44 protein-coding genes, 5 tRNA genes and 2 pseudogenes are annotated in these 57671 nt (G+C 70.7%); 28 read left to right on the top strand and 23 right to left on the bottom strand.

Annotated features, from left to right (window positions below):
• Positions 1–23 precede the first annotated feature (23 nt).
• Both JW592_RS29125 and JW592_RS29130 read right to left on the bottom strand, forming a co-directional pair.
• Positions 24–1217, bottom strand: coding sequence for an MBL fold metallo-hydrolase (locus JW592_RS29125; protein ID WP_307805590.1), 1194 nt, complete (start codon positions 1215–1217; stop codon positions 24–26).
• A 251-nt stretch (positions 1218–1468) separates the two neighbouring features.
• The gene (locus JW592_RS29130) at positions 1469–2986 is read right to left on the bottom strand and encodes a SulP family inorganic anion transporter (protein WP_209268293.1); all 1518 of its coding nucleotides are present in this window, start codon (positions 2984–2986) and stop codon (positions 1469–1471) included.
• Positions 2987–3596: 610 nt separating this feature from the next.
• Between JW592_RS29130 and JW592_RS29135 the strand changes: the two genes are divergently transcribed.
• A complete protein-coding gene (locus JW592_RS29135) occupies positions 3597–4001 on the top strand; it encodes a MerR family transcriptional regulator (protein ID WP_209268248.1) in 405 nt (134 codons plus the stop codon).
• A 93-nt stretch (positions 4002–4094) separates the two neighbouring features.
• On the opposite strand, the gene JW592_RS29140 is transcribed toward JW592_RS29135, so the two are convergent.
• A complete protein-coding gene (locus tag JW592_RS29140; protein WP_209268249.1) occupies positions 4095–4703 on the bottom strand; it encodes a TetR/AcrR family transcriptional regulator in 609 nt (202 codons plus the stop codon).
• A gap of 110 nt (positions 4704–4813) precedes the next feature.
• Between JW592_RS29140 and JW592_RS29145 the strand changes: the two genes are divergently transcribed.
• Entirely contained in the window at positions 4814–6283 is a 1470-nt protein-coding gene (locus JW592_RS29145) for an MFS transporter (protein ID WP_209268250.1), read from the top strand.
• A 119-nt stretch (positions 6284–6402) separates the two neighbouring features.
• Here the strand turns inward: JW592_RS29145 and JW592_RS29150 are convergent, their stop codons facing one another.
• Positions 6403–6819, bottom strand: a complete 417-nt coding sequence (locus tag JW592_RS29150; RefSeq protein WP_209268251.1) for a Fur family transcriptional regulator — start codon at positions 6817–6819, stop codon at positions 6403–6405.
• A gap of 276 nt (positions 6820–7095) precedes the next feature.
• Here JW592_RS29150 and katG point away from each other — a divergent pair, with 276 nt between their 5' ends.
• From katG to JW592_RS29190, 8 genes are all read left to right on the top strand, one after another.
• Positions 7096–9321, top strand: a complete 2226-nt coding sequence (katG, locus tag JW592_RS29155; RefSeq protein WP_209268252.1) for a catalase/peroxidase HPI — start codon at positions 7096–7098, stop codon at positions 9319–9321.
• A gap of 150 nt (positions 9322–9471) precedes the next feature.
• Complete coding sequence (locus JW592_RS29160; protein WP_209268253.1) at positions 9472–9843, top strand: ArsR/SmtB family transcription factor; 372 nt, start codon at positions 9472–9474, stop codon at positions 9841–9843.
• 46 nt (positions 9844–9889) lie between these two features.
• Positions 9890–10405 carry a GNAT family N-acetyltransferase gene (locus JW592_RS29165; RefSeq protein ID WP_307805591.1) on the top strand — a complete coding sequence of 172 codons (516 nt, stop codon included), beginning with the start codon at positions 9890–9892 and terminating at the stop codon, positions 10403–10405.
• A gap of 269 nt (positions 10406–10674) precedes the next feature.
• Entirely contained in the window at positions 10675–11331 is a 657-nt protein-coding gene (locus JW592_RS29170; RefSeq protein ID WP_209268254.1) for a class I SAM-dependent methyltransferase, read from the top strand.
• 149 nt (positions 11332–11480) lie between these two features.
• Complete coding sequence (locus JW592_RS29175; protein ID WP_209268255.1) at positions 11481–12149, top strand: response regulator; 669 nt, start codon at positions 11481–11483, stop codon at positions 12147–12149.
• Positions 12146–13384: a sensor histidine kinase gene (locus JW592_RS29180; RefSeq protein ID WP_209268256.1), complete on the top strand. Its 1239-nt coding sequence runs from the start codon at positions 12146–12148 to the stop codon at positions 13382–13384. Before JW592_RS29175 ends, JW592_RS29180 begins: the two co-directional genes overlap by 4 nt.
• 111 nt (positions 13385–13495) lie before the next feature.
• Complete coding sequence (locus tag JW592_RS29185) at positions 13496–14413, top strand: phosphatase PAP2 family protein (RefSeq protein ID WP_209268257.1); 918 nt, start codon at positions 13496–13498, stop codon at positions 14411–14413.
• A gap of 75 nt (positions 14414–14488) precedes the next feature.
• Positions 14489–16129 carry a bifunctional phosphatase PAP2/diacylglycerol kinase family protein gene (locus JW592_RS29190; protein ID WP_209268258.1) on the top strand — a complete coding sequence of 547 codons (1641 nt, stop codon included), beginning with the start codon at positions 14489–14491 and terminating at the stop codon, positions 16127–16129.
• Positions 16130–16293: 164 nt separating this feature from the next.
• Here the strand turns inward: JW592_RS29190 and JW592_RS29195 are convergent, their stop codons facing one another.
• Positions 16294–18927, bottom strand: coding sequence for a SpoIIE family protein phosphatase (locus tag JW592_RS29195; protein WP_209268259.1), 2634 nt, complete (start codon positions 18925–18927; stop codon positions 16294–16296).
• 215 nt (positions 18928–19142) lie between these two features.
• Complete coding sequence (locus tag JW592_RS29200; protein ID WP_209268260.1) at positions 19143–19727, bottom strand: TerD family protein; 585 nt, start codon at positions 19725–19727, stop codon at positions 19143–19145.
• 289 nt (positions 19728–20016) lie between these two features.
• On the opposite strand from JW592_RS29200, the gene JW592_RS29205 reads away from it, so the two are divergent.
• Positions 20017–20424 (top strand): YciI family protein, encoded by a 408-nt coding sequence (locus tag JW592_RS29205; RefSeq protein ID WP_209268295.1) that lies wholly within the window; start codon positions 20017–20019, stop codon positions 20422–20424.
• Positions 20425–20432: 8 nt separating this feature from the next.
• Positions 20433–21644 (top strand): RNA polymerase sigma factor, encoded by a 1212-nt coding sequence (locus JW592_RS29210; RefSeq protein WP_209268296.1) that lies wholly within the window; start codon positions 20433–20435, stop codon positions 21642–21644.
• A 76-nt stretch (positions 21645–21720) separates the two neighbouring features.
• Here the strand turns inward: JW592_RS29210 and JW592_RS29215 are convergent, their stop codons facing one another.
• The 7 genes from JW592_RS29215 to JW592_RS29245 all read right to left on the bottom strand — a co-directional run bounded on the left by JW592_RS29215 (position 21721) and on the right by JW592_RS29245 (position 30387).
• Entirely contained in the window at positions 21721–22404 is a 684-nt protein-coding gene (locus JW592_RS29215) for a DUF4232 domain-containing protein (protein ID WP_209268261.1), read from the bottom strand.
• Positions 22405–22638: 234 nt separating this feature from the next.
• Positions 22639–23250 carry a potassium-transporting ATPase subunit KdpC gene (kdpC, locus tag JW592_RS29220; RefSeq protein WP_209268262.1) on the bottom strand — a complete coding sequence of 204 codons (612 nt, stop codon included), beginning with the start codon at positions 23248–23250 and terminating at the stop codon, positions 22639–22641.
• A 5-nt stretch (positions 23251–23255) separates the two neighbouring features.
• Positions 23256–25436 (bottom strand): potassium-transporting ATPase subunit KdpB, encoded by a 2181-nt coding sequence (gene kdpB, locus JW592_RS29225; protein WP_372446594.1) that lies wholly within the window; start codon positions 25434–25436, stop codon positions 23256–23258.
• Between the two features lie 20 nt (positions 25437–25456).
• On the bottom strand, positions 25457–27121 hold the full coding sequence (kdpA, locus tag JW592_RS29230) for a potassium-transporting ATPase subunit KdpA (RefSeq protein WP_209268264.1): 1665 nt from the start codon (positions 27119–27121) through the stop codon (positions 25457–25459).
• 7 nt (positions 27122–27128) lie between these two features.
• A complete protein-coding gene (gene kdpF / locus JW592_RS29235) occupies positions 27129–27218 on the bottom strand; it encodes a K(+)-transporting ATPase subunit F (RefSeq protein ID WP_209268265.1) in 90 nt (29 codons plus the stop codon).
• Positions 27219–28747: 1529 nt separating this feature from the next.
• Entirely contained in the window at positions 28748–29107 is a 360-nt protein-coding gene (locus tag JW592_RS29240) for a hypothetical protein (protein ID WP_209268266.1), read from the bottom strand.
• Positions 29108–29121: 14 nt separating this feature from the next.
• Entirely contained in the window at positions 29122–30387 is a 1266-nt protein-coding gene (locus tag JW592_RS29245; RefSeq protein ID WP_209268267.1) for a helix-turn-helix transcriptional regulator, read from the bottom strand.
• A 213-nt stretch (positions 30388–30600) separates the two neighbouring features.
• Between JW592_RS29245 and JW592_RS29250 the strand changes: the two genes are divergently transcribed.
• The 7 genes and pseudogenes from JW592_RS29250 to JW592_RS29275 all read left to right on the top strand — a co-directional run bounded on the left by JW592_RS29250 (position 30601) and on the right by JW592_RS29275 (position 36291).
• A complete protein-coding gene (locus tag JW592_RS29250) occupies positions 30601–31017 on the top strand; it encodes an ATP-binding protein (protein WP_229377052.1) in 417 nt (138 codons plus the stop codon).
• 80 nt (positions 31018–31097) lie between these two features.
• Positions 31098–31562, top strand: a complete 465-nt coding sequence (locus JW592_RS29255) for a DUF6415 family natural product biosynthesis protein (RefSeq protein ID WP_209268269.1) — start codon at positions 31098–31100, stop codon at positions 31560–31562.
• Between the two features lie 92 nt (positions 31563–31654).
• Positions 31655–32047, top strand: a complete 393-nt coding sequence (locus tag JW592_RS29260) for a hypothetical protein (protein ID WP_209268270.1) — start codon at positions 31655–31657, stop codon at positions 32045–32047.
• Between the two features lie 191 nt (positions 32048–32238).
• Positions 32239–32772, top strand: a complete 534-nt coding sequence (locus JW592_RS29265) for a class IV adenylate cyclase (RefSeq protein ID WP_209268271.1) — start codon at positions 32239–32241, stop codon at positions 32770–32772.
• Between the two features lie 65 nt (positions 32773–32837).
• On the top strand, positions 32838–33953 hold the full coding sequence (locus tag JW592_RS29270) for a radical SAM protein (RefSeq protein WP_209268272.1): 1116 nt from the start codon (positions 32838–32840) through the stop codon (positions 33951–33953).
• 1178 nt (positions 33954–35131) lie between these two features.
• Positions 35132–35310 (top strand): annotated as a pseudogene (locus tag JW592_RS33025) (transcriptional regulator); the annotation flags it as partial.
• Positions 35311–35336: 26 nt separating this feature from the next.
• Positions 35337–36291, top strand: a pseudogene (locus tag JW592_RS29275) (tyrosine-type recombinase/integrase).
• Between the two features lie 34 nt (positions 36292–36325).
• Here the strand turns inward: JW592_RS29275 and JW592_RS29280 are convergent.
• The 4 genes from JW592_RS29280 to JW592_RS29295 all read right to left on the bottom strand — a co-directional run bounded on the left by JW592_RS29280 (position 36326) and on the right by JW592_RS29295 (position 40306).
• Positions 36326–36398: transfer RNA gene (locus JW592_RS29280), tRNA-Lys, on the bottom strand.
• Between the two features lie 113 nt (positions 36399–36511).
• Positions 36512–38605, bottom strand: coding sequence for a DEAD/DEAH box helicase (locus tag JW592_RS29285; RefSeq protein WP_372446595.1), 2094 nt, complete (start codon positions 38603–38605; stop codon positions 36512–36514).
• Positions 38606–39115: 510 nt separating this feature from the next.
• Positions 39116–39739 carry a hypothetical protein gene (locus JW592_RS29290; RefSeq protein WP_209268274.1) on the bottom strand — a complete coding sequence of 208 codons (624 nt, stop codon included), beginning with the start codon at positions 39737–39739 and terminating at the stop codon, positions 39116–39118.
• Positions 39740–39940: 201 nt separating this feature from the next.
• On the bottom strand, positions 39941–40306 hold the full coding sequence (locus JW592_RS29295) for a metallopeptidase family protein (RefSeq protein WP_209268297.1): 366 nt from the start codon (positions 40304–40306) through the stop codon (positions 39941–39943).
• A 160-nt stretch (positions 40307–40466) separates the two neighbouring features.
• On the opposite strand from JW592_RS29295, the gene JW592_RS29300 reads away from it, so the two are divergent.
• From JW592_RS29300 to JW592_RS29325, 6 genes are all read left to right on the top strand, one after another.
• A complete protein-coding gene (locus tag JW592_RS29300; protein WP_209268275.1) occupies positions 40467–42053 on the top strand; it encodes a metallophosphoesterase family protein in 1587 nt (528 codons plus the stop codon).
• Positions 42054–42248: 195 nt separating this feature from the next.
• Positions 42249–42321, top strand: a tRNA-Glu gene (locus JW592_RS29305).
• A gap of 417 nt (positions 42322–42738) precedes the next feature.
• A complete protein-coding gene (locus JW592_RS29310) occupies positions 42739–43500 on the top strand; it encodes a hypothetical protein (RefSeq protein WP_307805592.1) in 762 nt (253 codons plus the stop codon).
• Positions 43497–45602, top strand: coding sequence for a DNA methyltransferase (locus tag JW592_RS29315; protein WP_229377053.1), 2106 nt, complete (start codon positions 43497–43499; stop codon positions 45600–45602). Before JW592_RS29310 ends, JW592_RS29315 begins: the two co-directional genes overlap by 4 nt.
• Before the next feature lie 637 nt (positions 45603–46239).
• Positions 46240–46314 (top strand) — tRNA-Asp (locus JW592_RS29320).
• 61 nt (positions 46315–46375) lie between these two features.
• A tRNA-Phe gene (locus JW592_RS29325) sits at positions 46376–46449 on the top strand.
• A gap of 98 nt (positions 46450–46547) precedes the next feature.
• Here JW592_RS29325 and JW592_RS29330 read toward each other — a convergent pair.
• The 6 genes from JW592_RS29330 to JW592_RS29355 all read right to left on the bottom strand — a co-directional run bounded on the left by JW592_RS29330 (position 46548) and on the right by JW592_RS29355 (position 52813).
• The gene (locus JW592_RS29330) at positions 46548–47645 is read right to left on the bottom strand and encodes an ABC transporter permease (RefSeq protein WP_209268276.1); all 1098 of its coding nucleotides are present in this window, start codon (positions 47643–47645) and stop codon (positions 46548–46550) included.
• A gap of 75 nt (positions 47646–47720) precedes the next feature.
• Entirely contained in the window at positions 47721–48575 is an 855-nt protein-coding gene (locus tag JW592_RS29335) for a cytochrome c biogenesis CcdA family protein (protein WP_209268277.1), read from the bottom strand.
• Positions 48575–49390, bottom strand: a complete 816-nt coding sequence (locus tag JW592_RS29340; RefSeq protein WP_209268278.1) for a DsbA family protein — start codon at positions 49388–49390, stop codon at positions 48575–48577. Before JW592_RS29340 ends, JW592_RS29335 begins: the two co-directional genes overlap by 1 nt.
• Before the next feature lie 94 nt (positions 49391–49484).
• Positions 49485–49898, bottom strand: coding sequence for a hypothetical protein (locus JW592_RS29345; protein WP_209268279.1), 414 nt, complete (start codon positions 49896–49898; stop codon positions 49485–49487).
• 66 nt (positions 49899–49964) lie between these two features.
• Positions 49965–52061 carry a tetratricopeptide repeat protein gene (locus JW592_RS29350; protein WP_209268280.1) on the bottom strand — a complete coding sequence of 699 codons (2097 nt, stop codon included), beginning with the start codon at positions 52059–52061 and terminating at the stop codon, positions 49965–49967.
• Positions 52058–52813: a SanA/YdcF family protein gene (locus JW592_RS29355; protein ID WP_307805593.1), complete on the bottom strand. Its 756-nt coding sequence runs from the start codon at positions 52811–52813 to the stop codon at positions 52058–52060. Before JW592_RS29355 ends, JW592_RS29350 begins: the two co-directional genes overlap by 4 nt.
• Positions 52814–53030: 217 nt before the next feature.
• On the opposite strand from JW592_RS29355, the gene hrpA reads away from it, so the two are divergent.
• From hrpA to JW592_RS33030, 3 genes are all read left to right on the top strand, one after another.
• Positions 53031–57116 carry an ATP-dependent RNA helicase HrpA gene (gene hrpA / locus JW592_RS29360; protein ID WP_209268281.1) on the top strand — a complete coding sequence of 1362 codons (4086 nt, stop codon included), beginning with the start codon at positions 53031–53033 and terminating at the stop codon, positions 57114–57116.
• Between the two features lie 65 nt (positions 57117–57181).
• Positions 57182–57256, top strand: a tRNA-Asp gene (locus tag JW592_RS29365).
• Between the two features lie 140 nt (positions 57257–57396).
• Positions 57397–57606 (top strand): DUF6274 family protein, encoded by a 210-nt coding sequence (locus JW592_RS33030; protein ID WP_229377054.1) that lies wholly within the window; start codon positions 57397–57399, stop codon positions 57604–57606.
• Positions 57607–57671 lie beyond the last annotated feature (65 nt).

Below are 57671 nucleotides of genomic sequence, written 5' to 3' on the forward strand. Positions count from 1 at the left end.
GGTTGTTCGGCGGGGGGAGTACGTCACTCCGCCCGGAGGCCGGTTCCGTGTGCGTGCGCGGTGTCGCTCGACGCTTCCGCGTCGGCGAGCCTTCCGCGCAGCATGTGGTGCATCACCATCATGAACCGCTGGGTTCGCGGGCGGCCCAGCACGAACGGGTTCGGTCCGTCCGGATTGTTCCGTAGCTGCTCGGCACGTTCGAGGCCGTTGTCGTTGGGGTGGTTGGACAGTTCGACCTCCACGTCCGCCTGCCACATCCGGGCCCGGAAGGAGCGGATCGAGGCCAGATAGGTGCGCAGGTCGGAGGGGTCGGACGGGGGGTTGAGGCCGCCCCACAGCATGGCCGTACGGCGCTCGCGGCCCGACCACACCGGGAAGATCGGGGAGACGGTGCCCGGGGTGTGCCCCGGGGTGTGGTGCAGCCGGATCGTCGTGCCGCCGAGCGTGAGCCGTTGTCCGTCCCTGATGTCCAGGTCCCGCGCCGGGGCGTGCTCCGGGTCCTTGCGGGCGACGAGGTCCCAGTCGGCCGGTGCCATCAGTACGCGCGTTCCGTACTGCTCGGCGAGGTACCGCGCGCCGCCGTAGTGGTCGTCGTGGCCATGGGTGACGACGATGTACTTGATCGCCGCGTGATCGGCTCCCAGCGAGCGCAGGCCGGGGACGAGCACGGTCTCGGCCTCCTGCGCGGAGGTGAGCGCGTCGAGCAGGACGATGCCGTCGTCGGTCAGTATCGCCATGGCGGAGACCCAGCCCACGCTGAACATGGCCAGGTTGTCGAAGAGCTTCAGCGGCTCCGGCGCGGGCGGGCGGGGAACGGTGGCGCCGGGCGTCAGCGCCTTGACGAGGGTGCGCAGCACGTTGTCGTCCCCGGCCAGCCGGCGGGCACGGTCGTAGTGAACCTGCCCGCCCTCTCGGGCCGCGCCTCGTCCGATCGGCCGTCCTGTAGTGGCCGCAGCCGCGCTCGACGAGAGCAGAGGCAGCGAGCCGGCGCCGGCGGCGAGGGCGAGGGCGGCGATCCGCCCCAGCCCGCGCCTGGAGACAGCGGCCGCTCGCCGGTCGTGGCCGTGGCCGTGGACCAGGTCGGGGACCTGGTCATGGAGTGGGTCGGGGGTCTGGTCGTGGACCCCGTCGCGGAGCGGGTCGCGGAACGCGTCGTCGAGCGGGTCGTGCACCTGGTCCCGGTCCTGATCGGGGTCGTGGCGGGGCGCGTGCGTCACGGTGAGCCTCCTGGCCGTTCGGGAGATCCTTGGATGGGCCTGCAAGGGCGGAGAGCAGCCCTTCAGGTGTGCCTTGGCGTGTCCTCGCGTCCGGGCTCGCGCGCTGAGCGCCGGGTCAGTTGATCACGCCCACAGTGGCCAGGACGCCGCCTTGAGCCGGAAGGTTTCGCCTCCGACACCCCGGATCGACGGCAGCCACCACCGACCGCACTTCGAGCAAGTGGCGGACGGTGGCGGCCAGTTGCCGACGGTCAGTTGCCGACGGTCAGCTCACCGCTGAGCTTCCGGTGGATCTGGGCGCTGGGCTGGTTGAGACCGGTGATCTCGACGGTCTTGCCGCGCTGGGCGTACTTGGTCTCGATCGCGTCGAGGGCGGCGACGGAGGAGGCGTCCCAGATGTGGGCCGCGGTCAGGTCGATGACGACCCTGTCCGGGTCACCCGCGTAATCGAACTGGGTCACAAGGTCGTTGGAGGACGCGAAGAAGAGTTCACCGGTGACGGAGTAGACCACACTGCTGCCGTCGGGATCGGTCACCGAGGTGACCTCAGCGAGGTGGGCGACGCGTTTGGCGAAGACGACCACGGCGGTGAGGGTGCCGACGACCACGCCGATGGCGAGGTTGTGGGTGGCGACCACGACCGCGACGGTGACGACCATGACCGTGATCTCCCCGGCGGGCATCCGCCGCAGGGTCTTGGGCGCGACGGAGTGCCAGTCGAACGTCGCGAACGACACCATCACCATCACGGCAACCAGCGCTGCCATCGGGATGTCGGAGACGACCGGGCCGAAGACGATGCACAACGCCATGAGGAACGCGCCGGCCAGGAAGGTGGACAGCCGGGTGCGGGCGCCGGACACCCGTACGTTGATCATCGTCTGACCGATCATGGCGCAGCCGCCCATGCCGCCGAAGAACCCGGTGACGATGTTGGCGACGCCCTGGCCGATGGACTCGCGGGTCTTGGACGAGCGGGTGTCGGTGATGTCGTCGACGAGCTTCGCGGTCATCAGGGACTCCATCAGACCGACGAGCGCCATGGCGAGCGCGTACGGCGCGACGGTGGTCAGCGTCTCCAAGGTGAACGGCACGTCGGGGAGGCCGGGGACGGGGAGGGACGAGGGCAGCTCGCCCTTGTCGCCGACGGTCGGCACCGCGATCCCGGCGGCGACCGTGATCACCGTGAGGACGACGATGGAGACCAGCGGCGCCGGGATCACCTTGGTGACCTTCGGGAAGAACACCATGAGGGCGAGGCCGCCCGCGATCAGCGGGTAGACGGGCCAGGGCACGTCGTGCATCTCCGGCACCTGGGCCAGGAAGATCAGGATGGCGAGCGCGTTGACGAAGCCGACCATCACCGAACGCGGCACGAACCGCATCAGCTTGGCCACGCCCAGGGCGCCGAGAACGATCTGGAACGCTCCGGCGAGGATGACAGCGGCGATCAGATAGCCCAGCCCGTGCTCGCGGTTGAGCGGGGCGATCACCAGGGCGACGGCGCCGGTCGCCGCCGAGATCATCGCCGGACGGCCGCCGACGATCGCGATGGTCACGGCCATCGTGAAGGAGGCGAACAGGCCGATGGCCGGGTCGACACCGGCGATGATCGAGAAGGAGATGGCCTCGGGTATCAGGGCCAGCGCCACGACGAGTCCGCCGAGGATCTCGGTGCGCCAGACCCGGGGATCGGACAGCCAGTCGGGCTTGAGGCCGCGCAGCCGGGCGGTGGCAGAGGACGGGGTGGAAGAAGAGGTGAGGGACAAGAGGGTGACGTACCTGTCGCGTTCGGGCACACCCGGCACATCTTGGGGGCTCGGGTCTCGGGTCTCGGACCTCGGGCCTCGGGTGCGCGGGGGTGCGGGGGTGCGGATGGGGGGCTGATGAGGGGGACGGACGGGGGCGGATGCGGGGCAGGCGAGGGGGTGAGGGCCGGGCGGACGTCCGGCCGGGTGGCCCTCGGCTGGCCACCGTGGCGGCGGAGGCCGCACCGTCCCCGGAGAGCGGCGGCCACATGCGGAACCCGCGAGGCCGCTCACGGGGCGGAACCCGCGAGGCCGCTCACGGGGCGGAGCCCGCGAGGCCGCTCCTCAGGGGCGGACGGTCACGGTGGGCAGGCGGCGGCGCCGGACGCCAGGGGCATGCGCACGCTCTCTCCTGCGGATTCGTCATTCGCCGGGGGCGTCGTCGGCCCCGGTACGGCAGAGAAGCACGGGAGATGTCCCGCACAATGGAGGCCACGGCACACAGGCCGAACCCCGGCACTCAGCAACTCTACCCTAACGTTACGGTAGAGATCGTGGCGCGCACCGTACTGCGGGACGGCGGTGGCGGCCGTGGAGCGGTGGCGGCCGTAGAGGAGAGGAAGGCGGGCGCGTGGGCGGCGAGCACATGCAGATCGGCGAGGTCGCGGCGCGGACCGAACTGTCGCTGCGCACGATCCGGCACTACGAGGAGACCGGCCTGGTCACCCCGTCCGCCCGCTCCCAGGGCGGCTTCCGCCTCTACACCGAGGCCGATGTCGCCCGGCTGATGGTCATCCGCCGTATGAAGCCCCTCGGTTTCAGCCTGGACGAGATGCGGGACCTGCTCGCCGCAACCGACCGCCTCGACTCCGGCGACGAGCTGTCCGCATCCGAGCGCGCGGAACTGCTGGAGCGCATCCGGGGTTTCGAAGCGGCCGCGCAGCGGCGGGTGGCGGATCTGCGGACCCAGCTGGCACGCGCCGAGGAGTTCGCGGCCACGCTGCGGGAGCGCCTCCCGCGCGACGCTGCCGTCTGAGCCTTCCGGGCCTGGGTCGGGCCGGCTCAGCCTCTCGGGGCCAGGCTCTGAGCCTGCCCGGGCCTGGGTCGGGCCGGGCCGGGCCAGGCCCGTTCATTCACCGGGGTCGAAGAGGCGGTCGAGGTGGGCGTGCAGGATGCGGGTGGCGGCCTCGGCACCCCGCTGGCCGACCAGGACGCTGGTGCCCAGGCCATGGGCGAGGGTCAGCAGATGTGCGGCTTCCGTCGCGGCGTCCCATGACCGGTCGGCGGCGCTCTCGTCCCTGGCCTGCTGGAGTACGGCGGTCAGTTGCCGCTCCAGGCGGTTGGGCCCCTCCACGAAGGGCTGGGCGGCCAGTTCGGGGTCGGTCATGGCCAGGACCGCGTACGAGGTCCACACCAGATGGAAGGCCCGGCTTTCCTCGTCGGTGGGGAGGGCCTCGGCGAGGAAGGTCTCGACGAAGACCTGCGGGGTCACCGGCTGCGGCAGTCGGGCCAGGCGCGCTGACCAGCGGGCGTGACTCTGCTGCTCCAGTCGTTCCAGCGCGGCGTGCATCAGCTGCGCCTTGGTGTCGAAGTAGTACTGCACCAGGTTGAGGGACATGCCCGCCTCGGCGGCGACGGCGCGCATCGTCACCGCGTGCAGCCCCTCGGCCGCAGCCACCCGGACCAGCGCCTCGATGATGTGCGCCCGCCGCTGCCCGTGATCGACCCGCTTCGGCACGGCCCCTCCTTCCTCTCCCTCTGTCTCATTCATCGGCGATGGATTTTCATGGTACCGCTGTACGATGAAAAATCGGAGGACGGCACCGGCCGCAGGAGAGCAGGTGAGGCATGGGACACAGCGAAGCAGCCGACGCAGAGGGCGCCGGAGTCCCCGACGCCGACAGCCGGCCGAGCGCTCAGCCGGCGGACGGCGCGGCGGGGCAGCGCCGGGCGGCGCCGACCGTCTTGTGGCTGGCCTGCGCGGCGCAGTTCATGGTCGTACTCGACGTCTCCGTGGTGAACGTCGCGCTGCCCTCCATCAAGGCGGCGCTGGGTTTCGACGCGGCGGGGCTGCAGTGGGTGGTCGGCGGATACGCGCTGGTCTTCGCCGGGTTTCTGCTGCTGGGCGGCCGGCTGGCCGACCTGTACGGGCGCCGCCGGGTCTTCGTATGGGGGCTGGTGCTGTTCAGCGCCTCCAGCCTCGTGGGCGGACTCGCCACCGCTCCGGGGCTGTTGGTCGCGATGCGGGCCGTGCAGGGGCTGGGTGCCGCCGTGCTGGCCCCGGCCACACTCACGGTGCTGACCACCACGTTCGCCGAAGGGCAGGCGCGCACCCGGGCGTTGGCGGTCTGGACCGCTGTGAGCTCAGCAGGGGGCGCAGCGGGCAACGTGATCGGCGGGGTGCTCACCGAGTCGCTGTCCTGGCGGTGGATTCTGCTGATCAACGTCCCCATCGGCGCGGCGGCCGTACTCGCCGCCGTCCGGCTGCTGCCCCCCGACCGCTCCCCCGAGGCCGCGCCGAGGACGCGGCTCGACCTGCCGGGCGCGGTGCTGGCGACGGTGGGCGTGGGTGCGCTCGTCCACGGCGTCACCCAGGTGGAGAAGCACGGCTGGAGCGGGCCGGCCGCCGCTTCGGGACCGCTGCTCGGACTTGTGGCGCTGGCGGCCTTCGCCGTGACCGAAGTCCGCTACGCCGCCGACCCGTTGCTGCCGCCACGGCTGGTACGGATGCGGCCGGTGTGGGCGGGGAACGCGGTGATGCTGCTGGCCGGGGCCTGCTTCATCCCCATGTGGTACTTCCTGTCGCTCTGTATGCAGGACCTTCTGGGCTATGGCGCGCTGGCCACCGGAGTGGGCTTTCTGCCCCACACCCTGGTCGGCATCGCGGCAGCGCGCCTGGCACCCGCCGTCATGCGCGGTACCGGCTCACGGAATCTGATCGCGGGCAGTGCGCTGCTGTCGGCACTCGGCTTTCTGTGGCAGAGCCGGATCGGCGCGGAGAGCGGCTACCTGGACGGGCTGCTCGGTCCCGCGGTCGTGATGTCGGCCGGGATGGGTCTGCTGATCACGCCCCTCACCGCAACCGTCACCTCGGGCGTCCCCGAGCGGGACGCGGGAGCGGCCTCGGGGCTGATGAACACCACCCGGCAGACGGGCGGCGTCCTCGGCCTCGCCGTCCTGGTCGGCCTGGCCGCCTCGGCGGGCAGTACGGCCGCCTCGTACCGGACGGCGTTCACAGCCATCGCGGCCGCGTGCGCGGGTGTCGCAGCCCTGGCCCTGGCGCTGCCCGCACCGCAAACGCGCACTCGCCGCAGGTGACGGGCCCCGGCGCAGAGCCCACAGGTGTCCTGCGGCCCCTGTCCAGGAAGAGGCGCTCTTCCCGGAACCGGTGGCCTCATGAACGATGGGGGCCCGCTCCCGGGCGAGGCCGGGCCGGTTCAGGCGGAGGCGCAGTCGGGGCACAGGCCCCGGTAGGTGACCTCGACGTCGGAGACGGTGAAGCCGAACCGCTCGGTGGCGGGCAGATCGGCCAGGGGGTCGCCGAGAGGGTGGACGTCACGGATGGTGCCGCAGCGCGAGCAGAGCAGGTGGTGGTGGGGCCGGTGCGCGTTGGGGTCGTAGCGCTTGGCGCGGTCGTCGGTGGCCACCTCCAGCACCTCGCCGAGCGAGACGAGTTCGCCGAGGGCGTTGTAGACGGTCGCGCGGGAGATCTCGGGCAGCTTGGCGCTGGCCCGGGTGAACACCTCGTCGGCGGTGAGGTGGACGTGTTCGCCGTCGAGCACCTCGGCGACGACCCGGCGCTGGGCGGTCATCCGCCAGCCGCGTCCGCGAAGCCGTTCCAGCAGGTCACTCATGACCACCAGCCTAACCATCGTCTGCGGGAGAAAAATCCTACGAGTCTGGTTCCCGTATTGACTTGGACTTAGTCCATCGTAGGATCGGTTCCAGCGGCAGCCAAGGGGCAGGACACGGCAGGAAATACATGTGGCGGTTCAGCAGGCGGGCCCGTTCACGACGAATCCGCAATCCGGCCGGCGAGGCGATTGCCTTCGCCGGAGCCTGCGCCCCGGCTGTGTCCACCGCTGGCATATTCCTGAGCACCGTGATCCGCCCAGTCCGGAAGGATTCCCATGACTGAGAACCATGAGGCGATCGTCGCAGACGCAAAAACGGAGGACACAGAGGGCAGCTGCCCGGTCGCGCACGGACGTGCCCTGCACCCGACCCAGGGCGGCGGAAACCGCCAGTGGTGGCCGGAGCGGCTCAATCTGAAGATCCTCGCCAAGAACCCGGCCGTGGCCAACCCGCTCGGCGAGGACTTCGACTACGCCGAGGCGTTCAAGTCCCTCGACCTGGCGGCCGTGAAGCGGGACATCGCCGAGGTGCTGACCACCTCGCAGGACTGGTGGCCGGCCGACTTCGGCCACTACGGCCCGCTCATGATCCGGATGGCCTGGCACAGCGCCGGTACGTACCGCATCAGCGACGGCCGCGGTGGCGCGGGCGCCGGTCAGCAGCGGTTCGCGCCGCTCAACAGCTGGCCGGACAACGCGAGCCTGGACAAGGCACGCCGCCTGCTGTGGCCGGTCAAGAAGAAGTACGGCCAGAACATCTCCTGGGCCGACCTGATGGTTCTCACCGGCAACGTCGCGCTGGAGACGATGGGCTTCGAGCCCTTCGGCTTCGCGGGCGGCCGTGAGGACGTGTGGGAGCCCGAGGAGGACGTGTACTGGGGCCCCGAGACCGAGTGGCTGGGCGACGAGCGCTACAGCGGCGACCGCGAGCTGGAGAACCCGCTCGGCGCGGTCCAGATGGGCCTCATCTACGTCAACCCCGAGGGCCCCAACGGCAACCCTGACCCGATCGCCGCGGCGCGCGACATCCGGGAGACGTTCCGCCGGATGGCGATGAACGACGAGGAGACCGTCGCGCTCATCGCCGGCGGCCACACCTTCGGCAAGACCCACGGTGCCGGCCCGGCGGACAACGTCGGCCCGGACCCCGAGGCGGCCCCGATGGAGCAGCTGGGCCTCGGCTGGAAGAGCACGCACGGCACGGGCGTCGGCAAGGACGCCATCACCTCCGGCTTGGAGGTGACCTGGACCAGCACCCCGACGCAGTGGAGCAACGGGTTCTTCAAGAACCTGTTCGAGTACGAGTACGAGCTCACCAAGAGCCCGGCCGGCGCCAACCAGTGGGTCGCCAAGGACGCACCGGAGACCGTCCCGGACGCCTTCGACCCGGACAAGAAGCACCGCCCGACGATGCTCACCACCGACCTCGCGCTGCGCTTCGACCCGGTGTACGAGCCGATCTCGCGCCGCTTCTACGAGAACCCCGAGGAATTCGCCGACGCGTTCGCCCGGGCGTGGTACAAGCTCACCCACCGCGACATGGGCCCCAAGTCGCTCTACCTCGGCCCGGAGGTCCCCGAGGAGACCCTGCTGTGGCAGGACCCGCTGCCCGAGGCGGAGGGCGAGGTCATCGACGCCGCGGACATCGCGGCTCTCAAGGCCAAGCTCCTGGAGACGGAGCTGTCCGTCTCGCAGCTGGTCACCACCGCGTGGGCCTCCGCCTCCACCTTCCGCGGCAGCGACAAGCGCGGTGGGGCCAACGGCGCCCGCATCCGCCTGGAGCCGCAGCGGGGCTGGGAGGTCAACAACCCGGACGAGCTGGCGACGGTGCTGCGCACGCTGGAGGGCGTCCAGCAGGAGTTCAACTCCGCCGCCTCCGGCAAGAAGGTCTCGCTGGCCGACCTGATCGTGCTCGGCGGCTGCGCGGCCGTCGAGAAGGCGGCCAAGGACGCCGGCCACGACATCGAGGTGCCGTTCACGCCCGGCCGGGTCGACGCGGGTGACGAGCACACCGACGCGGAGTCGTTCGCCGCGCTGGAGCCGACAGCCGACGGGTTCCGCAACTACATCGGCAAGGGCAACCGGCTGCCGGGCGAATACCTGCTGCTCGACAAGGCGAACCTGCTCACGCTGAGCGCCCCGGAGATGACGGTCCTCGTCGGCGGGCTGCGCGTCCTGGGCGCGAACCACGACAAGTCGAAGCACGGTGTCCTCACCGAGACGCCGGGCCGGCTGACCAACGACTTCTTCGCCAACCTGCTCGACCTGGGCACGACGTGGAAGGCGACCGCCGAGGACGCCAGCGCGTTCGAGGGCCGCGACGCCGCCACCGGTGCGGTCAAGTGGACCGGCACCCGCGCGGACCTGGTCTTCGGCTCGAACTCCGAGCTGCGCGCGCTGGCCGAGGTCTACGCCTCCGACGACGCGAAGGAGAAGTTCGTCAGCGACTTCGTGGCGGCGTGGGACAAGGTGATGAACCTCGACCGGTTCGACCTCGCCTGAGCGCGAGCTCCCGTCCATGAGGGCCCCACCGCCTCGGCGGTGGGGCCCTCGTCGTCCGTGGCGCGGCCGCCCGACCGCCGCCACCCGGCGGCCCGACCGCCCGCGCCACAACACTGGCCGCATTGGTTCGACGTATGTCAACATAGATGTATGTCGAACATCGAGCTGCTGCCGATGGCCGAGCCCGACAGCTCGGACGTGGCGCCGTGCTGCCCGCCCCTGACCGAGCGGCCCTTCACCGTCGAGGAGGCGGAGACCGCGGCGCCGATGTTCAAGGCACTGGGCGATCCCGTGCGCCTGCGGCTGTTCTCCGCCGTCGCCTCCCACGAGGGCGGCGAGGCGTGCGTATGCGACATCGCCGACGTCGGCGTCTCCCAGCCCACCGTCTCGCACCACCTCAAGAAGCTCAGGGAAGCGGGACTGCTGACCTCCGAGCGGCGCGGCACCTGGGTCTACTACCGCGTGGAGCCCTCCGTACTCGCCGCCATGGGCCGCCTGCTCGCCCCACCGCACACGAGCTGACACGACCACACGTCGACCACCCACCACGCGACGGCCAGGGGGCACCGTGACCAGTGCGACGAGAACGACCGAGGCGGTGGTCGTTCCGCTGCGGCCCGAGCACGCCGGGCAGGTCCTGGCGATCTACCAGGCAGGCATCGACGAGGGGAACGCCACCTTCGAGACCGAGGCACCGAGCTGGGAGTCCTTCGACGCCGCCAAGCTGCCCGAGCACCGCTTCGTGGCGCTGGACGAAGACCGGACGGTGACCGGCTGGATCGCGGCGTCCCGGGTCTCCGACCGGTGCGCCTACGCGGGGGTGGTCGAGCACTCCGTCTACGTCCACCCGCGCGCCCGCGGGCGCGGCACCGCCGCCGCCCTGCTGGCAGCCCTCATCGACTCCACGGAGGCGGCCGGGATCTGGACCATCCAGTCCGGCGTCTTCCCCGAGAACACCGCCAGCCTCGCCGTCCACCGGCGCGCCGGATTCAGGACCATCGGCGTCCGCGAGCGTATCGGCCGCCACCACGACCGCTGGCGCGATGTCGTCCTGATCGAACGCCGCAGCGCGGCAGTCACCTGACCGCGGACCGACCCACCGTCCCGGCCCGCGGTCAGGACACCGTGCCCGGGACCCGGGATACGGGCACGGGCACGAGCACGGGATACGGAACCCGGGACACGGGAGATGGAACGCCGTCCTTGCCCGGGGCGCGCGCCGGTGCTCGACTACGTAGCCGCGGGAGAGCCGGACGGCGCCCCGCGCCCCGCGCCCCCGCGTACGCCAAGGACCGACGTACGCGGACGCACCGACGTACGCAGGCGTACACCGACGCGCTCAGGAGGCGGCCCATGGACCCCGACACCGCACCGCCCGGCCGGCGGGAACTGCAGCACCCGCGCTTCGCCCGCCAGTACCTCGGCATCGCGGCCGAGATGGACCGCCGCGGTGGCACCGCGCACCGGCGGCAGCTGCTCGAAGGGGTGAGCGGGCGGGTCCTGGAAGTAGGTGCCGGTCAGGGGCGCAACTTCGCGCACTACCCGAGGACGGTCACCGACCTCGTCGCCCTCGAACCCGAGGACACCCTGCGGGCCGCAGCGCGGCGGGCGGCCGCCGAAGCGCGGGTGCCGGTCACGGTCGTCGCAGGACAGGCCGGTGAGCTGCCCGCCGGGGACGGGACGTTGGACGCCGTCGTCTTCTCCCTCGTGCTGTGCAGCGTCTCAGAGCCGGAGGCCGCCCTCGCGGAAGCGGCCCGGGTGCTGCGCCCAGGCGGGCAACTCCGCTTCTACGAGCACGTACGGTCACTGCGCCGGCTCGGCGGACTGCTGCAGGACGCCATCACGCCGCTGTGGGCACTGGCGGGCGGCGGCTGCCACCCCAACCGGGACACCGTGGCGACGATCCGGTCGGCCGGATTCACGGTGGACCGATCCGACCGGTTCGGCTTCGCACCCGTCGCCTTCATGCCGCCCCTCGCCCATGTGATCGGTCTCGCGACCAAGGAGTGACGCCCCCGCCGACCGGCGGGGTGGCCCCGGACGCGATCTCCTCTCCAGGTCGCAGCGGCCCGCCGCCCACACTGCCGTAGCCTCTCCGGAGGGGCGGGAGGAGTTGGTCCGGGAGGGAGCAGCAGGCACAGCAGGCAAGGAGCGCGACGGTGATCCGAGTCGTGGTCGTGGACGACGAGGAGCTGGTGCGCTCAGGGCTGCGGCTGATCCTGGGGACGGCACCGGACATCGAGGTGGTCGCCGACTGCGGGGGCGGCGCAGCCGTCGACACCGTACGGGCGCACCGGCCGGACGTGCTGCTCCTGGACATCCGGATGCCGGATGTGGACGGGCTGACCGTGCTGCGCGAGCTGAGCTCGGTGCCGGACGCGCCGCGCACCGCGATGCTGACGACGTTCGACGCGGAGGAGTATCTGGGCGCCGCGCTGCACGCGGGCGCCGCGGGCTTCCTCCTCAAGGACACCGCTCCGGATCAACTTGTGCACGCCGTACGGGTGCTGGCGGACGGCGGCCGGGTGCTGGCGCCCGGCGTGACGCCCACCGTGATCGGCGGCTATCTGGGCGGCAGGCCGGACGGGGACGCCGAGCGCCGGGTCGCCTCGCTGACCGACCGCGAGCGGCAGGTGCTCGCCCTGGTCGGCGAGGGGCTGTCCAACGTGGATATCGCGGGCCGGCTGCGCCTGGCGCACGGCACGGTCAAGGACCACGTCAGCGCGCTGCTGGCGAAGCTGGGCGGCCTCAACCGGGTACAGGCGGCCGTCGTCGCCGACCGGGCCGGGCTGGTGCGGCGCTGCCACTCCCCCGACACCGCCCCGTGAGCCCCACGACCGACCCGGCCCCGGCGTACCGCCGGCTGCCGGGCACCGCCGCGCTCCGTCGGCGGGTGCTCGCCCTCGTCCTCCCGGTGGCGCTCGGTCTCACCGACGCGTTCCTGGTCAACGGCGTCAGCCCCGGCCTGGAGCTGGCCGTCTCGGTCGCGGCGGCGCTCGCGCTGCTGGTGCGGCGCCGCCTGCCGGTCCTCGCACTCGTGGTGACGCTGCTGGGGATGTACATCGGCTACATATGGTTCGCGCCGATGATCGCCCTCTACTCGCTCGCCTCCCGGCGCCCCAGCAACGCACTCGCGGCGGTGGGCGCGGTGGCGCTGGCCGTGGCGCACTACGTCCCCTATCCCCTCGACGGCTTCGCACCGTCGGCCGACCGCTCCGACCTCCTCGACATGCTGGACTCGTGCGTCCAGAGCGTGACACCCGTGGTGTTCGGACGCTGGACCCGCACCAGGCGGCAACTGGCCGAGCGCGTAAGGGAACTCACCGAGAGCCGGCACCGGGAGGCGGAGCTGCTGGCCGAGCGGGCGTTGAGCACCGAGCGGGCGCGGCTCGCCCGGGAGATGCACGACGTGGTGGCGCACCAGGTCAGCCTGATAAGCGTGCAGGCGGGCGCCCTGCAGATGACGTGCCGCCAGGACAGCACCCGGGAGCTGGCGCGCACCGTGCGCGAACTCGCCGTCAAGACGCTGACGGAGCTGCGGCACATGGTCGGCACCCTGCGATCCGGCGGCGGTCCCGGCGTCGGGCCGGCCCCGCAGCCCCGGCTGGCCGACCTGCCCGCGCTCGTCCAGCAGAGCGGGCTGGACGTGACGCTCGACCTGGCCCCCGAACCGACCCCCGAACCGACCCCCGAACCGGCCCCGGACGCGGGCCCTGACGCGGCCCGCGACCCGGGGCTCCCCTCCGCGCTGCCGGAGGCCGTCGAACGCGCTGCGTACCGCACGGTCCAAGAGGCGCTGACGAACGTGCGCAAGCACGCGCCCGGCGCCCGAGTCCTGGTGACGGTGGGGATACGCGACGCGGGGACGGCCGACGAGCGACTGACCGTCGAGGTCCGCAACGGCCCGCCCGCGGCGCCGCCCGAGTCGCAGGCGTATCCGGAGGGCGGCCATGGCCTGCTGGGGCTGCGCGAACGGGCGCTGCTGCTCGGCGGCGCCTGCCACGCGGGGCCGACCGAGGACAACGGCTTCCTGCTGACGGCGGCGTTCCCCACGGCCTGCTGACGGTGGCCCAGCCGACTGGCCGCCACCCGCCCGGCGCGCCCGGCTCGCACACCCCGCCGGTCGCGGCTCTACTGAGGGCACGAGTCTCGTGCAGCCGTAAGGAGCTCATCGATGAGCGGGCAGTCGCCCCTGGAGCCGGCCGAAGCCGTGGTCGGCCAAACCGCCGAAGCCGTGGTCGGACAGACCCCCGAAGCCCTGGTCGGCCAGACCGCCGAAGCCCCCGAAGCAGCCCGCACCGAAGCAGCCGGTGGTGCCCCCGCGGCAGCCGAACCCGTCGACCCCAGGCGGCTGCTGAAGCGCCTGGCACCGGTCCCGGTGCCGGTTCCCCCGGGGAGCGAGACGCGGCCGCGGCGCGCACCGGACGGGCCACTGGAGCGGTCCGCACGGACGGGGGCACTGCCGTGGGGAGCGGCTCTACTGGCCAGCCTGCTGCTGTTCGCCGTCATCTCCTTCGCGGTGTGCGTGACCGGCGCGGGCTTCGTCGACCGGCCGGTGCTGAACGCGGCGGTACAGCACCGGCAGGCAGCGCTGGACGGGCCGCTGACCTACGTCTCGCACGCCTCGAACGGCCCGCTGCTCGTCTGCGCTGTGCTGCTGGCCCTGTGGCTGTCGTGGCGGGACGCGTCGTGGCGGCCCCTGCTGCTGGTCGGCGGCGTAGGCGCACTGTCCATCGTGGCGGCGACCGTCGCCAAGGAGCTGTCCGACCGGGCCCGGCCGCCCGCCAGGCTGTGGGAGATCTCCGAGAGCGGCTTCTGCTACCCCTCCCGGCACACGGTGGTCGCCACCGCCGTGCTGCTCGGACTGGCCTACGTCCTCGCCGCCCGGATCGCCTCCCGCGCGGCACGGGCAGCGCTGTGGACCGGTGCCGTCGTGCTCAGCCTGCTGGCCGGGGCCAGCCGCGTCTACCTCGGGGTGCACTGGCCCACCGACGTGCTCGCGGGGCTTACTCTGGGCGCTGCGGTCATGCTGGTGGTCGTCGTGGTGCATGTGTTGTGTGCCACGCGCGGCGCCCGCCGGGTCGCGCGCTGAGTCCCGTGTGTCCCGTACGGCATTGGGCACTCCGCCTGTGACGTACGACGGACGAGACGGAAGCGAGGGGGACCGATGGAGAGCCATCGCGGAGGGCGCGGGGGTCCGCGCACCGGTGCGCAGGGGGGCGTACGCGCCGCCGTCAGCAGGACCCTCGGCTCCTGGGACCGCGACCTCTTCCGTGCCGTCGCCCTGCGCCACTGGCCGCGCGCCGAGGGCGTACTGCCCCGGCTGAGCCGTACCGCCGACCACAGCAAGCTGTGGATGGGCACGGCGGCGGCCGTCGCGCTGTCCGGGGTGGGCGGCCCGCGCGCCCGGCGGGGTGTGCTGCGCGGGCTGGCCTCGGTCGCGGTGGCCTCCGCCGTCGTCAACACCGTCGGCAAGGGCGCCTTCGGCCGCACCCGCCCGGTGCTGGACGACGTACCGGCGATACGCCGCCTCAAACGGCTGCCCACCAGCACCTCCTTCCCCTCCGGACACGCGGCGTCGGCCGCCGCGTTCGCCGCCGGGGTGACGCTGGAGTCGCGCGGCCTGGGCGCTGCCGTGGTGCCGGTGGCCGCTTCGGTGGCGTTCTCCCGTGTCTACACCGGCGTCCACTACCCGAGTGACGTGCTGGTCGGTGCCGCGCTCGGTACGGCGGCCGCCTTCGGGGTGCGTGCCGCGCTGGACGCACGGCGCGCCGTTCCGCCCGCGCAACCCCTGGTGGAGGCCCCTGCGCTGCCTGAGGGGCGGGGGCTGTCCGTGGTGGCCAACCCGGGCGCGGGCTCGGCGGCCTTCGTACGCGAGATCGGCGAGGTGCTGCCCGCCGCCCGGGTGGTGCACTGGGACCCGGACGCGGCACAGCTGGCGCAGCTGCTCGATCAGGAGGCGCGGCGTGCGGCCGAGGAGGGCGGCGCGCTGGGCGTGTACGGCGGTGACGGCACGGTGAACGCGGCGGCCCGGGCCGCACTGCGCCACGGCGTGCCACTCGCCGTGCTGCCCGGCGGCACGTACAACCACCTCGCCCTCGACCTGGGCATCGGCCGCTCGGCCGACCTGGCCGACGCCATCACCTCCGGGCACGCCATCGCGGTGGACGTGGCCCGCTTCACGCCGCGCCACGGCCCGGGACGCCCGCAGACACCGCAGACGCCGCAGACGCCGCAGACGGGGCAGACGGGGCCGTCGGCCGCCGCACCGGAGCCGGACTGCTTCGTCAACACCTTCAGCCTGGGTGCGTACGGCGACCTGGTGGAGGTGCGGGACCGCTGGCGCAACCGGATCGGGCCGTGGGCGGCCGGACTGATCGCTGCGGTCCATGTGCTGCGCCATTCGCGCCCGTTCGAGGTGCGGGTCAACGGGCGGCAGCGGTCGCTGTGGCTGCTGTTCGTCGGCAACTGCTCGTACCACACCGTCGGCGGCGGGCCGGGCGGAGCGCGGCGCTTCAACCTCTCCGACGGCATGCTGGACATCCACCTCATCCGGGCCGGGCGCTGGGCCCGCACCCGGCTGATCGCCTCGGCCCTCGCCGGCGTACTGCACCGCTCCCCCGTACACGCCGCCGCACGCGGGCGCCGACTGCACCTGGCCGGCATCCCCGAGGGCACGCTGTGCTCCTACGACGGCGAGACGGCGCCCTCGCCACCGGCCCTGCTCATCGACAAACCCGCCACTGCGCTGACGGTCTACCGGCCCCTCCCGGCCTGGCTGAGCGGCTCGGCACTGCCGGACAGCTGACGGCCCGGCGGGCTGCCAGGATCTCTCCTCGGAGCGCACAGCTCAGCGGGCCCGGAACGTTCTGCACCGGCTGAAGGAGTACGAGGACGTGCCCGGGGCGCGCGAGGTGCTGGCCGACTTCGGGCATCTGTTGTACGTGTGATTGCCGACCCCTTGACTCCCAGTCAAGTGAGGGCTTGCTCGGCCCAGATGATTTTGCCGGTGGGGGTGTAGCGGGTGCCCCAGCGTTCGGCGAGTTGAGCGACGAGGAAGAGGCCGCGGCCGCCCTCGTCCGTCTCGGCCGCGTACCGCAGGTGGGGTGAGGTGCTGCTGTGGTCCCAGACCTCGCAGAAGAGGCTCTCGTTGCGGATCAGCCGGACGCGGATGGGCGGGGTGCCGTAGCGGATGGCGTTGGTGAGCAGTTCGCTCAGCAGCAGTTCGGTGGTGAACGCCGTCTCCTCCAGCCCCCACTGCGTGAGTTGCCCGGTGGCCGCGGTACGCATCCGTCCGACCGAGGTCGGATCGGGCTCGACGTCCCACTGTGCGACCTGGTCGGCGCCGAAGATCCGGGTACGGGCCACCAGCAGGGCCACGTCGTCGGCGGGGTGCTCGGGAAGGACCGTCCTCAGCACCTCGGTGCAGGTCTGTTCGGGGCCCGGGCTGCTGCCGGCCAGCGCCTGGCCCAGCAGCTCGATGCCGACGTCGACGTCCCGGCTGCGGTCCTCGACCAGACCGTTGGTGTACAGCACCAGTCTGCTGCCCTCGGGGAGCCGCCGCTCGACGGCCTCGAAGCGCATGCCGCCCACCCCCAGCGGCGGGCCAGGAGGCAGCTCCAGGAACTCCACCTCGCCGTCCGGGGTGACCAGCGCGGGCGGCAGATGCCCGGCGCGGGCCACCGTGCAGCAGCCGCCGACCGGGTCGTAGACGGCGTACAGACAGGTGGCCCCGGCGACGGGGGTCCTCGCGGGTCCCGCCTCCTCCTGGTCGATGCGGGTGACCAACTCGTCCACCCGGGCGAGCAGCTCGTCGGGGGGCAGATCGAGGTCGGAGAGGGTGTGGATGGCCGCGCGCAGGCGTCCCATGGTTGCCGCGGCCTGCAGCCCGTGGCCCACCACGTCCCCCACCACCAGCGCGACACGGAAGCCGGTCAACGGCAGCACGTCGAACCAGTCGCCGCCGACCAGGGCCTTGGCCGGGAGATACCGGTGCGCCACCTCCAGGGCGCTGTGGGTCACGTGGGCGGCGGGGAGCAGGTTCTCCTGGAGCGTCATCGCGGTGGCGTGCTCACGGGTGTAGCGGCGGGCGTTGTCCACCCCCAGGGCCGCCCGGGCGACGACTTCCTGGGCGAGGAAGAGGTCCTCTTCCCCGAACGGTTCCGAGCCGCTGCCGCGCCAGAAGTTGACCATGCCCAGCAGCACCCCGCGGGCGCGCAGCGGGACGAGGATCAGGGAGTGGATGCCGTACTCGACGACTCGCTGCGCCTGTTCCTGGTCCACCGCCATCCACGACCTGGAGGCTGTGCGCAGATCCGCCATCAGGACGCCCGGCGCCCCACCCAGCACGGCGGCCTGCGGGGTGGCGGGCGGCAGCGTCAGAGCGGTGCCCGGTGAGATGAGGGGGTGGTCGTCACGGATGCCGTGCACCGCGACCCGTCGCACCGGCACCAGGCCGTGAGCCGGCGCCGGCTCCTCGCCCCGCAGCACGGGTTCGGCCAGGTCGACGCTGGCGAAGTCGGCGAGCCGCGGCACCACGACCCGCACCACCTCCTCCGCCGTCCGGGTCACATCCAAGGTGGTCGCGATCTCGGAGGCTGCGTCGTAGAGCAGCTTCAGCTGTCTGCGCGCCGTCTCCGCCTTGCCGGTCAGTGCGCGGAGCTCGGTGGAGTCGCGCAGGGTCGCCACGATGCCGCCCGGTACGCCGTATCCGTCGGTGCGGCGTAGGTTGACGGCGAGCAGCCGGTCGCCGACGGTGAGCATCTCGTCGGTGGCCTCGCGCCTCGAGGCCAGCAGCACGGCGCTGCGCGGGGGCAGGCCGAGTTCGTCCACGCCCCGGCCCTCGGCGTCCGGCGGCAGCTCCAGCAGGCGACGGGCTTCGTCGTTGGCCAGCGTCAGCCGCCGGTCGCCGTCCACCAGCAGGATGCCTTCGCGTACCGCGTGCAGCACCGCGTCGTGGTGCTGGTAATGGCGTGCGATCTCGGCCGGGTCCAGACCCAATGTCTGACGCCGTACCCGGCGCGCCAGCAGCACCGAGCCGATGGTGCCCACCGCCAGCGCCAACACCGCCAGCCCGACCAACACCGGGATCTGCCGCGACGCCTCCGTGCTGATCTGCCGGAGCAGGACCCCGACCGAGACCAGACCCACCACCCGGCCGTCGTCCTTGATGGGCACCACGGCGCGTACGGACTGGCCGAGGGTGCCGCGGTAGGTCTCGGTGAGCGCCTTCCCGCGCTGCGCCGGTGCGATGGTGCCGACGAAGTGTTCCCCGATCCGGTCCGGGTTGGGGTGCGTGAAGCGGATTCCGGCCGGGCTCATGAAGACCACGAAGCTGGCTCCGGTGTCCCGCTGCACAGCCTTGGCCACAGGTTGCAGCCTGCGCGTGGGATCGGAGGACTGCACCGCGCTGATCACGCCGGGGGTCTGCGCGAGCGTCCGGCTGATCGCCAGCATCTTGTTGCGGCTCTCCGCGTTGGCCGCCCGCAGCGAGAACCCGATACTCACCGCCGCGCCGATACCGACGACGAGCACCAGCACCCCGACCTGGAACAGCAGCAGCTGCCCTGCCAGGCGCCAGCCACCCCGTGCAAGGACAGGTCTCATCGTCGTCACACTCTCGCTCGCCCGAACACGAGCCTACGGTTCACATCTGCGTTTTTCGTCGTATATCGGGCGGAGACACGCGCGACGGGTGGGCTGCGGAGTCGGCTCCGATTACCCGGGGGCCGACTCCCTTACGGGCGGAGGCCGACTCGCCTACGGACGGAGGTCGGCCCCCGGACCCTCGAAGACCTCGCCTCTTCTGCTCGGTCTACGTGCTACTTGCTGGCCGCGAAACGCATCAGGGCGTACTCGTCGCCCTGCTTGATCTTGCCCGTCTCATTGATCACTTGGAGCTTCCAACCGCCGCCCGCCCGTATGGCCTTGGCCACGGCACAGCCGTTGTCCTGGGTGAGCAGGCTGGGCCAGATGTCGGCTACCTGCTGCGAGCTGCCCCCGGTCGCGTCGTACACCTTGAAGCTGACGTTGCGCGCCTTCTGGAAGGAACTGGTTTTCTTGAAGGCGGCGGCCACGAAGACGATCGAGGTGATGACGCTCGGGATCTGGGCGAAGTCGACCGTCACCGTCTCGTCGTCACCATCCCCGTGCCCGGTCTGGTTGTCGCCGCTGTGCACCAGGGAGCCGTTGCCCAGCGGGTCGAGGGAGTCGAGGCCCGCCAGCCGCACCGGGTCGCCGCCGTTCATGGCTATGGCGATCAGATCGAGGTCGGTGCCCTTCTTCCGGCGGAGCTTGCCGACCACCCCGCCGCTGGTACCGGCAGTGGGGTCCCAGGACACACCGATGGACAGGTGCGTCACTCCGTCCAGGTCCGCGGGGCCGTCGTCCTTCGTCAACGTGATCATGCGTGGGTCGTCCTTCTCGGTAGAGGGGGCAAGGTGCCGGTTGTCAGAGGGTCAACGTACCGAGGGCGCCTGCCGTCCCCTCTTACTTGAGAGCCCCACGGCACGCTTGCCACTTTGCGCAACCATATATCCATATGAGTAATACGGACCGAGCCCTGTCCCGCCTCCTGGGTGCGGCGGAAGAACTCCCGAAAAAATCCCGGCGAGCATGTCGAGAACCGCCGACCTGCTCCGTCCTGGGTGTGAAGCGGCCAAGATGGGTCGCACCAGCACCGAGGAGAGAACCGCCATGGCCAAGTACCTGCTGCTCAAGCACTACCGAGGCGCCCCGGAAGCGGTCAACTGCGTGCCGATGGACCAGTGGAAGCCGGAGGAGATCACGGCGCACGTGCAGTACATGAACGACTTCGCGGCCCGGCTCCAGGAGACCGGCGAGTTCGTCGACGGCCAGGCACTGGCCCCCGAGGGGACATGGGTCCGCTACGACGGTGAGGGGCGCCCGCCGGTCACCGACGGCCCGTTCGCCGAGACCAAGGACCTCATCGCCGGCTGGATGGTGATCGACGTCGACAGCTACGAGCGGGCCGTCGAGCTGGCCGGGGAGCTGTCGGCCGCACCGGGCAAGGACGGCGAGCCGATCCACGAGTGGCTGGAGCTGCGCCCGTTCCTGACCGAGCCGCCCACCATCACCCAGTGACAGCGCCGATCGACGAAGCACTGCTCCGCAGCCTGATGCCGAGCGTGCTGGCCATCCTCGTCCGCCGCGGAGCCGACTTCGCGGCGGCCGAGGACGCCGTCCAGGAGGCGCTGATCGAGGCGGTACGCGTCTGGCCGGACGCTCCCCCTCAGGACGCCAAGGGCTGGCTGATCACCGTCGCCTGGCGCCGGTACCTCGACCACAGCAGGGCGGAGGCGGCGCGCCGCCGGCGGGAGGACCGCGTCGACGAAGAGCCGCCGCCAGGTCCGGCGCCGTCCGCGGACGACACGCTCCAGCTCTACTTCCTGTGCGCGCACCCGTCGCTGACACCGTCGTCCGCTGTGGCGCTCACCCTGCGCGCCGTCGGCGGGCTGACCACCCGCCAGATCGCCCAGGCGTATCTGGTGCCCGAGGCGACCATGGCCCAGCGGATCAGCCGGGCGAAGCGCACCGTCTCCGACATCGGGGCATCCCCTGCTCCGGGGGCCCCTCCCGGCCGGAGGCTGGGGGAGAAACCGAGAGCTCGGGGGAGGTTCGACCAGCCCGGCGACGTCGCCACCGTGCTGCGCGTTCTGTACCTGGTCTTCAACGAGGGCTACTCCGGCGACATCGACCTCGCCGCCGAGGCCATCCGGCTCACCCGGCAGCTCGCCGCCGCCATCGACCACCCCGAGGTGGCCGGGCTGCTGGCCCTCATGCTGCTCCACCACGCCCGGCGGGACGCGCGTACCGCGCCCGACGGCAGTCTGGTGCCGCTCGCCGAGCAGGACCGCACCCGGTGGGACACACGCCTGATCGCCGAGGGCATCGGGATCCTGCAGGCGGCCCTCGCCCGCGACCGGCTGGGCGAGTTCCAGGCCCAGGCCGCCATCGCAGCGCTCCACGCCGACGCGCCCACCGCCGAGGAGACCGACTGGGTACAGATCGTCGAGTGGTACGACGAACTCACCCGATTGACCGACAACCCCGTCGTCCGACTCAACCGCGCGGTGGCCGTCGGCGAGGCCGACGGACCGCGCGCCGGCCTGGCGGCGCTCGCCGAACTCGACCCCTCGCTGCCCCGCCACGCCGCGGCGGCCGCCTATCTCCACGAGCGCGACGGCGACCTGTCGACGGCGGCACGGCTGTACGCCGAGGCGGCCCACAAGGCGACCAACCTCGCCGAGCGCGATCACCTGACCCGCCAGGCCGCCCGACTCAACACCGACCGATCCCACTGACGCGCCGGCCCGACTCCTGAACGGGCCGCTCCCGAACCGACGTCGGGGCACGGGGCGGCGGGGCACCCGCCCCTCGTCACTGCTTGCCGGTGCCGACGGGGTCAACCGTGACCTCCTGGTCGGCCCCGGCCCGGACCGGAAGGCTGAAGCTGACCGACAGGCTCTTGGAGTGGGTCTCGTCGGGCGGGGTGACACGGATGGCGCTGACGTACGCGCCGGTGCCGCCGGTGTTGTTCGGCGGGTAGTGAAGGGTGAAGCGGGTCGTCTCGCCGGGTGTGAGGGCGACGGCCGGGGCGTCGATACCGCTGCGCTTGGCGCTGAGCGGCCTGCCGGCGTCCTGGGACAGGAGGTCCACACCGGGGAATCCCTTGAGCGAGCAGGCGTCGCCGCCGGTGTTCTTCATCCTGACGATGAGATCGCCCTCGCCCATGCCGTGGGAGGTGCCGAAGGCGAGGTCCGACGTCTTGCAGGGGCCGGTGGTGATCTGCCCGCCGCCACTGCCGGGGGCGGAGTCGGCCGCGTTCTCCTTGGACCCGCTGCCGCCGGAGTTCCCGCCCGAGGAGGAGGAAGACGAGGACGACGAGGAGGAGCCGCCGCCCGAGGAGCTGCCCGACGAGCCCTTCGAGGACGAGGAGGAGCCGCCGGAGGCATGCGTGTTGGCGTTGGCGTCGGCGTTGGAGTCCTCGTTTCCCTGGCAGGCGGTGAGCGAGAGACCGGCGGCCAGGGCCAGGGCGGCGAGAGTGAGCTTGCGAGCGCGCATCGTTTTCTTCCTCAGGGGTCGGTGCCGGCGGCCCGGCACGGTGAGCGTTACTGACCCCTTCGATCCACCCCGCCCGAGGAATGTTCACGCCCACCGGCCGCTCTTACCTGCCTGTTACACACACCCCTCTCCTCCCCCCATCCCCCAGGCCCCCGGCCCCACCTGGGACAGCCCCGTGACAAACCGACGGAGCAGCCTGCCTCTGCGAGGGCCGGGGCCCGGAGGGGGACTGTTTCAGTGCTCGGCGAGGTGGCGCAGGGACAGGTTGAGTTCCAGCACATTGACGCGGGGCTCGCCGAGGAAGCCCGCGTCGCGCCCTTCGGTGTGCTCGTGCACCAACTTCGTCACCTGAGCCTGAGTCAGGTGGTTCGCGCGGGCGACCCGGGGGATCTGGATGTCGGCGTACGCCGGTGAGATGTCCGGGTCGACGGCGGAGGCCGAGCCGGTGGCGGCGTCCGCCGGCACCTTGGCGGCAGGTACGTCGTTGAACGCGGCGACCTGCTCCCTCGCTTTCCGTACGGCCTTCACCAGCCGCTCGTCGGAGGCCCCGAGTTGGCTGGAGCCGGTGGCGAGCGGGTCGTAGTCGCTGTTGGAGGGGCGTGGCTGGAACCACTTGGGGTCGGGCCGGTCGGTGCCGGGGATGTTCCACTTCTGACCGATGAGCCTGGACCCGACCTCGCGCCCCTCGGCCCGCACCTTCGAGCCGTTGGCCTTGTCGTGGAAGGCGGCCTGCGCGATGCCGGTGACCGCCAGCGGATAGAGGACGCCGGTGGCCACCGTGAGCACCAGCAGGGCCCGCAGGGCGCCCCACAGCAGCCGGATGGTGTTGCGTACGGAGGTGTTCATGGCGGTCAGCCGACTCCGGGGATCAGGGAGATGAGCAGGTCGATGAGTTTGATGCCGAGGAACGGCGCGATCAGCCCGCCCACGCCGTAGAGGCCGAGGTTGCGGCGGAGCATCCGGTCGGCGCCGAGCGGCCGGTACCGCACGCCGCGCAGGGCGAGCGGCACCAGCGCCACGATGATCAGCGCGTTGAAGATCACCGCGGCCAGGATCGCGGACTCGGGACTGGCCAGCCGCATGAAATTGAGGTCGTCCAGGCTCGGGTACGCGACGGCGAACATCGCCGGGATGATCGCGAAGTACTTCGCCACGTCGTTGGCGATGGAGAACGTGGTCAGCGCACCGCGGGTGATCAGCAACTGCTTGCCGATCTCCACGACCTCGATCAGCTTGGTCGGGTCGGAGTCCAGGTCCACCATGTTCCCGGCCTCCTTGGCAGCGGAGGTACCGGTGTTCATGGCGACGCCGACGTCGGCCTGGGCGAGCGCGGGGGCGTCGTTGGTGCCGTCGCCGGTCATGGCGACGAGCTTGCCGTCGGCCTGCTCGTGCCGGATGAGGGCCATCTTGTCCTCGGGCGTGGCCTCGGCCAGGAAGTCGTCCACTCCGGCCTCGTCGGCGATGGCCTTGGCCGTCAGCGGGTTGTCCCCGGTGATCATGACCGTTCTGATGCCCATCTCGCGGAGTCGGCCGAAGCGTTCCCGCATGCCCGCCTTGACCACGTCCTTGAGGTGGATCACGCCCAGCACCCGGGCGGCGGCGCCGTCCTCCTCGACGGCCACCAGCAGCGGCGTGCCGCCGGCTTCGGACACCTCCTCCGCCGACCGCAGGGCATCCTCGGGCGCGTGCCCGCCCTGCTCGGTCACCCAGGAGAGCACGGCCTGCGCGGCGCCCTTGCGTACCTTCGTCCCGTCCACGTCCACACCCGACATCCGGGTCTGCGCGGTGAAGGGCACCCATTCCGCGTGGGCCAGTTCCCCCTCGTGCCGCTCCCGCAGCCCGTACCGCTCCTTGGCCAGGACGACGACCGAGCGGCCCTCGGGTGTCTTGTCGGCCAGCGAGGAAAGCTGCGCGGCGTCGGCCAACTCCTCCCCGGACGCGCCCTGGACGGGGAGGAACTCCGCCGCCTGACGGTTGCCGTGGGTGATGGTGCCGGTCTTGTCCAGCAGCAGCGTGGACACATCCCCCGCTGCCTCGACAGCCCGCCCGGACATCGCCAGCACATTGCGCTGCACCAGCCGGTCCATGCCCGCGATGCCGATCGCGGACAGCAGGGCGCCGATGGTGGTCGGGATCAGGCACACCAGCAGCGCCGTCAGCACGATCAGCGACTGCTCGGCGCCCGCGTGGACCGCGAACGGCTGCAGGGTGACCACCGCCAGCAGGAAGATGACTGTCAGCGAGGCCAGCAGGATGTTCAGCGCTATCTCGTTCGGCGTCTTCTGCCGCGCGGCGCCCTCCACCAGGCCGATCATCCGGTCGATGAACGTCTCACCTGGCTTCGCGGTGATCTCGACGACGATCCGGTCGGAGAGCACCTTCGTACCGCCGGTCACCGCCGAACGGTCGCCGCCGGACTCGCGGATGACCGGAGCGGACTCACCGGTGATGGCCGACTCGTCCACCGAAGCGACGCCCTCGATCACATCGCCGTCGCCGGGGATCACCTCGCCCGCCTCGCACACCACCAGGTCACCCGTCCGTAGCTCGGTGCCGGGGACCCGCTCTTCCGGGCCCTGCGTGTCCCTGTTGGCAAGTCGCCGGGCGACGGTGCCGGTCTTGGTCCTGCGCAGTGTGTCGGCCTGCGCCTTGCCGCGCCCCTCGGCCACGGCCTCGGCGAGATTGGCGAAGAGCACCGTCAGCCACAGCCATACGGTGATCGCCCAGCCGAACCAGCCACCGGGGTCGGCAACGGCCAGTGCCGTGGTGAGGACGGAGCCGATCTCCACCACGAACATCACCGGCGACTTCACCATCACCCGTGGGTCCAGCTTCCGGAGGGCGTCCGGCAACGAGGTGAGCAACTGCTTCGGATCGAACAGCCCTCCGCCGATCCGGCCGGCCGTGTGCTCGGAATCCTGCCCGCCAGGCGTCTCCTGGCGTGGGACGAGCACGCCGCTCCCCGCGGACGGGGGAGTGGCTGTCGGGGACGTGGAGGTGGACGTTGAGGTGGCGGTCGACGTGTTGTCCATCGTGCGCTTCAGATCGGAGGTCATACGGCCAGCCCTTCAGCGAGCGGCCCAAGTGCCAGAGCCGGGAAGAACGTCAGTCCGGCCACGACGACGATGGTCGCCACCAGCACGCCGGTGAACAGTGGTTTGTCGCTGCGCAGCGTTCCCGCGGTGGCGGGAACCGGCGTCTGCCCGGCCAGGGAGCCGGCCAGCGCCAGCACGAACACCATCGGCAGGAAGCGGCCCAGCAGCATGCAGAGCCCCAGCGCGGTGTTGTGGTAGACGGTGTCGGCTCCGAAACCGGCGAACGCGCTGCCGTTGTTGTTTGAGGCCGAGGTGTAGGCGTAGAGCACCTCGGAGAAGCCGTGCGCGCCGGTGTTCGTCATCGACGACTCGCCCTCACCCGTGGCCATCGCCACGGCCGTACCGATCAGCACCAGAGCCGGAGTGATCAGGATGAAGCAGGCGGCGAGCTTGATCTGACGGCTGCCGAGCTTCTTGCCCAGATACTCGGGCGTGCGCCCCACCATCAGCCCGGCCAGGAACACCGCCACGACCGCCATGACCAGCATTCCGTACAGGCCGGAGCCGACGCCGCCGGGCGCGATCTCACCGATCATCATCCCGAAGAGCAGCACTCCGCCCGAGAGCCCCTGGAACGAGTCGTGGAAGGAGTCAACAGACCCGGTCGAGGTCATCGTCGTGGACACCGCGAACAGCGAGGAGCCACCCTCGCCGAACCGCTGCTCCTTGCCCTCCATCGAGCCGCCGGCCAGCTGCGAGGCCGCTCCCGGGTGGGCGAACTCCAGCCACGTCACCGCGATGACGCCGGCCAGCCAGATCCCGGCCATGGCCGCCACGATCGCGTACCCCTGCCGCACGCTGCCCACCAGCGTCCCGAAGGTGCGCGGCAGCGAGAACGGGATGACCAGCAGCAGGAAGATCTCCAGCAGATTGGAGATCCCGTTCGGGTTCTCGAAGGGGTGGGCGGAGTTGGCGTTGTAGAAGCCGCCGCCGTTGGTGCCCAGGTCCTTGATGGCCTCCTGGGAGGCGACGGCTCCCCCGGTCAAGCGCTGATGGTCACCGGTCAGAGTGGTGACGGAATGGATGTCCGCGAAGTTCTGGACCGCCCCGAGAGCCACCAGCACCACGGCCGCCACGGCCGAGATGGGCAGCAGGATCCGCACCACCCCACGCACCAGGTCGGCCCAGAAATTGCCCAGTTCGCCGGTACGTGACCGGGCGAAACCGCGCACCATGGCGATGGCCACCGCCATCCCCACAGCCGCCGACACGAAGTTCTGCACCGCCAGGCCGGCGGTCTGGGTCAGGTGGCTCATCGCCGTCTCACCTGAGTACGACTGCCAGTTCGTGTTCGACACGAACGAAGCAGCCGTGTTGAACGCCTGGTCCGGATCGATGGGCGCGAAACCCAACGACAGCGGCAGCTTGTCCTGCACCCGCTGAAGCAGATACAGCAGCGACACACTGACCAGCGAGAAGGCCAGCACTCCGCGCAGATAAGCGGGCCAGCGCATCTCCGCGTCCGGGTCCGCGCCCACAGCCCGGTACATCCACCGCTCGACGCGCAGATGCCGCTCCGAGCTGTAGACCCTGGCCATGTAGTCACCAAGGGGCCGGTGGACCAGCGCCAGCGCCGCGATCAGCGCCGACACCTGCGCCACAGCGGCAAGGAGATCACTCATCGCCGCGTCAGAACCTCTCCGGGAAGAGGAGCGCCGCGATCAGATAGCCCAGCAGGGCCACGGCCACGATCAGCCCGGCAACGTTCTCGCCCGTCACAGCTTCTGCACCGCCTTGGCGGCGAGCGCCAACAGCGCGAACACCGCGACCGTGACGACGACGAAGGCCACATCGGCCATCAAGTGCTCCTCGGAATACGCTCAGGGTCAGGACCCTGCGAGCACACCACCCCTCCCAGCCCTCCCGGTCCCCCGTTAGCACCTTCCATACGGCAACAAGCGCCTCCCTGACGCACCCCTTACACTCCCGGCTCCAGCCCACCCCCACCGACGGCCCACCCACCCACGCAGAGCCCCCCGAAAACGCCGAAGCGCCCGGACCGATGATCTCGGTCCGGGCGCTTCCTCGCAGGTCAGCGGGGTAAGCCCGCCCTGCTCGCGGTAGGCCGTGTGGGACTCGAACCCACAACCAATGGATTAAAAGTCCTGGTCAGAGCATGCCGGCCGGTGACGGGTACGTCCGCGTGATCCTTCCGCACCAGGTCAGGGGTGGTGCGGAAGGTGACCGCTGACGCGTGGTCCGGACGGGTGACGGCACGTCCGCTCACGCATCGCTCACGCATCGGGGCGTCATGACCAGCGGCTTCGAGGGCGACACTGACACTGGTCAGGCAATCTCAGAGACTCCGGCTTGTTCCTCTCGACTGAGGCCCGAGCGTGAGCCCATGGGCTTTGGGAAAGCCGTGTGGATACACGGTGGCGGCCAGAACCTGATCAATGAACCACTCGACAGCCTCGACGTCTCTGTCTCTGTACGCGCTACGGCGTTGTTCAAGGTCGGAGTTCCACGCCTCGACCCGGGCAGCCTTCCTGGTTACGTTCCTCGTGGCTCGCGCGTGCTCGTTCCAGCTTCTTGACGCGCTTCGACTCCTCGCGGGCATGGGCTCGTTGTGCTTCGTCGAATCGCTTCCTGGCCACGTCGACCTCTGCCTCGTACCTGCGACGTCCGAAACCGAAAGCACTCAGTAGCCCCCCCAGGCGCCGCTGGTTCGTACTCTTCCCAGCGAGGCGAGGGTGCCGCTTGGGCACGCCCTTTGGGAGGCACGAACTGGCTCGGGACAAAGTCCTGCCGTAGTCGATCGAACGTCAGTGGGGGTTCGTTCAGTACAGCTGTGCGCAGCAGCTTGGTGAGCTGCTCAGCGTCGTTCTCGGTGACGCTGGTGCGATCGGCGGCCTCCTGCGCACGTGCAGCCTCGTAGGCAAGCTTCTTCTCGCGAGCCTTTCGCTTGGCTTCAGCCTCGGCTGCCTTACGAGCCCGCTCGCGCTCCCTGGCCTGCCGCGCAAGTTCCCGTGCGTAGGGACCGTTCCCGCCCGCCACCCTCTTCCCCCAGCTCAGTGCGTGATCGTCAGGTTGGAACCACCCGTAGTATCCCGTACACAATCGGTGGCGTCAGCAGATAGTTGCCGACCTCCGTTGGGCTCTGCCCTGGCTGCCTGCGGTTGAACCTGCACGGTCACCTCATGACTTGCCCTACCGCCCGGGGGGGGCCAGCTCGGTGGCGGCCTTGGGCAGGGTCCACCGCTGGGACGGTCCTGTGGAGACACCTCGCAATTACGGCCGACCGGCTGCTATAGAGCCTCGATGGCTTCGAAGATGTCGGAGTCGGTTTCCTTCTGCCAGTCCGGGAGGTCGGGCCAGTCGGCGACGTAGGCGGGCTTGGGGTCGCCGAAGTGCTTGTACATCTGGGCCGTCCAGCAGGTGGCGACGAAGCGGCCCTTCTGTTCGCGGGTGAGGCGTTTGGCGTTGCCGTCGCTCAGGTCGAGGAAGTGGCGCACCTGCTGGTAGACGGCGCCGGCGGCTTCGCGTTCCCAGTCGGGGGTGTCTTCCCAGGGCGTGACGTAGCTGGCTTTGGGTTCGCCCGGGTAGTGCTTGTTGACTCCCGCGATCCAGGTCTCCCGGAACAGGCGGGCGCCCTCGGTGTCCGTCATGCCTACCCCTCTCGTCACGTCGCGTGCAGGCTGCCGATGTCGGCGGCCAGTTCGGCTACGCGGTGATCGTGGCCGTAGGAGTGCAGATCATCCCGTAGCGTCTGGAGTCTACGGGCGACGTAGCCCGAGCCCGATTGCCGCGCGAGCTGGAGTGCCTCGCGGCCGTGGGTGACGGCCTGTTCCGCGTCATGGCGTTTGGCGCCGATCAGTGCGAGGTCGACCAGGACGGAGCCTCGGCGGCGGTAGGAGGTTCCCTTGGCCAAGGCGGTGGAGTCGAGGGCGCTCTCGAGAGCCTTCTCGGCGAGGTCGAGTCGTCCGAGCTGGACGAAGCGGGCTCCGCGTTCTTCGGGGAGGCGGGAGCCGTCGAAGCGGAGCCATCCGCCGTTGTGGACGGGGCCGGGGAGGTCGGTGACCTTCTGTGCCTCGTCGAGGGCGCGCTGGCAGGCGTCCAGGTCGCCGAGGTTCGCGTGTGCCTCGGCCTGGACGGAGGCGACCCAGTAGCGGGTGGACAGGGCAGGGTCGCCGCGCGTGGCGATGGTGCGGGCGACGTCCAGGGTCTCGGTGGCTTCCGTGAACTGCCGCTCGGACATGTCGACGTAGGCGTGACGGACGAGGGCGCAGGCCCACAGGTCGAAGGCGTGCGCGCTGTCGCTGGCGGACGCGGCCACGGAGTAGGCCGCCGCGGCGTCCGTGTAGCGGTTGCTGTCGAAGGCCAGCTCGCCGGAGAGCTGGAAGAGGTCTCCGGCGGCTTCGCACATCGCGGCGGCCCGGCTTGATGAGCCTGTCTTCAGGGCGTCGGCGAGCGCGTCGAGCTGGTCCTGGACGACGCCGTGGACGGAGCGCTTGGAGCGGGCCAGTTGGTAGACGTGCCAGAGGTGTTCGTTCATGCGGCGGTAGTCGTCGGCCGAGCCGCGCTCGGCGGCCTCCGCTATGTCGTCGGCTGCCTCGGGTCCCAGGGCGGTCAGGGCTCCGGTCACCGTGAGCAGGCGCAGAAACTTGCGTCGGATCATTTCGTCGGATTCACCTGGGCCGTGAACGGGACGGGGTAGGGGCTGTGCTGGCTGCGCGTGGTGGTGGACTGCTGGTGGTGGTGGATCCAGCATGCGGCCGAGTTCGGTGATGTCCAGGCGCAGAAGTTCGGCCATCTTCGGCCGGTGGACGCATTCGGGCGTGGTCTCACCGCGTTCCCAGCGGCCGACCGTTGTGCGGTCGACGCCGAGCGCATGGGCGAATTTCTCCTGACTGTAGCCCATGGCTTTACGCCGCTCGGACAACCGCATGGCGCTCTCCTCCCCGCCTGACTGGGGCCCTACCCGCTGCGGCACCCCATGCATCAGAGGTGCATCAAGACTGCCGCACGGATGCCGTGGTCCGCAGCGATCTCCGGCGGTTGGCTGGAGTCCTGAAAGTCGGACCGGCTCCCGCGACCACCCCCTGAGTGAGGGGAGGCCGCTCTGGTCGAGCGACCGATCCCGGAGGGAAGACCCGTGACCATGACGGCGGCAAGAGCGACCTCGATCGGCGCGCCCGGATACAGCCAGACGTTTCCGTCCGTGCCGGAGTCCGCGGGCCTCGCCCGCGACCTGGTGGTCACGGCGCTACGCGTATGGCGCCTCGAATCGCTCCTGAACGAGGCCACCTTGGTCGCGACCGAGTTGGTCGCGAACGCGGTGCAGCATGGCTCTGGCCGCTACCTGGTCTTCAGCGCCGAGCGTCCCTCGCAGTTCCGCGTGCGTATCCGTGTGACCGACCAGTCCCGCGTCCGGCCCGTGCTGCGGTCTCCGGACGAGGGGGAGACGAGGGGCAGGGGGTTGCTCCTGGTCTCAGCCCTCGCCATTGACTGGGGTACTGATGTGCACACGAGCGGCAAGACGGTGTGGGCGGACTTGGCGGACGAGGCGGGTACGTGATGGGTCGCCACCGGCGGCCTCGCCACTTCGCCCTCGTCGGCCGACACCAAACGGTGGCGCGCGCCCCTGACAGCCCACCGGTGGAACGACGGACGCCAGGGCAAGCGTGCGAGCACGAGGTCCCTGCCTTCGGCGAAGCCGCGGTCGAGGCTACCGACGACGCGACCCTTCGTCGCTTTCTGGAGGCGATGCGCCGCTGGCAGGCCGAGGAGCAGGACGAGCCGCTGGCCGTGACACCCGAGACCGTTCGCCGCACGGTCGAGTATGTGCTCAGCAGGCACTTCGACGGTGTGGACGGGGCTGACCTGCGGCCGGCGACCGACACCCTGCACGCCTACCTGGACGCGCCGGCGGACGCTACTGAAGCCGAGCTGGACACCGGGCGGATCGTAGTCGCGGAGATGGTGGCCAGAGCCAGAGCCGCTGCGAGCGAAGGCCCACAACCGTCGCTGACGGCGGCGCGTCGGACAGCCAGGGCGACACGGGACCTGCTGTCACTCCTGGAACGAGAGGGTTGGCAAGGCACGGGGGTGGCGACCCCATGAAGTCGTCGGCAGCCTCCTTCGCCTTGAGGATGGGCCGCGTGCCCCTGTACGCGAAGCACCCGTGCACAGGGCGTTCGGTGCGGGTGCCGTTCGTGGCGATGTGGGATAGCGAGAAGGCGGTCGCCGAGGCGACACTGGCCGTTGCGCTCACGCCCGGGGCTCCCAGGCTGGTGTACCAAGGACGGGAGCTTCCTTCTGACCGTGACGGGTTCGGGGTGCTGTGGGCGCGCTGTTCGTACTCACCCGGCGTCGGCCGGCCGGACTTCGCGTCGATGCACCCGGGGCGGCAGTACGAGTGCATGTACGCGATGAGGTGCCAGGTCTGCCGCCTCACCACCGACGGCTGGCGCCTCAACCACGGCGACACCGACATCTGGCTGCCCAAGGACGATCCGGGCCTGCACTCGGTACTCGCCTCCAAGCTCATCCGCGAACTCCGCAAGGTCACCCCCGTCAACCCGCGCGACCTGCGCACCGCGCTCTGAAGGACGAGATCGTGACTGCCTTCCAGAAGCTCCGGCGCACATTGATCCGCTGGAGCAGACCGAGAGCGCAGCCGCGCGTGCCGCGCCCGTTCGCCATCCCGATGGAAGATCGGCTCAACGAGTGGCGGCTGGCTCCCGCCCTCCTGCCAGACTCGCCCATCCCCTGCGGTTCGAGAGGAAGTTGGTATCCCATGCACGTCGTCGAGTACGAGGCCAAGGCTCTGGAGATCGACCCGGAGGCGATGGCCACGCGCATCAAGTCCACGGGCGGCACCTTCCACGGCGAGCGGCTGATGCGCCGCTACGTCTACGACCCCACCCCACCGGTCGCAGGCCGCTGGGTGCGGCTGCGGGACGCGGGCGGTGCCGTGACGCTGTGCGTCAAAACCATCAGCTCGGACGCGATCGACGGCACCCAGGAGACCGAGACCACCGTCGGCTCCTTCGAGGACACCCACACCCTCCTCGGCCTCATGGGCCTGACCCACCGCTCCTACCAGGAGAACCGCCGCAGCTCCTGGCTCCTGGACGGCGTACGGCTGGAGATCGACACCTGGCCCCGCATCCCCCCGTACCTGGAGATCGAGGGCGCCGACGAGGAACAGGTCTGGCAGACCGCCGAACGCCTCGGTATCCCCAGGTCCGAGCTGACCAGCGAGAACACCCAGAAGATCTACGCCCGCCACGGCATCGACCTCGACACCATCACCGAGCTGCGCTTCTGACCCCACCCCTACACACGGCCGACCGGGGCACCCCTCCGTCCCGGTCCGGCACGGAAGGCGGAACGATGCACGAACCACTCGACGACGTACCGGTCACGGTCGTTCCCGACCGCACCCTCCGCGTGAAGATCATCGACGCGTGCGGGCTGGCCTGCACCTTCTGCCACAACGAAGGCACCCCCGTCACCACCGACAACAGCGACCGCCCACCCGACGCCTTCACCGGCACCCCCGGCCGCTCCGGCCGGGTCTCCATCTACCTGGCCACCAACAGCGCCGACTTCCTCACCCAGCGCATCCCCGCCGACTCGGACTTCGCGCTCGCCCTGGCCGCCGTCCGCGGCAGCCTCCCCATCAACGAAGTCCACTTCACGGGCGGCGAGCCCACCCTCCACCCGGACTTACCCGATCTCGTCCGCATCGCACGACGCCTCGACCTGACCGTCGGCCTCACCTCCAACGGCGAGAACGGCGCGGCCGTGCTCCCCGAGTGCGCCGAGGCCGGGCTGGACCGCATCAACCTGTCCGTCTTCGGCACCACCCCCGACGAACTCGCCGCCGTGCAGGCACCCCGACTCGCCTCGCCCCGACTGGCCGCCCGCAAGCTCGACGCTCTCGCGGACACCATCGAGACTGCCTGCCGGCACGGAGTGAAGGTCTCGGCCAACATCGTCATCCCCGACCACCAGCACGTCGAACGGGTCCTGCGCATCATCGAGCAGCACGGCCGCGACGTGATCGTGCGGATGCTGGTGAACCTGGAAGACGACGGCGCCTCCCTGGCGGCTGTGCGGGAGGTCATCAACCGCTTGGGCGCCGTCCCCGACCTGCGCATCATCACCGCAGGCGCCTCCGACCAGCGCACCCGCTACCGCCTCCCCGACGGCCGCACCCTCTACGCCAAGAGCATCCGCGCCGTCCGGCTCCCCGACACCTGCGCCGACTGCCGCTTCAACAACGACCGCGACTGCCAAGAGGGGTACTACGGCGTCCGCATGTACCGCGCCAAGAACGGCCCTTTCATGATCGGCGTCTGCATCCAACGCATGGACCTCTGCCTGCCCCTCGGCGAATTCGTCATGAGCCAACGCTGCACCGAGGTCAGGAACTTCCGTGACGACGAGACCGCCCGCCTCACCGCGCTCCACCGAACCTCTGAACGGGAGCCACGCCGAAGCTGAGCACGCCTTGCTCCTGGCCCCCAGCTCGGAGGCCCTGGACGTCAGGCGCTGGATCCGACACCCGAGCCGTTTGACCTCCGGGGGCGAAGACACCGGACGTCCAGTCCGGATGTTCGATCTGGAGCGGGCGACGGGAATGGAAATTGTGCTCCGAGTTGGTGGATCAGGGGAAAGAGGACAGTAATTGTGCTCGTGAGCTGGGCGAATACTGAGTTCGCTGGCCGTTCGGCGGCGGGATGCTGGCTGAACACTGTTGGCTGAGGATCACCGGAAGTTCTGTGTGGAGCTCTCACGCGTGATGTCTGCTGGAGACTGACTTGGCCCGCTATGCGCAAGGGGCTGACAGCGCCTCAAGCGAAAGGCAAAATAGAGGCGCTCGGTAGAAAACGCGACTCCCTGCATCCACTGCCCCGAAGCGGGCCCAACATGAGGGAGTCCGAACATGGAGCCGATTTCGCTGTTGCTTATCGTGATCATTCTCATGATTGTCCGCGACAGGTAACCGGTCTAGGTACCGAGTGCCGAGGGCCTTCGCAGGCCCTCGGCTTTCCCATCTCGAGTCTGTTCATCTTCTGCTACATCGGTAGAGGGTTCAGCGTAGGGCAGTGATCAAGGTTGCGACCCCCGTGAGAAGTGCACCCATACCGGTCAGGATTGCCGCCCATACAGAGTGCTGACACCCTCCACTGGGCTCGCTCGCAACCGGTGGGGGCGTCCGACATGACGTTCCCTCCTCGCTTGCTCCTGAATATCACTGGATAGCTACGTTCCAGCCGCGCCCTGGTGAGACATGAAGGATGGGGCTAGCGTCTCGGCGGCGAAGCTACAGGACTTCTGACCTGCGTCGCGTCGAGCGCAATTCACGCCAGCCACTTGATCCACTGTGTTGAGTATGTGGCTCTGACGTCGGCGGTATATCTCAAGAGGTGCTGGGCGTAGCGGTGCTTTGGTCTGCGGCGCGGGCGCGCGGTGGGCCAAGTTGCTCAGCGCGGGTTCGGCGATCTGCCGGTGGGCGATCTGCAGGTGGACGAGGGCCTGCTTGGCTGCCGCTTCTTGCTGGGCGTGCTGGCGTGTGCGGTGCCAGTGCATCGCGAAGGCAGCGATGTCGGCCCACTGGGCGTCGGTCAGGACCGGGTCCTCGGGGCGGCCCGGACCGGGCAGTGCCACACCTTGTGCCCAGGACCGCCACCAACCGCGCCCGGAAGGAAGAGGCCGAGCGCAGGCGCAGCGAGTACGCCGACCAGGCCATCTCCGCCAGGTACACCCTCCGCCACCTCCGCCGGGAACTCCGCGAGGAGGGCGCCACCCCACCCGACCTGCCCCCGGACTCGAAGACGTCGACCCGTCGAGTCCATAATCGAATCCAGCTCCGGAGGATCGCCTTTGAAGGGTTCTACACACCGCCGCTGCTACTGCCGCGACACCGAGACCGGCAAGCCGCTCGGCAAGAAGTGCCCCGAGCTCTCCAGCCGCAAGCCCGGCTCCTACTCCGTACGGCAGGAACTCCCGCCCCGTCCCAACGGCACCCGCCGCTCCTTCAGCCGCGCCGGCTACGAGAGCCTTAGGGCCGCCCAGAGCGCCCTCAACCATGTCCGCGCGCTCCTCGCCCTCGCCGACGCCGACGACCCCGAGAGCGTCGAACTGATCGCCGCCATGCTGGAGGAGGTCAACCGGTAGAAGGCGCCGCTGCCGAACGTCGAGGAGACTCGTCGGCGCCTCGCGTCGGGCCTGAACGTCCGCGGCAACCTCACGGTCGGCGAGTGGCTGGAGAGCTGGCTGGCGTCGAAGAAGCGCCGTAGGACGACGCTCAACGGCTACAGCTCCCACATCCGCGCCCATCTCAAGCCGCACATCGGCCACATACGGCTCGACCGCCTCAACGTCGGCCACTTGGTGGCCATGTTCGACGCGCCGCCGCTGGGGTCAGGCGTGGCAGGACACCGGCAAGGTCTTCACGCGAGAAGACGGCTCCTGGCTCCACCCGGAGATGGCCTCCGAAGCCTTCCGTCACATCCTCGCGACGACCGACCTCCCGCCCATCACTCTTCGTGATCTACGTCACGTCGCCGCCACCCTCACCCACGGAGGCGGCGGCGACCTCCACGCGGTGAAGGAGACACTCCGGCACTCCACCATCGTCCTCACGTCGGACACGTACACGAGCCTGCTCCCCGAACTCGACCGCGAGATCGCCGAGAAGGCCGCACACCTCGCCCCCAGGGCCCGCCCCGCCGCCCCGACGGCCGATCCCGGCGCGTCCGCTCACGCATCGCTCACGCAAGAGCCCGGAAACGGCGAAGCGTCCGAGCCCACTGAAGTGGACTCGGACGCTTCATAGCAGCTCAGACGGGGTCTGCACTACTTGCAACCGGTAGGCCGTGTGGGACTCGAACCCACAACCAATGGATTAAAAGTCCACTGCTCTGCCAATTGAGCTAACGGCCCGCACCGAGCAGCATAGCCCGGGGCTCGCGCGAGCCTCGAAGGCATTCCGGGTTGAACGCCTTCGAGGCTGCGGTCGGGCACGTGTTCGGGAGGGCCGGGGCCCTCACCGAATGTCAGCCGTTGCGCTTCCAGCGGGGCTTGTCCGCGCGGCGGTCCGGAGTGCGGGCGCCGTTGCGGCCGGGGGCGTGGGAGCCGGAGCGGTGCTCGCCGGCGCGGCCGTACGGGCGGCGGTCGTCGCGGCGGTCGCGGTGGTGGGGGCGGTCACCGCCGCGGAAGCCCTCGCGGCGGAAGCCGCGGTCGCCACCCTCGCGGCGGTCGTCACGGCGGACGTCGTCGCGGCGGTAGCCCGCCGCGCCGGAGCCGCCACGGCCACCGTCCCTGCCGCCGTCCCGGCCACCGTCACGACGGTCCCGGTCCCGGTCGCGGTCGCGGTCCCGGCCGTACGGGCGGTCGTCGCGGTCGCGGCCGTAGGGGCGCTCGTCCCGGTCGCGGTCGCGGCGGAAGCCGCCACGGTCGTTGCCGCCGCCGTACGGGCGGCGGTCGCCGCGGTCGCGGTCACGCCGGTCGTACGACGAGCGTCCACCGCGGTCGCCACGGTCGCGGTCGGAGCGCTCGCGCTCCGCGCGCTCGCGGCGCTCCGCCTCGGCCTTGGCCTCGCGGCGGGCTTCGGCACGCGCCTCCTCGGCGGCCTGGGCGGCCTCCGCCTCGGCTGCGGCAGCGACGGCCGCCTCGGGGTCCTCACCGCGCTCACGGGCCGCACGCGCGGTCAGCAAGGTGGCTTCCTCGCGCAGTTCGGCGGCGCGCTGCTGGAGCTTCTCCAGCTGGCGGCTGAGCTTCTTGGCCTCGCGCTCGGCCTGGCGGGCCGAGTTGGCGGCCGACTCCGCCTGGACCTCGGTCAGCGAACGGGCACCTGTGATACGTGCCACGTCCTCGTCGAAGACGTCGCCGCGGCCGATGATGTGCCGCGAGGCGTCGACGCCCGCGTCCTCCATCAGCCGGAAGATCTGCCGCCGCTGGTGGGGCAGCGCCAGCGAGACGACCGTGCCGGACTCGCCCGCGCGTGCCGTACGGCCCGAGCGGTGCAGGTAGTCCTTGTGGTCGCCGGCCGGGTCGACGTTGAGCACCAGGTCGATGCCGTCGACGTGGATGCCACGGGCCGCGACGTCGGTGGCCACCAGGACGTTGACCTTGCCGTCCTTGAAGTCGGCCAGCGTGCGGGTGCGGGCGCCCTGGGTCATACCGCCGTGCAGCGCGTCGGCGCGTACGCCCGCCTCACGCAGCTGCTCGGCGACGCGGTCGGCGCCCAGCTGGGTGCGGACGAAGATGATGGTGCGGCCCTTGCGGGCAGCGATGGCGGTGGTGACCGGCGCCTTGTCGCGCGGCTTCACGACCAGCACGTGGTGCGTCATGGTCGTCACCGCGCCCTGCGCCGCGTCCACCTCGTGCGAGACCGGGTCGACGAGGTAGCGGCGCACCAGCGAGTCGATCTCCTTCTCCATGGTGGCGGAGAAGAGCATCCGCTGGCCGCCCTCGGGCACCAGGTCGAGGATCTCGGTGACCTCGGGCAGGAAGCCCAGGTCGGACATCTGGTCGGCCTCGTCCAGGATCGCCGTCTCGACGTCCTCGAGGGAGCAGGAGCCGCGGTTGATCAGGTCGCGCAGCCGGCCCGGGGTGGCGACGAGGATGTCGACACCGCGCTCCAGCGCGGAGATCTGGTTGGCCATCGACGTACCGCCGCACACGACCTTCAGCTTGAGGCCGAGCGTGTCCCCGTACGGCTGCAGCGCGTCGGAGACCTGCATCGCCAACTCGCGGGTCGGGGTGAGGATCACGCCGCGCGGACGCTTGCGCTGAGTGCGGCCACCGCTGAGGCGGGCCAGCAGCGGCAGACCGAAGGAGAGGGTCTTGCCGGAGCCGGTGCGGCCACGGCCGAGCACGTCCTTGCCGGCCAGCGCGTCCGGGATGGTGGCGGCCTGGATGGGGAACGGGGCGGTGACGCCGTTCTGGGCGAGCTTGCGTACGACGGAGTCGGGGAGGCCGAGGTCGCCGAACGTGACCTTCGTCTCTTCGGCCGCATCGGCGGCCGTATCGACAGCCGTATCGGCGGCCGCCGCCTCGGAGGTCTCGCCGGACGCTTCGACGACCGGCTCCCCGGTGGTCACGGCGACGCTGATCTGGTCGGCCGTCATCGCGGCCGCTTCCGTCATCTGGGGTGCTGTTTCGGTGATTTCGGAGACCGTTTCGGTGGTTTCGGGGGCCGTCTCAGCGGTCGGCTCAGGGAAGTCCTCAGGCCGTACGGCGGCAGGGGTGGTGACAGTCATGCGAGTTGCGACAACCTTCCGGAGTCATTCGGCACGCGCCCATAACTCCGTGAAATTCGCAAAGAACCGCCTCGATGCGGTCAGCCACGGTCAGAGAGAACGCGCCACACGGCGCGCTGTGATGACGGCGCCGGGCAAATGGGATCAAACGATCTACCAGCATACGCGGCCCCGGGAGCTACGCGCAAACGGGGGCGGGAGATCGCGGCAGGCCCCCTGTGAGGGGCGGGGTTCCTGTGAGGGGCAGGGTCCCCGAGAGAAGTGTGCCATCGGCCGGGGACGAGCCGATGGCCGCGCCCGGGCATCGGCTCCCCGCCGGTGGCCACCCGTGGGCGCCGCCTCTCCGGTGGGCCCGCGCAGCCCCCGAGGCGCCCCGCCCGCTTCTCCCCCGCCCCCTCAGGCCGGGCTGGGCTCGCTGCGGCGGGCGAAGGTGTCGGTCCCGCTGGGCGAGGCCGTGGTCCGGGTGGGTGAGGGGTCCGGCGCGGGCTTGGTCGGGGTCGGGCTGGGCGAACTGGTGGGCGAGCCCGAGCCGCCGTCGCCCCCGCCGCCGGAGCCGCCCGAGCCGCCGCCGTCACCGGTCGGCTGGGGCCTGGGCCGGTTCCGGTCGCTGCCGGGCGACGAGCCGGACGAGCCGGTCGTGGAGGACGCGGCCTCGCCGCCCGAGTCGTCGCCGTCCGTACGGTCCCGTTCACCGGAGCTCTCGCCGTCGCCGCGCTTGCCGCCCTCGTCCTTGCCTTCACGCGCCCGGTCGCGGTCCTTGCGCCCGTCGGCGCGGCCTCCGGTCTCGCTCTTGGCGCGGCCCTTGCGGTACGCGGTGCCGTCGAGACCGCCCTCGGGGTCGGCTGCCCCGGCGTCGTCGTCGGCCCTGCTGCCGACCGGGGCCGCGCCCTCGCCGGCGTCGTCGGTGCCCTGCACCGTCATACAGCCGCTGAGGGTGGAGACCGCCGCGAGTATCAGAGCGCCGGCGGTCGTCCGCGTGACAGCGGTGGCGGCGGGTGCGGCGGTACGGGATCGGCGCACGGCGGGACCTCCTGCGCGGGACATCAGGCGAGTGCCATGCCCAACTCCCCGTCACCCCAACAGGTCACGCCGCGCGGCGCGCACGGCGCGCGATACGGCGCTCACACCTGTCCCGTACCCCGGAGCCCCCCGGGGCCACCCGGGGGGGCGCACCCGCCCGAGCGCGCAGGGGAGCCGTGTGCGCAGGGGGAGCCGCCCGGCTCACCCGTAGCCGAGCGCGTGCAGCCGCTCGTCGTCGATACCGAAGTGGTGTGCGATCTCGTGGACGACGGTGATCTCGACCTCTTCCACGACCCCTTCCCTGGCCTCGCCGTCCCGGTCGCTCTCCCGTTCGACCATGCGCAGGGTCGGCCCGCGGTAGATCGTGATGCGGTCCGGCAGGACGCCCGCGTACCACTCTCCGCGCTCGGTCAGCGGAGTGCCCTCGTAGAGCCCGAGCAGCTCGGGGTCGCTCGCCGGAGGCTCGTCCTCCACGAACACCGCGACGTTGTCCATGAGCCTTGTCAGTTCGGGCGGTATCCGGTCGAGGGCTTCGGCGACCAGCTCCTCGAACTCCTCACGCGTCATCTCCAGCACGCGCCCATTGTCGACCAGTATCAGAGCCGGGGCATCACCCTTCCCCGCCTCGGCGCGGGTGCGTCTCCCCGCGTCGGCGCGGGTGCGTCTCCCCGCGTCGGCGCGGATACATGCGGGCATAGATCGGCGCACAAAGGGCATACGGGCCCACATGGCCAGCGTTGTCTCCAAGCCGTCGCGTGCCGCGTGGGGCTGGTTCAGACAGTTCGCCGACCGGTCCGTCGCCCGCCTCCGCCGCTCCCGCCCCCGCCCCCGTTCCCGCCCCTACCGGCGGTCCGCCGGGCTGGTCGCCGTCACGCTGCTCGGCGCCTGGCTGGGGCTGCTGGTGGTGGGCAATGTCCGTACGCCCGTCGGACCCGTCGACACCACGATGACGCTGCGCCCCTCCCTCACCGGGGGCACCAAGATCAATGTCTCGCCGCTGGGCGCACTGGAGCTGCACAGCCACACCGCGCCGCTGCGGCTGGATGTCGACGTCGACCAGCTCGACCAGGAGCGCGCCACGGCGCTCGTGGACCACCCGGAACGCATCGAGGGCCTCGAGGGCGAGATCTCGGATGACGTCCGTTCGGGCGCGCTCGACCTCGGGCTGCGCTCGGCCGTCGCGGTACTGACCGGCTCGTGCGCGCTCGCCCTCGCCGTCTACCGCCGCCCGCGCCAGGCGCTCGCCGCGGGCGGCCTGTCCCTCTCGCTGCTGGTGGCCTGCGGCGTGACCGCGGCGGCGACCTGGAACCCGAAGTCGGTGCTGGAACCGAAGTTCTCCGGACTGCTGGCGAGCGCGCCCTCGGTGGTCGGCAACGCCCGCAGCATCGCCACCGAGTTCGACGTCTACCAGAAGGAGCTGGCCCGCCTGGTCACCAACGTCACCAAGCTCTACGACGCGGCCTCCACCCTTCCGGCGTACCAACCGGACCCCTCCACGACGCGGGTGCTGCACGTCTCCGACATCCACCTCAACCCGGCCGCCTGGCACATCATCCGGTCGCTGGTCGAGCAGTACAAGATCGACGTCATCATCGACACCGGCGACACCATGGACCACGGCACGGCCCCCGAGAACGGCTTCCTCGAACCCATCCCGGACCTGGGCGCGCCGTACGCGTGGGTACGCGGCAACCACGACTCGGCCACCACCCAGAAAGCCATGCGGAAGCTGGCCGACAAGCACGACTCGAAGGTGCACGTACTCGACAAGGGCGTTCCGGTGAACGTCGCCGGGCTGCGGATCTCCGGCTGGGGCGACCCGCAGTTCACCCCGGACCGTTCGGTCGTACCCGAGGGCGACCCGGCGGAGCGGGCGGAGGGCCGCCAGCTGGCCGGGACGCTGCGCGCCCAGCGGGCCGCCGGCACCCCGGTGGACATCGCCGTCGGCCACAATCCCGTGCTGGTCAAGCAGACCGACGGCCTCGTCCCACTCGCCCTCGCCGGGCACACCCACAACCGGAGTACGCAGGTGCTGCCGCACGACACCCGGCTGATGATCGAGGGCTCCACGGGTGGCAGCGGGCTGCGCGCGGTCGAGGGCGAGACCCCCGACAAGGTGCAGGCATCCGTGCTCTACCTGGACCGGGACAACAAGCGGCTGCAGGCGTGGGACGAGGTCAACCTGGGCGGTCTGGGGCTGTCGAAGGCGGAGGTCTCCCGGCACCTCCCCAAGGAGATAGAGCCCGGCTCGTCCCCGTCGCCCTCACCGTCCCCGTCGAGCCCACCGATCACGAGCCCGGCGACGGGCCGCTGACGGCCTCTGACGGCCTCTGACGGCCGGGGGGCGCGGCCGTGCGGACGCTGCGCGCAACCGGGCCGACGTTACGCGCGCAACCGTGCGGACAAGTCGTGCGCAGCCGTACGAATAAGTTTTGGCGAACCGTCCGTGCATCCCATATGCTGCCCGAGCCTGCTGAAGCGCTGTTCAGGCGCCCGGCCGGGCCGTTCCGCCCTCATCGTCTAGTGGCCCAGGACGCCGCCCTTTCAAGGCGGTAGCACGGGTTCGAATCCCGTTGGGGGCACCCCTCTGAACCCCTCTGGCCTGCGAAAATGCGGCCGGAGGGGCTTTTTCTTGCGCCGACGTGTCAGCACGGCTGTGCTGACACTCTGCCTCTCCGCCCTGGGGTTCCGGGAACGGGGGCATCCCCTCTCCCGTGGCGATCCCGTTACTGCAGCGCCACACCCCTCCCTCGGACGTCCGGGTCCGTGAGGTTGAGGCTTCCAGTGCCGTCGAGCAGGGTCAGCTGAGGGGCCCCGTCGACCTTGCCCGGAAACCGTGCGGGTCGCGCCGAAGCAGATGCGGTCGGCGGTCACGGCGTGACTGCCACTGCCAGCACCGATCATCGGGCGATGTCGCCGCCCACCGATACGATGCCCCGCAAGACGCATCCTCTCCAGGCGGTGCAGGTCAGACGAACCGAGTAAACGTGGGGCAGCAGGTGGGCGCAGTCGAGCAGGTGTTTCTGGAGTGCGAGCGCGCTCGGGCGGACGGCGACCTGATCCAGCGGGTGTCGGCGAGCGACAAGGAGTACCACTTCCAGAACTGGGTTGGGGAGCGCATCGAAGCATGCCGCCTCGCCTACGACGAACCGGGCAGGAACACGTATCCGGACTTCCGGCTCGTCAATCACCCGGAGGGCTACGAGGTCAAGGGGCTGGAGTTCCCCGGCCGAGAGGCTGACTACGACTCCAACTCCCAGGTGCCTGCGGGGAACCACAACGGCCGCGAGGTCTTTTACGTCTTCGGACGCTACCCCAAGGCCGAGCGCGGCGTTGACGAGTACCCCGTCATCGATCTCGTGGTCTGCCACGGCAGCTTCCTGAACGCTGACACCGACTATGTCCACAAGAACAAATCGTTCCGGGGCTTCGGCTCCTACGGCGACATACTGGTCCGCGACCGGAAAATGTACGTCGTGCCGACGCCGTTCGCGCTGGCCACGGGGATGGCCAGTCTGGCCACACTCATCGTGCCTGCCGACTACCAGGTGCAGTCAAGCGAGCTCGTCCAGGTGGGCGAGCTGGAGCGTGTCGAGGTCGACGATGTGCTCGTGTCCTACGAGTTCAACATGCAGACAAACGAGATGGTCACGCACAAGGAGCCGAACCCGAACGCCGGTGTCGTGCACCAGTTCCGTGCCTACCGATCGCGGGGCGCGGGTGACACGAAGAGGGTCACGCTGAACGAGCCTCGCTCATGACACCCGTGGTGCCTGCTCGGACCAGCCTGGAGTCGAACTTCCCCGCCGCGATGCTGAGTGCCGTTGGCACCAAGGAGTCCTGGCGCAAGGAAGTCCACCGCCCTGCGACCAGCACACACAAGTGGTGGGCGAAGCGCCTCGGCACTGTCTTCCGCGGGATTCTTGCGTCGGCGACAACTCCCGACGACGCCGATGCCGCCGCGGCGTACGGATCACAGCTCGATCTGAAGGGCGCCGTCGTTCTTGATCCCTTCTCTGGCTCTGGTGTAACTGGTGTCGAAGCGCTCAAGCTCGGAGCCCGAGCCGTCTGCTTCGACATCAACCCTGTGGCAACCCTGATCCAGCGCCAGGCAATGCAGCCCTGGAACATGGAGGGCTTGGCGGCTGCTTACAGGGCCGTCGAGTCTGCCTGCCGCGACGAGATCGACCGCCTCCACCGGACCGAAGACGGCCGGAGCGTCCTGTACTACTTCTGGGTCGCGACCGTCCAGTGTCCCGATTGCTCCGACAAGGTGCGGCTGTTCGACTCTCCGGTGTTCTCCAAGAACGCCTATCCCAAGCGGGTGCCGAAGGCACAGATCGTCTGCCCTGAGTGCCTGGCTGTTAAGCAGAGCCGGTACGACTTCCGCTCCGAGACATGCCCCAACGGCCACGAGATCAGCCCACGTGGAGCAGTCCGTGGTCAGATGACGTCTTGTCGCCAGGGGCACACCTTCAAGATTCTGACCGCTCTCGGCGGCAACAGGCCCACGTTCGAGATGTACGCCAAGATGGTCGCGGACCCGGACGGCTCGAAGGTCTACGAGAGCATCACCGACTGGGATCGCGACCTGTACGAAAAGTGCGTCGAGCGGCTCGCCGGTCTACCCGACTCCGTGGTCCTGCCGCAGGGTGAGCTCGCCAGAGGCAACAACACCGACCAGGCGCTCAAGTGGAACTTCCGCGAGTGGCGCGACTTCTTCAATGCGCGCCAGCTGGTCTCGCTCTCGCTGATCGCGACCGCGATCCGGGACTTGCCCAGACCCTCCGCAGAACGTGAAGCGCTCGCGACACTCTTCTCCGGCACCCTTGAGTTCAACAACCTGTTCACCTCCTTCAAGGGCGAGGGGACCGGGGCTGTCCGGCACATGTTCAGCCACCACGTCCTCAAACCGGAGCGCACGCCCCTCGAAGCCCATCCATGGGGGACGCCGCAGTCGTCGGGTTCCTTTTCGACTCTCTACAAGAGTCGGCTGCAGCGTGCACATGAGTACAAGGTGAGACCCGCCGATCTCGTCGACGAAGGCGCAGGGGTCGAACGTGTCACCGGGCTCGCCAAGCCGCTGGTTGCGACCGTTGTCGACTCATGGGCATCGTTCGAGGCCGCCCAAGGCCAAACCGCCTACGTCGCCACGCGGAACTCGGCGGAGACCGATCTCCCCAATGGGTCCATCGATCTGGTCGTCACGGACCCGCCTTACATGGACAACGTTCACTACGCGGAGCTCGCTGACTTCTTCCACGCCTGGCTTCACGGAATGCGGCCGTACGACGCGTATGCGGCGACGGCGACAACACGGCGAACCGGGGAAGTCCAGCACGCGGATCCGGTGGAATTCGGCAAGGCCATCGAAGCTGTCTGGAGCGAGTGCGCACGGGTTCTGAAGCCGCGTGGTCTCCTCGCCTTCACGTTCCACCAGGCCCGCATCAGCGGGTGGGTGCAGGTGGTCGAGTCACTTCGCCGCGCCGGCTTCGTGATCACTGCCGTCCAACCGGTCAAGGGGGAGATGTCGACGAGCATCGTCAAGACCGGCGCTCGCGAGCCGTCGAACCTGGACAGCGTGGTTGTCTGCCGTCGGGCAGCCGACGGCGCGACCAACCCGAACAGCTCGCCCGAAGAAGCTCTGGCGACCGCACAGAAGGAGCTGAGCGCGCTGCTGGAGGCCGGTGTAGATGTGGGAGCAGGAGACGTGCGGTCCGTCGTTCGCGGCTCCCTGTTGGCTTACCTCTCATCATCGGGCACCGCCTTGAACGATGCGGTCATCGCTCAGGTGGACGCGCTGGCTTCAGAGGCAATCGACGCACTGATCGCCCCGAAGCAATCTGCTGCGATCCTCGTCTGAAACGAGCAAGAACGCCGAGAACCTAGTGGTGCTGTCCGAGGCATTGGTGACGGACGACGCGCCGTGAGTGGTACTTGACCGAGGCGCCGAGCGGCCGGTCCCGCTGCTCCTCGGCCTCCTCGACACGTGCCCCCGTCACCTCCTGCGCCTGAGCGAACTCGACTACCCGCCGCCCCCAGACAAATGGCCCCCGAAAACACGTAGCGTTGCTCGTGCAATCACTCAGGTGCCGTGCTGAGGTGTCAGCACCGCACCCGGGTCGAGGCCGATCGAGAGCGATGGGAACCGGGTTGATCATCCGCCTCTTCGGCATCCTTGCAGGTCAGCGAGGTGGCGATGTCGGGTTCGAATCCCGTTGGGGCACAGCACCACCACCTCATCAGCCCTGTGACCTGCGAGTACGCAGGTGGCAGGGCCCCCGGTGTGGTCTGCGCCCTGCCTCCTCCCTACGCCGCCACCCCCGCTGGGGGACCGCCACAGGACGGAGCACGAGTGGCCGCTGACGATTCGGACCGGGTCCCCGCGTCTGTTACTCTTTTCCGGCGACGTCACCCCTGCTGGGGAGCCTCCGAAGCCCACATGAAGTGGTTAGGAGCACCCGTCGCACTGTGCGAGACTGGAGCTCGCACGAACGCTGGGTCCTGTGGAGCAGTTTGGAGTGCTCGCCACCCTGTCAAGGTGGAGGCCGCGGGTTCAAATCCCGTCAGGACCGCTGCCGTCAAGTCGCTTCGCCTCTTGATGGCCCTCCCGACCGGGGCTCGCCCCGGACACCGGGCTGGGTAGCTCAGTTGGTACGAGCGTCCGCCTGAAAAGCGGAAGGTCGCCGGTTCGACCCCGGCCCCAGCCACAGCCGTGAGGAAGGCCCCGTCCCTTGGATGGGGCCTTTTTCGTGGTCGGTCCGCTTCGACCGGCTCGCTTCAGCCGGCCTCGGTCCCCGGCCCCCGGTCAGCCCGGAGGCGTGGCGGTGTGCGCGGCGCGTGGGCGGCCGCCCGGGTGGCGGTGGCGCCAGATCCAGAAGACGGCGCAGGAGACCAGGGCCCAGGCGGTGAGGACCAGGTACGGCTGGAGCAGCTGGTGGTCCGGGAAGTAGACCGCGGTGTGCTGGGCGTTCACTGAGGCGCCGGGCGGCAGCCAGCGGCCGATCTCGCCGAGTGCGGAGGGCAGCAGGGGCCAGGAGACGGCGCCGCCCGAGGAGGGGTTGCCCAGCAGCACCATGAGTCCCCAGGTGGGCAGCATCGCCCAGCGGCCGACGAGGGTGTTGAACATGGTGAAGACCATGCCGCTGGTGAACATCGTCAGCGCCAGGATCATCCAGGACCGGGCGAACGGCAGGTCCAGCGCGCCGAGTCCCCAGTCGACGACGGCGGCGATGACGAAACCGCCCAGGAGGGCGTAGGCGGCGGTGAAGGCGATGCGCTCGGGCGGGTTGAGGGCGCGTGCGTGGATACTGAGCTGGATGGCGCCGATGAAGCCGATGATGACGGCGGCGAGCGAGATGTAGAAGATCGCCAGGCCGCGCGGGTCGCCCTTGTCCAGCGGTTTGAGGTCGCGTACCTGGACGGGCACACCGATCTCCTTGCCGACCTTCGGGCCGGCCTCCTCCAGCAGCTCCGCCACCGAGGCCCCGGAGGCGCTGGAGACGTCCAGCTCGACGCCCTTCGGCTGCTCGGCCCGCATGATGGCGAAGACCTGCTGGGCCTCGATGGCGTGCTCGGCCGCCGCCTGCGTGCGGTAGCGCCGCAGCTTGAGCGAGGAGCCGAGCGCCTTCTCCATACCGGTGACGAACGCGGTGCGGTCCCGCGCGGTGTCGGGCTCCCCGACGACGGCTACGGGCACCCCGTGCGGGGTGGGGTCGGCCATCGCATACGTGTACGACCCGGCGAAGAGCCCGGCACTGGCGGAGACGATCAGCACCAGGACGGTCGCGGGGAGGAAGGGCGAGTCCTTGAAGTCCCGCCACGCCTGGGCCGGGCCGCGCCGCCCCCGGCCGTGCTTCCCGCGCTCACGCTGCCGGCCGCCCTCGCTGTGCGGTTCCTCGCTCATGGCCTCACACTAGGCGGGCAAAGCACACTTTCCGTTACTTTTCGGAAGCGGCACAGGCTTCGCCCCCTCCCCCCGTCATGGCTCCGCACTCTCCCTGCGACGGCCCCGCGCCACCCGCGCCCGCAGCACCGCCCGTACCCCCAGCACCGCGCCCGCCGCGAGCGCCAGCCCGGCCAGCAGCGCGCCGTCCGGCACCGCTTCGCCCGCCCGACGGGCCCAGGTCTCCGCGGCGAAGGCGCCGTCCACATCCGTCAGGCCCGGCAGCCCGGCAGCCCCGTCGAAGGCGAGGAAGAGGGCGCCCAGCAGCGCGAAGAACAGCCCCGACAGCAGCGAGGTGGTGTGCAGCCTCAGCCGGCCGCCGAGCCGCAGCTCACGCCCGCGCAGCCAGCGCCGCCGGCCCAGGTCGAACCGCTCCCACAGCAGCGCGAGCACGAACAGCGGTACGGCCATGCCCAGCGCGTACACCGCCAGCAGCACCGCACCGTAGACGGGGTTGCCGTGCACGGCGGCGACCGTCAGTACGCTGCCGAGGATGGGGCCCGCGCAGAACCCGGCCAGGCCGTAGACCGCGCCCAGCGCGTAGACGGAGACCGCCGTCGTGGGACGGATACGGCCCGATGCCTCCGCCAGCCGGCGCGGCGCGAATCCGAGCCCGGCGAGCTGTACCAGCCCGAGCGCGATGATCAGCCAGCCGCCCGCCGAGACCAGCAGATCCCGGTGGCCGTAGAACAGCCGTCCGGTGAGGGAGCCGGCGGCGCCCAGCGGAACCAGCGTGGTGGCCAGGCCGAGGTAGAAGATCCCGGTGCGGGCCATCAGGCGGCCCGCGGAGTCGATCGAGTAGGCGAAGAACGCGGGCAGCAGCAGGGCGCTGCACGGGCTGAGCAGGGCGAGGAGGCCGCCGAGGAAGGCGGCCAGATATCCGACGTCCATCAGTCCCGGTCCCCGTGCCGGGCCGGCTTGTCCGCCGCTGCCGCGGCGCGCTCGATCGCGTCGGTGAAGACCTCGTCCGGCTGGGCGCCCGCGATCGGCTGCCCGTTGACCAGGAACGCCGGGGTGGCACTGGCGCCCAGCCCGTACGCCTCGGCGCGGTCCTTGGCCAGCAGCTTCCTGGCCGCCCCGCTCGCCCGGTCGCGGTCGAAGCGGTCGAGGTCCTTCACCCCCGCCTGCTCCGCGAGCTGGTGCAGGTGACCGGTGGTGAAGGAGCTCTTCTCGTTGCCCTTGTCGGCGTAGACCGCCTCGTAGAACTCCCAGAACCGGCCCTGCTGCCCCGCCGCGTAGCTGGCCAGCGCGGCACGTTCGGAGCCCTTGCCGAAGACGGGGAAGTTGCGCCACTCGATGCGCAGCAGGCCCTTGTCCACGTACTTGTTCACCAGCTTCGGCGCGGTGTCCCGGGCGAATTTGCCGCAGAACGAGCAGCCGAAGTCGGCGTACTCGATCATCACCACGGGCGCGTCCTTGTCGCCGCGCGCGAACGGGTCGTCAGCGCTGCGGCGCGCGAGCTTCAGCAGCGCGGGGTCGCCGGCCGCTGTGTTGTCGGAGCGGCCCTCGACGGTGGCGTTGCCGGAGCCGGAGCGGGAGCCGGAGCCTGCGCCGTCCCCGCCACCGACGGCGTACTGCGACAGCCAGCCCGCGAGGAGCGCGGCGACGGCGACGAGGGCGCCGATGACGACTCCCTTGCTGTTCTTGCTGGTGTTCTTGTTGCTGTTCCTCTTGCTGTTCGACGGCGTGTTGCTGTTCGACGGCATGCGAACGTCTCCTGTGCTGCGTGTGCAGCGGATGCTGCGATGTGGAAAGCGACGGACCGGGACCGACGCGGACGAGCCGCGTCGGCGGGGGCCGCTAAACGCGCAGAACGGAGAGTTCGACGGGGGTGGGCGGCGGTATCGGCGCAGGGCCGCGTACGGGCGGTCGCGCGTGCGCCGCGCCGATCGCGCTGTGCGACTGCGGCGTCAGACAGGCCGGGAGCGCGAGGGGCAGCAGCTGCTGCTGGCCGGTGGCGGGCGCCGCCGGAAGAGCGCCGCCGCCGTCCTTCGACCTGTGACAGTGGGAGGGACCCGCATCGTCGACGGGTGCCGGGGCAGCGACGGCAGGCGCGGCAGCAACGCCGGCCGCGGCGGAAACACCAGGCGTGGCATGCGCTTCAGCGGACCGTGCCCCCGCCACCTGGACGGCTCCGCACAGGGCGAGCAGCAGTGCCACGAGTACGGCGGCGGCATGCCGTGCTGCTCGTACCGCCTGCTCGCCACCGTGCATGGCGCCACCCTAACGGGGACGCCCGACAGGCCCCCCAGGTGCCTCACCCCAGGACCCGCAGTCGCCTCACCCCAGCACCCGCCGCAGGACGCCCGCCACCTCCTCCGCCGTCAGCAGCGGCCCCGGCTCCTGGTCCTTCGGTGTGTACGCCTCTTCGATGTGGCTCCGTGCGGTGTCCAGGTCGCCGCGCTGCTCCGCGATACGGGCCAGCAGATGGTGCGCCGTGCGGTGCCTCGGCGAGGTCTCCAGCACCGGGGCCAGCAGGGTTTCGGCCTCCTCGTACGCCTCGGCCGTCGCGATGTCGTTCACCAGCGCCTTCGCCAGTTCCATCGACGGGTCGAACAGCGAGGTGAGCATGAAGCCGCTGTAGCCGCGCCGCACGATGTGGTGGACGTCCCGCGCGGTGCGCAGCCACTCCACCGCCTCCTCGTTCCTGCCCTGCCCGCGCAGCGCCCGCCCCAGCCAGTACGCGGCCTCGTGCAGCGGGTCCTTCTTCTCGCGGCCCGCCCAGGCGAGCCGCAGCAGCCCCTCCGCCTCCGCGTACCGCTTCCACCGCACGAGCTGCATACCGGCGCGCCAGCCGTACCAGGCCCGCCCGCCCTTGGCCGCGCGGGTCCACCAGCGGACGGCCTCTTCCATGTCGCCGTAGTCGTCACCGACCCGGTTGCCGACCCAGCTCGCGGCGTCGGGCCGGCCGAACCGTGCCGCGCGGCGCAGCCACGGCTCCGCATCGACCGGCTCGTCCAGCCGTACGTACAGCGCGCCCAGTCCCTCGATCGCGTCCAGGTCGCCCGCCTTGGCCGCGGGCAGGTAGAGCGGGACGACCGCCTTCTCGTGGGCGCCGCACTCCTCGTGCAGCATGCGGCCGAGCGCGTACGAGGCGGTGGGGGCGTGCCGGCTTCCGGGGTCGGCGGCGGCGCGCCGGTAGTGCCGTACGGCCTCCGGATAGCGGCACAGCCGCTCCATCAGGCGGCCGAGTTCGAGGTCGGCGGCCCGGTCGCCGGACTCGGCGGCTTCGTGCAGCGCGGCCAGCCGGGGCTCCTCCTCGTCGCCGAGCGCGGGCGGGGTGGCCTGCTCGGCCTCCGCCAGGTCCGCGAGCGCTTCGTCGGCCTCGTCGAAGGGGTCGTCGTCGCCGTCGGTGCCCGCCTCTGCGGCCTCCAGCCAGCGGCGGGCCTCGGCCAGCCGCCACTGGTCGCGGTAGTAGGAGCCGAGCCGCCGCTGCTGTTGGCGGTCGCCGGCCTCGGCGCCGGGCAGCAGCGACGCCTCGTACTTGTCCAGTTCGCCGTACTGGAGGTGGACGGCGCTGAGGGTACGGGCCAGCAGCCGCGAGCCGGGGTGCCGCCGCAGCCCGTCCTCCAGCACCCGGCAGGCGTCCTCGTACCGGTCGAGCTGATAGTGCAGGAGCGCGTGCCACTGGTCCGTGCGCGGGTCGCCGAGCGCCTGCGCCTCCTCGTAGACCTGCTCCGCTTCCGGGAGGAAGGACGGGTAGGAGGTGAACCACTCCGGATCGGTGTGCAGTTCGCCGAGGGGCTCGTACTCGTCGCCCTCGTCCAGCAACTCCGATATCTGCTCGTCGAGGTCCTCGGGCCGCTCCTCGGGCGGCAGCGCGCGCAGTGCGGCGAGCTCGCGGACCCGGTCCCGGTAGTGCTCCAGCCGGCCGTCCAGCTCGATCAGCCGGTCCTCGATCCGGTCGGCGACGTGGTCGTACGGTGCCGCCTGCGCCAACTCCTCCCTGGCCTCGTCCGTGCGGCCCTGGCGCAGCATGAGGAGGGCGCCGTTGGTGCGGCACTTGACGCTGCCGAGCTCCGCGCCCTTCGCGTACCACTCGGCCGCGCCCTCCGGATCGTCCAGCCGCTCCAGCAGCAGCTCAGCGAGCCCGAAAGCGCAGTCGCCGTCCCGCTCGGCCGCCGTCCGGTACCAGTAGTCGGCGACCGTGTACTGGCCGCGGTCCTTCGCGGTGATCGCCCGCAGCCTCGCGGCCCGCGCGTCACCGCCCCTGGCCGCCTCCTCCAGCCACGGAACGGCGTCGTCCACGCGCCCCCTGCCGACCAGGTACTCGCCGTAAGCCTGCTTGTCCGCCGCGTCGCCCTCCTCGGCGGCGCCGCGGTACTTGCGCTCCTCGGCCGAGAGCTCGCCGCCGGTGCTGGTCCCCGTTGATGTCATGGCTGTCTGTCGCTTTCTCGCGGTTTCTTCGAGCGGTGGAGGTGGTGCTTCGAGCGGTGGCTGTCGTGCTTCCCGGGGTGGCCGAGGTGCTTGGCGGACCCGGCCAGGGCGCGCCGCACACCGGGCTCGCGGGGACCGAGGAAGTGCGGGTCGGGGGTGAGCGCCGCTTCGTAGGCCGCCTTCACCGCGCCCGGCAGCTCGCGCAGCCCGCCCGCGTACCAGGTCGCGTCCCGCGGCTCCCGCACCGGGATGCCGTAGGAGTCGATGCCCGCGGCCCGGCACAGCGCGGCGGCACGGCGTACGTGGTAGTCCTGGCTGACCAGCAGCGCGCGGCGCACCCCGAAGACGCGCGCCGCCCGCGCGCACGAGTCCCAGGTGTCGAAGCCCGCGTAGTCGGCGACGACGCGGGCGGCCGGAACGCCACGGTCGGTGAGGTAGTCGCGCATGGCGCCGGGCTCGTCGTAGTCCTTGCGGCTGTTGTCGCCCGAGACCAGCAGGACGCGGACCTTGCCGGTGCGGTAGAGCCGTGCCGCGGCGTCGAGGCGGTGCGCCAGGTAGGGGGAGGGCTCGCCGTCCCACAGGCCGGCGCCGAAGACGAGGGCGACCGGGGCGCGGGGTGCGTCCGCGATGTCCGCCCGGATGCGGCTGTCGGTGGTCAGCCGTATCCAGGTCGCGGGAAGCAGCGCCAGCACGCAGACGAGTACGGCGCCCTGCACCCACCGTCTGCGGCGCGCCGTCACACTGCCTTTCACACTCTGCCCCCGCGTTCCCGTGTGCCCGGCCGTTCCCCGTGTGCCCGGCCGTTCCCCGTGTGCCCGGCCGTTCCCCGTGTGCCCGGCCGTTCCCCGCGTGTCCGGCCGTTCCCGGTGTCCCGGGCCCGGTTTCGTCGCGTACAGCGACGCGGAAGCCGCGCCCCCGGTTGCAAACCGTTCGCCACCCGCTCCCCGGGGGTGCGATCCTTGGCGTGGTATGTCGACTTCCACCCAGACCCCCGCCCCCTCCCCGCAGGAGCTGACCGACCGCATCCCGCACCTCATGCTCGGCGACCAGCAGCGGCTGGCCCGCCGGCTCGCGGGGGCGCGGAAGATCCGCAAAGGGGAGGCCCGTGCGGCCGTCCTCGCGGAGATCTCCGCAGCGATGGACGCCTCCGAGCTGCGCGTGACCGCCCGCCGCGAGGCCGTCCCGCGGATCACGTATCCCCAGCAGCTGCCCGTCAGCCAGAAGAAGAACGAGATCCTGGCGGCCGTCCGCGATCACCAGGTGGTGATCGTCGCGGGTGAGACGGGCTCCGGCAAGACGACGCAGATCCCGAAGATCTGCATGGAGCTGGGCCGCGGCATCCAGGGTGTGATCGGTCACACCCAGCCGCGCCGGATCGCGGCCCGTACGGTCGCCGAGCGGGTGGCGGAGGAACTGGGCTCGCAGCTGGGCGAGACGGTCGGCTGGAAGGTCCGCTTCACCGACCAGGTGCAGGACCACACGCTGGTCAAGCTGATGACCGACGGCATCCTGCTGGCGGAGATCCAGCAGGACCGCGAGCTGCGCCAGTACGACACGATCATCATCGACGAGGCGCACGAGCGGTCGCTCAACATCGACTTCCTGCTCGGCTATCTCGCGCAGCTGCTGCCCAGGCGGCCCGACCTCAAGGTGATCATCACCTCCGCGACGATCGACCCGGAGCGTTTCTCGCGCCACTTCGGCGACGCACCGATCGTCGAGGTCAGCGGGCGTACCTACCCGGTCGAGGTCCGCTACCGGCCGCTGCTGGAGGAAGACGACGACGAGGATGCAGCGGCGCCCGACCGCGACCAGATCACCGCCATCTGCGACGCGGTGGACGAGCTGCACGCGGAAGGGCCGGGCGACATCCTGGTCTTCCTCTCCGGGGAGCGGGAGATCCGGGACACGGCGGACGCGCTGGAGAAGAAGTTCACCCGCGAGGGCAAAGGCCCGCGTCCTGGCGGCCCCGTCGAGGTGCTCCCCCTCTACGCGCGGCTGTCCAACGCCGAACAGCACCGGGTCTTCCAGCCCCACTCGGGGCGCCGCATCGTACTGGCGACCAATGTCGCCGAGACGTCGCTGACCGTTCCGGGCATCAAGTACGTCATCGATCCGGGCACGGCCCGCATCTCGCGCTACAGCCACCGCACCAAGGTGCAGCGGCTGCCGATCGAACGGATCAGCCAGGCGAGCGCCAACCAGCGCAAGGGACGCTCGGGCCGTACCTCGGACGGCATCTGCATCCGGCTGTACTCGGAGGAGGACTTCCTCGCACGCGCCGAGTTCACCGATCCGGAGATCCTGCGCACCAACCTGGCCTCGGTCATCCTGCAGATGACGGCCGCCGGGCTGGGGGAGATCGAGAAGTTCCCGTTCATCGACCCGCCGGACCACCGCAGCATCAAGGCGGGCGTGCAGCTGCTGGAGGAACTGGGCGCGCTGGAGAAGCAGCAGGGCCAGCAGGCGCGGAAGCTGACCCAGCTGGGCCGCCGCCTCGCCCAGCTGCCCGTCGACCCCCGGCTGGCCCGGATGGTGCTGGAGGCCGACAAGCACGGGTGCGTGCACGAGGTGATGGTGATCGCCGCCGCGCTGTCCATCCAGGACCCGCGCGAACGCCCCTCCGACAAGCAGCAGCAGGCCGACCAGCACCACGCCCGCTTCAAGGAGGAGACCAGCGACTTCCTGGCTTTCCTCAACCTGTGGCGCCATGTACGCGAGCAGCAGCGCGAGCTGTCCTCGTCCGCCTTCCGCCGGATGTGCAAGGCGGAGTTCCTCAACTATCTGCGGATACGCGAGTGGCAGGACATCTACAGCCAGCTGCGCCAGGTCGCCAAGACGATGAAGATCCGGCTGGGCGAGGCACAGGAGCCCGCGCCCGACGCCATCCACCAGTCGCTGCTGGCGGGCCTGCTGTCGCACATCGGGCTGAAGGATTCCGACAACAAGAACGCGTATCTGGGTGCGCGCGGCACCAAGTTCGCGGTCTTCCCGGGCTCGGCGCTGTTCAAGAAGCCCCCGCGCTGGGTGATGTCGGCCGAACTGGTGGAGACCTCGCGGCTGTGGGCGCGGGTCAACGCGAAGATCGAGCCGGAGTGGGTCGAGCCGCTCGCCGGTCACCTGGTCAAGCGCACCTACAGCGAGCCGCACTGGGAGCAGAAGCAGGCGGCGGTGCTGGCGTACGAGCGGGTGACGCTGTACGGCGTACCGATCGTCGCGCAGCGGAAGGTCAACTACGGCCGGATCGACCCGGAGACCTCGCGCGATCTGTTCATCCGCAACGCGCTGGTGGAGGGCGACTGGCGCACCCACCACCAGTTCTTCCGTGAGAACCGCAAGCTGCTCGAGGAGGTCGAGGAGCTGGAGCACCGCGCCCGCCGCCGCGACATCCTGGTGGACGACGAGACGCTGTACGACTTCTACGACCAGCGGGTGCCCGAACACGTCGTCTCCGGTGCGCATTTCGACTCCTGGTGGAAGAAGAAGCGCCAGGAAGAGCCCGACCTGCTCAACTTCGAGAAGTCGATGCTCATCAGCGACCGGGCCGAGGAGGTCTCCGCCACCGACTATCCCGACGTGTGGCGGCAGGGCGGCCTCGCCCTCCCGGTGACCTACCAGTTCGAGCCGGGCACGGACGCGGACGGCGTCACGGTGCACGTACCGCTCCAGGTCCTCAACCAGGTCACGGCCGGCGGCACCTCCCGGGCGGAGCCAGGAGGAGGGTTCGACTGGCAGATTCCCGGCCTGCGTGAGGACCTGGTCACCGAGCTGATCCGCTCCCTCCCCAAGCCGATCCGCCGGCACTACGTACCCGCGCCGAACTACGCCCGGGAGTTCCTGCGCCGGGCGACGCCCCTGGACGAGCCGCTGACGTACACGCTGGCGCGGGAGCTGAAGCGGATGGTCGGCGTTCCGGTGACGGCCCAGGACTTCGACTGGTCGAAGGTCCCCGACCATCTGAAGATCACCTTCCGGGTCACCGACGAGCGGCGCCGCAAGCTCGCCGAGAGCAAGGACATCGAGGCACTGCAGATCCAGCTCAAGTCGCAGACGCAGACGGCGATCTCCAAGGCGTTCGACTCCTCCGCCCGCGCGGCCCGCAACAAGGCCGGGAAGGGCCGCAGGAGCGCCACAGACGGCGCCGCGGCCCCCGACGCGGCCGCAGCCGCGCCCACGCCCGGTCTCCAGCGCACAGGGCTGAAGAGCTGGACGCTCGGCTCGCTCCCGCGGACCTTCGAGACACGGCGCGCCGGCCAGCCCGTGAAGGCGTACCCGGCCCTGGTGGACGAGGGCGACTCGGTCGCCGTACGGCTCTACGACACCGAGGCGGAGCAGCGCACCGCGATGTGGCGCGGCACCCGGCGTCTCATCCTGCTCAACATCCCCTCCGACCCCGCGAAGTTCGCCCAGTCGAAGCTCGACAACCAGCAGAAGCTGGCTCTCTCGCGCTCCCCGCACGGCAGCGTGCAGGCGCTGTTCGAGGACTGCGTCGCGGCAACCGTGGACCAGCTGGTGTCCGCACGCGGCGGCCCCGCCTGGGACGAGGAGTCCTTCCGCAAGCTGTTCGACGCCGTACGGGCCGACCTGGTGGACGCCACTTTGCGGACGGTACGCCAGGTGCGGGAGGTACTGGCCGCCTGGCACTCGTGCGAGGGCCGGCTGCGGGCGACGGCCAGCCCGGTGCTGGCCGACTCCGTCGCGGACGTACGCCGGCAGCTCGCGGAGCTGATCAAGCCCGGGTTCGTGACGGAGCACGGCGCCGGACGACTGCCCGACCTGATGCGCTACCTCGTCGCGGCCGACCGGCGCCTCCAGCAGCTCCCGCACAACGTGGAACGCGACCGGACCCGGATGGCCAAGGTCCACGAGATGCGGGACGAGTACCTGTGGCTGCTGGAGCAGTTCCCTCCGGGACGGCCGGTGCCGCAGGCCGCGCGGGACATCCGGTGGATGGTCGAGGAGCTGCGCGTCAGCTACTTCGCCCACGCGCTGGGCACCGCGTATCCGGTCTCCGACAAGCGGATCGTCAAGGCCGTCGACGCGGCCGCCCCGTGAGGGCGCTGTCGCTCAGAGTGAGTTCGCTCCGGACCCCTGACCTGCTGTAGAGTTCCATCTCGCGAGGTCCTGTGGAGCAGTTTGGAGTGCTCGCCACCCTGTCAAGGTGGAGGCCGCGGGTTCAAATCCCGTCAGGACCGCACTTTTTGAGAGGGCCCCCGAAGCTGGTTCGGGGGCCCTCTTGTCGTTGGGGCCGGAGGCCACTTCGAGGGCCCGCGCAGCCAATGGTTGCGCGGGCCCTTTTCGTTGCCCCCTCCCGTGTGTTGACGGACGGGGCACCATGGGTAGTGCTTGGCGCGAGAGGAGGTGGCGCGTGGTGAGGCGGCGGTCCGTCGACGGGGGACGCCAGGAGTTGCGGGCGCTTCTGCGAAGCCATCTTGCGGGGCGCCGACATCACGCGAGTCGGCACTGTGCGGTCTGCCACCGCCTGCTGCGGCTGGCAATGGCGTCGGCGGCGCCCCCTCGACAGGGCGGCTGGAACGGCAAGTGAGGGACTGCGCCCAGTCGTTGGCGCACTACCGCACTGGCGGTGATCGCCACAAGATCCCACCGATG

Source organism: Streptomyces spirodelae (assembly GCF_017676385.1).
GTDB lineage: Bacteria > Actinomycetota > Actinomycetes > Streptomycetales > Streptomycetaceae > Streptomyces > Streptomyces spirodelae.

Excerpts from the sequence above, each read along its gene's own strand:
- JW592_RS29145 (WP_209268250.1), top strand. The coding sequence starts at position 4,814 with ATGGGACACAGCGAAGCAGCCGACGCAGAGGGCGCCGGAGTCCCCGAC.
- JW592_RS29150 (WP_209268251.1), bottom strand. The coding sequence starts at position 6,819 with ATGAGTGACCTGCTGGAACGGCTTCGCGGACGCGGCTGGCGGATGACC.
- katG (WP_209268252.1), top strand. The coding sequence starts at position 7,096 with ATGACTGAGAACCATGAGGCGATCGTCGCAGACGCAAAAACGGAGGAC.
- JW592_RS29160 (WP_209268253.1), top strand. The coding sequence starts at position 9,472 with ATGTCGAACATCGAGCTGCTGCCGATGGCCGAGCCCGACAGCTCGGAC.
- JW592_RS29170 (WP_209268254.1), top strand. The coding sequence starts at position 10,675 with ATGGACCCCGACACCGCACCGCCCGGCCGGCGGGAACTGCAGCACCCG.
- JW592_RS29185 (WP_209268257.1), top strand. The coding sequence starts at position 13,496 with ATGAGCGGGCAGTCGCCCCTGGAGCCGGCCGAAGCCGTGGTCGGCCAA.
- JW592_RS29190 (WP_209268258.1), top strand. The coding sequence starts at position 14,489 with ATGGAGAGCCATCGCGGAGGGCGCGGGGGTCCGCGCACCGGTGCGCAG.
- JW592_RS29195 (WP_209268259.1), bottom strand. The coding sequence starts at position 18,927 with ATGAGACCTGTCCTTGCACGGGGTGGCTGGCGCCTGGCAGGGCAGCTG.
- JW592_RS29200 (WP_209268260.1), bottom strand. The coding sequence starts at position 19,727 with ATGATCACGTTGACGAAGGACGACGGCCCCGCGGACCTGGACGGAGTG.
- JW592_RS29205 (WP_209268295.1), top strand. The coding sequence starts at position 20,017 with ATGGCCAAGTACCTGCTGCTCAAGCACTACCGAGGCGCCCCGGAAGCG.
- JW592_RS29215 (WP_209268261.1), bottom strand. The coding sequence starts at position 22,404 with ATGCGCGCTCGCAAGCTCACTCTCGCCGCCCTGGCCCTGGCCGCCGGT.
- kdpC (WP_209268262.1), bottom strand. The coding sequence starts at position 23,250 with ATGAACACCTCCGTACGCAACACCATCCGGCTGCTGTGGGGCGCCCTG.
- kdpB (WP_372446594.1), bottom strand. The coding sequence starts at position 25,436 with ATGGACAACACGTCGACCGCCACCTCAACGTCCACCTCCACGTCCCCG.
- kdpA (WP_209268264.1), bottom strand. The coding sequence starts at position 27,121 with ATGAGTGATCTCCTTGCCGCTGTGGCGCAGGTGTCGGCGCTGATCGCG.
- JW592_RS29240 (WP_209268266.1), bottom strand. The coding sequence starts at position 29,107 with ATGACGGACACCGAGGGCGCCCGCCTGTTCCGGGAGACCTGGATCGCG.
- JW592_RS29245 (WP_209268267.1), bottom strand. The coding sequence starts at position 30,387 with ATGCGGTTGTCCGAGCGGCGTAAAGCCATGGGCTACAGTCAGGAGAAA.
- JW592_RS29250 (WP_229377052.1), top strand. The coding sequence starts at position 30,601 with ATGACGGCGGCAAGAGCGACCTCGATCGGCGCGCCCGGATACAGCCAG.
- JW592_RS29265 (WP_209268271.1), top strand. The coding sequence starts at position 32,239 with ATGCACGTCGTCGAGTACGAGGCCAAGGCTCTGGAGATCGACCCGGAG.
- JW592_RS29270 (WP_209268272.1), top strand. The coding sequence starts at position 32,838 with ATGCACGAACCACTCGACGACGTACCGGTCACGGTCGTTCCCGACCGC.
- JW592_RS29285 (WP_372446595.1), bottom strand. The coding sequence starts at position 38,605 with ATGACGGAAGCGGCCGCGATGACGGCCGACCAGATCAGCGTCGCCGTG.
- JW592_RS29295 (WP_209268297.1), bottom strand. The coding sequence starts at position 40,306 with ATGACGCGTGAGGAGTTCGAGGAGCTGGTCGCCGAAGCCCTCGACCGG.
- JW592_RS29300 (WP_209268275.1), top strand. The coding sequence starts at position 40,467 with ATGGCCAGCGTTGTCTCCAAGCCGTCGCGTGCCGCGTGGGGCTGGTTC.
- JW592_RS29315 (WP_229377053.1), top strand. The coding sequence starts at position 43,497 with ATGACACCCGTGGTGCCTGCTCGGACCAGCCTGGAGTCGAACTTCCCC.
- JW592_RS29330 (WP_209268276.1), bottom strand. The coding sequence starts at position 47,645 with ATGAGCGAGGAACCGCACAGCGAGGGCGGCCGGCAGCGTGAGCGCGGG.
- JW592_RS29335 (WP_209268277.1), bottom strand. The coding sequence starts at position 48,575 with ATGGACGTCGGATATCTGGCCGCCTTCCTCGGCGGCCTCCTCGCCCTG.
- JW592_RS29340 (WP_209268278.1), bottom strand. The coding sequence starts at position 49,390 with ATGCCGTCGAACAGCAACACGCCGTCGAACAGCAAGAGGAACAGCAAC.
- JW592_RS29345 (WP_209268279.1), bottom strand. The coding sequence starts at position 49,898 with ATGCACGGTGGCGAGCAGGCGGTACGAGCAGCACGGCATGCCGCCGCC.
- JW592_RS29350 (WP_209268280.1), bottom strand. The coding sequence starts at position 52,061 with ATGACATCAACGGGGACCAGCACCGGCGGCGAGCTCTCGGCCGAGGAG.
- hrpA (WP_209268281.1), top strand. The coding sequence starts at position 53,031 with ATGTCGACTTCCACCCAGACCCCCGCCCCCTCCCCGCAGGAGCTGACC.
- JW592_RS33030 (WP_229377054.1), top strand. The coding sequence starts at position 57,397 with ATGGGTAGTGCTTGGCGCGAGAGGAGGTGGCGCGTGGTGAGGCGGCGG.